50 protein-coding genes (1 of these 50 running past the window's edge) are annotated in these 57,671 nt (G+C 59.6%); 37 read left to right on the top strand and 13 right to left on the bottom strand.

Translation table 11 applies throughout. The features are described 5' to 3' along the window. From waaC to glnE, 4 genes are all read right to left on the bottom strand, one after another. Nucleotides 1-255, bottom strand: the 5' end (the start) of a protein-coding gene (gene waaC, locus ACZRMH_RS03825; RefSeq protein WP_464012242.1) for a lipopolysaccharide heptosyltransferase I. It extends 807 nt beyond the left edge of the window; the window shows 255 of its 1,062 coding nt (coding positions 1-255); the start codon lies at nt 253-255; its stop codon lies beyond the left edge, outside the window. Further along, a complete protein-coding gene (waaF, locus tag ACZRMH_RS03820) occupies nt 256-1,290 on the bottom strand; it encodes a lipopolysaccharide heptosyltransferase II (RefSeq protein WP_464012241.1) in 1,035 nt (344 codons plus the stop codon). 59 nt (nt 1,291-1,349) lie between these two features. Further along, nucleotides 1,350-2,273, bottom strand: coding sequence for a branched-chain amino acid transaminase (locus tag ACZRMH_RS03815; RefSeq protein ID WP_086799156.1), 924 nt, complete (start codon nt 2,271-2,273; stop codon nt 1,350-1,352). Nucleotides 2,274-2,391: 118 nt separating this feature from the next. Further along, nucleotides 2,392-5,334, bottom strand: a complete 2,943-nt coding sequence (glnE, locus tag ACZRMH_RS03810; protein WP_464012240.1) for a bifunctional [glutamate--ammonia ligase]-adenylyl-L-tyrosine phosphorylase/[glutamate--ammonia-ligase] adenylyltransferase — start codon at nt 5,332-5,334, stop codon at nt 2,392-2,394. 383 nt (nt 5,335-5,717) lie between these two features. On the opposite strand from glnE, the gene aceE reads away from it, so the two are divergent. From aceE to msrA, 5 genes are all read left to right on the top strand, one after another. Beyond that, nucleotides 5,718-8,360 (top strand): pyruvate dehydrogenase (acetyl-transferring), homodimeric type, encoded by a 2,643-nt coding sequence (gene aceE, locus ACZRMH_RS03805; RefSeq protein WP_464012239.1) that lies wholly within the window; start codon nt 5,718-5,720, stop codon nt 8,358-8,360. 11 nt (nt 8,361-8,371) lie between these two features. Then, a complete protein-coding gene (aceF, locus tag ACZRMH_RS03800; RefSeq protein WP_464012238.1) occupies nt 8,372-10,009 on the top strand; it encodes a dihydrolipoyllysine-residue acetyltransferase in 1,638 nt (545 codons plus the stop codon). 252 nt (nt 10,010-10,261) lie between these two features. Next, a complete protein-coding gene (locus ACZRMH_RS03795) occupies nt 10,262-11,647 on the top strand; it encodes an alkaline phosphatase D family protein (protein WP_464012237.1) in 1,386 nt (461 codons plus the stop codon). Between the two features lie 175 nt (nt 11,648-11,822). Next, a complete protein-coding gene (locus tag ACZRMH_RS03790; protein ID WP_464012236.1) occupies nt 11,823-14,516 on the top strand; it encodes a putative bifunctional diguanylate cyclase/phosphodiesterase in 2,694 nt (897 codons plus the stop codon). Nucleotides 14,517-14,571: 55 nt separating this feature from the next. After that, nucleotides 14,572-15,219: a peptide-methionine (S)-S-oxide reductase MsrA gene (gene msrA, locus ACZRMH_RS03785; RefSeq protein ID WP_464012235.1), complete on the top strand. Its 648-nt coding sequence runs from the start codon at nt 14,572-14,574 to the stop codon at nt 15,217-15,219. A gap of 117 nt (nt 15,220-15,336) precedes the next feature. Here the strand turns inward: msrA and ACZRMH_RS03780 are convergent, their stop codons facing one another. The 3 genes from ACZRMH_RS03780 to putP form a co-directional block, all read right to left on the bottom strand. Then, nucleotides 15,337-16,173 (bottom strand): 23S rRNA (adenine(2030)-N(6))-methyltransferase RlmJ, encoded by an 837-nt coding sequence (locus tag ACZRMH_RS03780; protein WP_464012234.1) that lies wholly within the window; start codon nt 16,171-16,173, stop codon nt 15,337-15,339. Between the two features lie 83 nt (nt 16,174-16,256). Next, nucleotides 16,257-16,598, bottom strand: a complete 342-nt coding sequence (locus ACZRMH_RS03775; RefSeq protein ID WP_464012233.1) for a KOW domain-containing RNA-binding protein — start codon at nt 16,596-16,598, stop codon at nt 16,257-16,259. Nucleotides 16,599-16,827: 229 nt separating this feature from the next. After that, nucleotides 16,828-18,315: a sodium/proline symporter PutP gene (gene putP, locus ACZRMH_RS03770; RefSeq protein ID WP_464012232.1), complete on the bottom strand. Its 1,488-nt coding sequence runs from the start codon at nt 18,313-18,315 to the stop codon at nt 16,828-16,830. A gap of 458 nt (nt 18,316-18,773) precedes the next feature. Between putP and putA the strand changes: the two genes are divergently transcribed. Continuing rightward, complete coding sequence (gene putA / locus ACZRMH_RS03765) at nt 18,774-22,727, top strand: trifunctional transcriptional regulator/proline dehydrogenase/L-glutamate gamma-semialdehyde dehydrogenase (RefSeq protein WP_464012231.1); 3,954 nt, start codon at nt 18,774-18,776, stop codon at nt 22,725-22,727. A 66-nt stretch (nt 22,728-22,793) separates the two neighbouring features. On the opposite strand, the gene ACZRMH_RS03760 is transcribed toward putA, so the two are convergent. Beyond that, the gene (locus tag ACZRMH_RS03760) at nt 22,794-23,375 is read right to left on the bottom strand and encodes a hypothetical protein (RefSeq protein ID WP_464012230.1); all 582 of its coding nucleotides are present in this window, start codon (nt 23,373-23,375) and stop codon (nt 22,794-22,796) included. 244 nt (nt 23,376-23,619) lie between these two features. Here ACZRMH_RS03760 and ACZRMH_RS03755 point away from each other — a divergent pair, with 244 nt between their 5' ends. From ACZRMH_RS03755 to ACZRMH_RS03740, 4 genes are all read left to right on the top strand, one after another. Next, entirely contained in the window at nt 23,620-25,362 is a 1,743-nt protein-coding gene (locus ACZRMH_RS03755) for a potassium/proton antiporter (protein WP_464012229.1), read from the top strand. A 35-nt stretch (nt 25,363-25,397) separates the two neighbouring features. Next, nucleotides 25,398-28,745, top strand: coding sequence for a mechanosensitive channel MscK (gene mscK / locus ACZRMH_RS03750; RefSeq protein ID WP_464012228.1), 3,348 nt, complete (start codon nt 25,398-25,400; stop codon nt 28,743-28,745). A gap of 36 nt (nt 28,746-28,781) precedes the next feature. Next, on the top strand, nt 28,782-30,245 hold the full coding sequence (gene selO, locus ACZRMH_RS03745) for a protein adenylyltransferase SelO (protein ID WP_464012227.1): 1,464 nt from the start codon (nt 28,782-28,784) through the stop codon (nt 30,243-30,245). 418 nt (nt 30,246-30,663) lie between these two features. After that, entirely contained in the window at nt 30,664-30,966 is a 303-nt protein-coding gene (locus tag ACZRMH_RS03740) for a DUF3077 domain-containing protein (protein ID WP_464012226.1), read from the top strand. On the opposite strand, the gene ACZRMH_RS03735 is transcribed toward ACZRMH_RS03740, so the two are convergent. Together ACZRMH_RS03735 and ACZRMH_RS03730 are read right to left on the bottom strand one after the other, a co-directional pair. Continuing rightward, the gene (locus ACZRMH_RS03735; RefSeq protein ID WP_464012225.1) at nt 30,933-31,334 is read right to left on the bottom strand and encodes a helix-turn-helix domain-containing protein; all 402 of its coding nucleotides are present in this window, start codon (nt 31,332-31,334) and stop codon (nt 30,933-30,935) included. The genes ACZRMH_RS03740 and ACZRMH_RS03735 overlap by 34 nt on opposite strands. A gap of 5 nt (nt 31,335-31,339) precedes the next feature. After that, nucleotides 31,340-31,627, bottom strand: a complete 288-nt coding sequence (locus tag ACZRMH_RS03730) for a type II toxin-antitoxin system HigB family toxin (protein ID WP_464012224.1) — start codon at nt 31,625-31,627, stop codon at nt 31,340-31,342. A 306-nt stretch (nt 31,628-31,933) separates the two neighbouring features. Between ACZRMH_RS03730 and ACZRMH_RS03725 the strand changes: the two genes are divergently transcribed. After that, on the top strand, nt 31,934-33,730 hold the full coding sequence (locus tag ACZRMH_RS03725) for an SLC13 family permease (protein ID WP_464012223.1): 1,797 nt from the start codon (nt 31,934-31,936) through the stop codon (nt 33,728-33,730). Nucleotides 33,731-33,786: 56 nt separating this feature from the next. Next, entirely contained in the window at nt 33,787-34,227 is a 441-nt protein-coding gene (gene trxC / locus ACZRMH_RS03720) for a thioredoxin TrxC (protein WP_464012222.1), read from the top strand. Here trxC and ACZRMH_RS03715 read toward each other — a convergent pair. Further along, the gene (locus ACZRMH_RS03715) at nt 34,224-34,997 is read right to left on the bottom strand and encodes a ParA family protein (RefSeq protein WP_464012221.1); all 774 of its coding nucleotides are present in this window, start codon (nt 34,995-34,997) and stop codon (nt 34,224-34,226) included. The genes trxC and ACZRMH_RS03715 overlap by 4 nt on opposite strands. A gap of 304 nt (nt 34,998-35,301) precedes the next feature. On the opposite strand from ACZRMH_RS03715, the gene ACZRMH_RS03710 reads away from it, so the two are divergent. The 23 genes from ACZRMH_RS03710 to ACZRMH_RS03600 all read left to right on the top strand — a co-directional run bounded on the left by ACZRMH_RS03710 (nt 35,302) and on the right by ACZRMH_RS03600 (nt 55,208). Next, complete coding sequence (locus tag ACZRMH_RS03710) at nt 35,302-36,021, top strand: beta-ketoacyl synthase chain length factor (RefSeq protein ID WP_464012220.1); 720 nt, start codon at nt 35,302-35,304, stop codon at nt 36,019-36,021. Next, entirely contained in the window at nt 35,997-36,809 is an 813-nt protein-coding gene (locus tag ACZRMH_RS03705) for a lysophospholipid acyltransferase family protein (RefSeq protein WP_464012219.1), read from the top strand. Before ACZRMH_RS03710 ends, ACZRMH_RS03705 begins: the two co-directional genes overlap by 25 nt. Next, complete coding sequence (locus ACZRMH_RS03700) at nt 36,784-37,044, top strand: phosphopantetheine-binding protein (protein WP_464012218.1); 261 nt, start codon at nt 36,784-36,786, stop codon at nt 37,042-37,044. The genes ACZRMH_RS03705 and ACZRMH_RS03700 overlap by 26 nt, the downstream gene beginning before the upstream one ends. Before the next feature lie 9 nt (nt 37,045-37,053). Further along, nucleotides 37,054-37,308 carry an acyl carrier protein gene (locus ACZRMH_RS03695; protein ID WP_019825324.1) on the top strand — a complete coding sequence of 85 codons (255 nt, stop codon included), beginning with the start codon at nt 37,054-37,056 and terminating at the stop codon, nt 37,306-37,308. Continuing rightward, the gene (locus tag ACZRMH_RS03690) at nt 37,305-37,850 is read left to right on the top strand and encodes a COG4648 family protein (protein ID WP_464012217.1); all 546 of its coding nucleotides are present in this window, start codon (nt 37,305-37,307) and stop codon (nt 37,848-37,850) included. Before ACZRMH_RS03695 ends, ACZRMH_RS03690 begins: the two co-directional genes overlap by 4 nt. Next, nucleotides 37,847-39,517 carry an ApeI family dehydratase gene (locus ACZRMH_RS03685; RefSeq protein WP_464012216.1) on the top strand — a complete coding sequence of 557 codons (1,671 nt, stop codon included), beginning with the start codon at nt 37,847-37,849 and terminating at the stop codon, nt 39,515-39,517. Before ACZRMH_RS03690 ends, ACZRMH_RS03685 begins: the two co-directional genes overlap by 4 nt. Nucleotides 39,518-39,549: 32 nt before the next feature. Next, on the top strand, nt 39,550-40,284 hold the full coding sequence (locus tag ACZRMH_RS03680; protein ID WP_464012215.1) for a glycosyltransferase family 2 protein: 735 nt from the start codon (nt 39,550-39,552) through the stop codon (nt 40,282-40,284). Beyond that, nucleotides 40,281-41,219 carry an LpxL/LpxP family acyltransferase gene (locus ACZRMH_RS03675; RefSeq protein ID WP_464012214.1) on the top strand — a complete coding sequence of 313 codons (939 nt, stop codon included), beginning with the start codon at nt 40,281-40,283 and terminating at the stop codon, nt 41,217-41,219. The genes ACZRMH_RS03680 and ACZRMH_RS03675 overlap by 4 nt, the downstream gene beginning before the upstream one ends. After that, entirely contained in the window at nt 41,200-42,744 is a 1,545-nt protein-coding gene (locus ACZRMH_RS03670) for an HAL/PAL/TAL family ammonia-lyase (RefSeq protein WP_464012213.1), read from the top strand. Before ACZRMH_RS03675 ends, ACZRMH_RS03670 begins: the two co-directional genes overlap by 20 nt. Continuing rightward, nucleotides 42,737-43,162, top strand: a complete 426-nt coding sequence (locus ACZRMH_RS03665; RefSeq protein ID WP_464012212.1) for an acyl-CoA thioesterase — start codon at nt 42,737-42,739, stop codon at nt 43,160-43,162. The genes ACZRMH_RS03670 and ACZRMH_RS03665 overlap by 8 nt, the downstream gene beginning before the upstream one ends. Beyond that, on the top strand, nt 43,159-43,755 hold the full coding sequence (locus ACZRMH_RS03660; protein WP_464012211.1) for an outer membrane lipoprotein carrier protein LolA: 597 nt from the start codon (nt 43,159-43,161) through the stop codon (nt 43,753-43,755). The genes ACZRMH_RS03665 and ACZRMH_RS03660 overlap by 4 nt, the downstream gene beginning before the upstream one ends. Further along, on the top strand, nt 43,745-46,057 hold the full coding sequence (locus tag ACZRMH_RS03655) for an MMPL family transporter (protein WP_464012210.1): 2,313 nt from the start codon (nt 43,745-43,747) through the stop codon (nt 46,055-46,057). The genes ACZRMH_RS03660 and ACZRMH_RS03655 overlap by 11 nt, the downstream gene beginning before the upstream one ends. Continuing rightward, on the top strand, nt 46,054-47,214 hold the full coding sequence (locus ACZRMH_RS03650) for a sodium:proton antiporter (protein WP_464012209.1): 1,161 nt from the start codon (nt 46,054-46,056) through the stop codon (nt 47,212-47,214). Before ACZRMH_RS03655 ends, ACZRMH_RS03650 begins: the two co-directional genes overlap by 4 nt. Then, on the top strand, nt 47,205-48,452 hold the full coding sequence (locus ACZRMH_RS03645) for an NAD(P)/FAD-dependent oxidoreductase (RefSeq protein ID WP_464012208.1): 1,248 nt from the start codon (nt 47,205-47,207) through the stop codon (nt 48,450-48,452). Before ACZRMH_RS03650 ends, ACZRMH_RS03645 begins: the two co-directional genes overlap by 10 nt. Continuing rightward, complete coding sequence (locus tag ACZRMH_RS03640) at nt 48,449-49,177, top strand: class I SAM-dependent methyltransferase (RefSeq protein WP_464012207.1); 729 nt, start codon at nt 48,449-48,451, stop codon at nt 49,175-49,177. Before ACZRMH_RS03645 ends, ACZRMH_RS03640 begins: the two co-directional genes overlap by 4 nt. Further along, on the top strand, nt 49,174-49,659 hold the full coding sequence (locus ACZRMH_RS03635) for a hypothetical protein (protein ID WP_464012206.1): 486 nt from the start codon (nt 49,174-49,176) through the stop codon (nt 49,657-49,659). The genes ACZRMH_RS03640 and ACZRMH_RS03635 overlap by 4 nt, the downstream gene beginning before the upstream one ends. After that, complete coding sequence (locus tag ACZRMH_RS03630) at nt 49,656-50,843, top strand: beta-ketoacyl-[acyl-carrier-protein] synthase family protein (RefSeq protein WP_464012205.1); 1,188 nt, start codon at nt 49,656-49,658, stop codon at nt 50,841-50,843. Before ACZRMH_RS03635 ends, ACZRMH_RS03630 begins: the two co-directional genes overlap by 4 nt. After that, the gene (locus ACZRMH_RS03625) at nt 50,840-51,307 is read left to right on the top strand and encodes a hotdog family protein (protein WP_464012204.1); all 468 of its coding nucleotides are present in this window, start codon (nt 50,840-50,842) and stop codon (nt 51,305-51,307) included. Before ACZRMH_RS03630 ends, ACZRMH_RS03625 begins: the two co-directional genes overlap by 4 nt. Then, the gene (gene fabG / locus ACZRMH_RS03620; protein ID WP_464012203.1) at nt 51,300-52,028 is read left to right on the top strand and encodes a 3-oxoacyl-ACP reductase FabG; all 729 of its coding nucleotides are present in this window, start codon (nt 51,300-51,302) and stop codon (nt 52,026-52,028) included. The genes ACZRMH_RS03625 and fabG overlap by 8 nt, the downstream gene beginning before the upstream one ends. Next, nucleotides 52,028-53,254, top strand: a complete 1,227-nt coding sequence (locus tag ACZRMH_RS03615) for a beta-ketoacyl-ACP synthase (protein ID WP_464012202.1) — start codon at nt 52,028-52,030, stop codon at nt 53,252-53,254. Before fabG ends, ACZRMH_RS03615 begins: the two co-directional genes overlap by 1 nt. A 129-nt stretch (nt 53,255-53,383) precedes the next feature. Further along, a complete protein-coding gene (queC, locus tag ACZRMH_RS03610) occupies nt 53,384-54,082 on the top strand; it encodes a 7-cyano-7-deazaguanine synthase QueC (protein WP_464012201.1) in 699 nt (232 codons plus the stop codon). Nucleotides 54,083-54,287: 205 nt separating this feature from the next. Next, nucleotides 54,288-54,728 carry a hypothetical protein gene (locus ACZRMH_RS03605; protein ID WP_464012200.1) on the top strand — a complete coding sequence of 147 codons (441 nt, stop codon included), beginning with the start codon at nt 54,288-54,290 and terminating at the stop codon, nt 54,726-54,728. Nucleotides 54,729-54,761: 33 nt separating this feature from the next. Continuing rightward, nucleotides 54,762-55,208: an excinuclease gene (locus tag ACZRMH_RS03600; RefSeq protein WP_464012199.1), complete on the top strand. Its 447-nt coding sequence runs from the start codon at nt 54,762-54,764 to the stop codon at nt 55,206-55,208. A 226-nt stretch (nt 55,209-55,434) separates the two neighbouring features. Here ACZRMH_RS03600 and ACZRMH_RS03595 read toward each other — a convergent pair whose 3' ends face one another. After that, a complete protein-coding gene (locus ACZRMH_RS03595; protein ID WP_464012198.1) occupies nt 55,435-55,818 on the bottom strand; it encodes a type II toxin-antitoxin system PemK/MazF family toxin in 384 nt (127 codons plus the stop codon). Between the two features lie 396 nt (nt 55,819-56,214). On the opposite strand from ACZRMH_RS03595, the gene ACZRMH_RS03590 reads away from it, so the two are divergent. Then, nucleotides 56,215-56,397, top strand: a complete 183-nt coding sequence (locus tag ACZRMH_RS03590) for a DUF6124 family protein (RefSeq protein ID WP_464012197.1) — start codon at nt 56,215-56,217, stop codon at nt 56,395-56,397. 224 nt (nt 56,398-56,621) lie between these two features. Here the strand turns inward: ACZRMH_RS03590 and ACZRMH_RS03585 are convergent, their stop codons facing one another. Beyond that, entirely contained in the window at nt 56,622-56,828 is a 207-nt protein-coding gene (locus ACZRMH_RS03585; protein WP_464012196.1) for a helix-turn-helix domain-containing transcriptional regulator, read from the bottom strand. A gap of 417 nt (nt 56,829-57,245) precedes the next feature. Between ACZRMH_RS03585 and ACZRMH_RS03580 the strand changes: the two genes are divergently transcribed. After that, nucleotides 57,246-57,428 carry a DUF6124 family protein gene (locus ACZRMH_RS03580; protein WP_464012195.1) on the top strand — a complete coding sequence of 61 codons (183 nt, stop codon included), beginning with the start codon at nt 57,246-57,248 and terminating at the stop codon, nt 57,426-57,428. Nucleotides 57,429-57,671: the final 243 nt, after the last annotated feature.

Below are 57,671 nucleotides of genomic sequence, written 5' to 3'. Positions count from 1 at the left end.
TTCGGCGCGCAGGTTTTGCTTGAAGCGCTTCCACTCGCCGCTCTTGATGGTTTCCCAGATGTTCTTGCGCCAGCGGCGGATCGCCACCGGAATGACCTTGCCCACTGCCGGGTGCCAGGTCGGAATTTCGGCAAAGCCTTCTTCCACCACCCAGTCAAAGGTGATGCCCGGAATCGCCCTCGCGGCATCAGTCAGCGCCGGCAAGGCGTGGATTACGTCGCCGAGGGATGAGGTTTTGACCAACAGAACCCGCACTTAGTTGACCTCGACCGGTGAGCCCTGCAAGCGCTGCAAGGCTTCAACCACCGGTTGCGGCATCAGTTCGCGCAGGCAGTTGTAGTGGCCGAAACGGCAGGTACGGTCAAAACACGGGCTGCACTCCAGCCCCAGCCGCACGATTTCGACCTTATCCGCCAAGGGCGGAGTAAAACCGGGCGACGTTGAGCCGTACACCGCTACCAGCGGGCGATTCAAAGCCGCGGCAACGTGCATCAACCCCGAATCGTTGGACACCACGGCATCGGCACACGACAGCAAATCAATGGCTTCGGCCAGCGAAGTCTCGCCGCTGAGGTTAACCGATTCTTCGCGCAGCCCCGGAATCAGCCGCGAGCGGATATCTTCGCCCACTGCGTGATCGTTTTTGGAACCGAACAGCCACACCTGCCAGCCTTCGCGGATCTTTTGCTCGGCGACCTTGGCGTAATGCTCGGAAGGCCAGCGCTTGGACTCGCCAAACTCGGCACCCGGGCACAGCGCCAGCACTGGCCGGTCCAGCGCCAGACCGAACTTGCTCAGGGCAGCAGTGCGGCTTTGCGGGTCAATCTGCAAATCCGGTCGCGGGTACGGCTTGGGCAAGTCAGCCCCCGGCTCATAGGCCAGCGCCATAAAGCGCTCGATCATCAGCGGGTAGCGCTCTTTGTCGAGCTTGCGTACGTCGTTGAGCAGGCCGTAGCGGAACTCGCCGCGCCAGCCGGTGCGCTTGGGGATACCGGCAAAAAACGGCACCAGCGCTGATTTCAGCGAGTTGGGCAGCAAGATTGCTTGATCGTACTGGCCCTTGAGGGACTTGCCGATCTTGCGTCGCGTGGCCAGTTCGAGCGCGCCGTGGCCGAGCGGAAAGCTCAAGGCCTTGCGAACTTCAGGCATGCGCTCAAGGATGGGCCGGCTCCACTCGGGGGCCAGCACATCGATTTCGCACTGCGGGTGGCGCTGTTTGAGGCACTGGAACAGTGTCTGCGCCATCACCATGTCACCGACCCAGCTGGGCCCAACGATCAAAATATTCATAAGTTTCCATAAACAAGCAAGGGAGGCATTCGCCTCCCTGCTGTGATGCTATGCCGACATTACTTGACCAGTGTACGCCACTCCGGGTGGTCCGTAGTCTTGCCGGTCACCAGGTCAAAGTAAGCCTTTTGCAGTTTTTCGGTGATCGGACCACGACGGCCGATACCGATTTGACGCCCGTCGACTTCGCGGATCGGCGTCACTTCAGCGGCAGTGCCGGTAAAGAACGCTTCGTCGGCGATATACACCTCGTCGCGGGTGATGCGTTTTTCAACAAACTTGTACCCAAGCTCGGTGGCCAGGGTGAGGATCGTGCTGCGGGTGATGCCGTTCAGGCAGGCCGTCACGTCCGGGGTATAGATCACGCCATCCTTGACCAGGAATACGTTCTCGCCCGAGCCTTCGGCTACGAAACCTTCCGGGTCCAGCAACAGCGCTTCGTCGGCACCGCCGGAAATCGCTTCCTGCAGGGCCAGCATCGAGTTGATGTAGTGACCGTTGGCCTTGGCCCGGGTCATGGAAATATTCACATGGTGACGGGTAAAGGAGCTGGTGCGCACCTTGATCCCGACTTCCAGGGCTTCGGCGCCCATATAGGCACCCCAGCTCCATGGCGCGATGATCACATGGACCTTGAGCCCGGTGGCACGCAGGCCCATGGCTTCGGATCCGTAGAACACCATCGGGCGGATATAGGCGCTGTCGAGGTTGTTTTCACGCACCGCAATACGGGTCGCTTCGTTGATTTCGTCTTTGCTGAACGGGATCTTCATGCCCATGATGTGGGCCGAATCGAACAGGCGGTCAGTGTGCGCCTGCAAGCGGAAAATCGCCGCGCCCTGCGGGGTTTCGTAAGCGCGCACACCTTCAAACACGCCCATGCCGTAGTGCAATGTATGGGTCAGCACGTGGGTGGTGGCATCACGCCACGGCACCAGCTTGCCGTCATACCAGATCACACCATCACGATCAGCCATCGACATCATTACGCTCCTCAAAGAATCCAGCACCTGCACCACGGGGCGTCAGGCAAATTGGACGGGCCTTATGGACCCGCCGGATACGTTCTTACAGCTTTAATTCTGTACGTGAGCCAGCGAACTAGCTCAATCCCAGCTCGGACCAGATGCGCCGGACGTGTTGACGTTCGACGACAAACTGATCCCCCGTGACCACCCCGGCCTCCTTTTGCAAGGCTTGGCGGTGGGCGACGGCGCGAAAGGCCTTGTAAGCCTCGCGCAACAGGCTGGCGTCGGTGGCGGGCATCAGCCCCACCTGCTCCAGCCCTTCCAGAATGCGGATATTGTCGGTGTAGCGCAGTAACGCCGGATGTTCCCTGGACCAGGCCAGGGCCGCGTATTGCACCATAAATTCAATATCGACGATACCTCCGGCGTCTTGCTTAAGGTCGAATGGCACCGTGGCTTCGTAGGCATTTTCGGCAGTGCCGGCGGCGGTTATCCGCGTGCCAAGGTTCTCGCGCATCTTGGCGCGCATCTCGCTGACTTCCTGGCGCAAGGTCGGCAAATCGCGCTCGCGGCCCAGCACCCTGGCGCGCACGTTCTCGAACGCCGCCCCTACCTGCCTGCACCCTACCAGCACCCGTGCGCGCACCAGTGCCTGATGCTCCCAGGTCCAGGCTTCGCTCTCCTGATAACGCTCAAAGGCGCCAAGCGAGCTGACCAGCAAGCCCGACGCGCCTGAAGGCCGCAGGCGCATATCAACGTCATACAGTTGCCCGGAGTTGGTCTGCGCGGTCAGCAAATGGATGATCCGCTGGCCCAGCCGGGTGAAGAACTGCGCACCGTCGATGGGCTTGGCGCCGTCGGTTTCGGCATTCGGATCGCCATCGTGGATAAACACCAGATCCAGATCCGAGCCATGCCCCAGTTCGATCCCGCCGACTTTGCCATAGCCGACAATAATAAAGCCGGGGTCGCACAGGCTCCCGTCGCTACGCTGCGGGGTGCCGTACTTGGCCACGGTCTGACGCCAGGCCAGGGCCAGCACCTGTTCCAGAATGGCTTCGGCCAGCCAGGTCAGGTAATCGCTGACTTTCATTAAAGGCAGGCTGCCGGAGATTTCCGAGGCCGCGACCCGCAAACGGTGGGCCAGCTTGAAGTTACGCAAGGCTTCCATCTGTTGCTCAAGGTCATCCTCGGGGATACGCGTCAGGCGTTCGCGCAACTCGGCGGCCAGCTCTGGCGCCAGCGGCGGCTTGAACAGGCGGCGCTCGTTGAGCAATTCGTCGAGCAACAACGGGAAGCGGGTGATTTGCTCGGCGATCCACGGGCTGGCCGCGCACAGCGTCAGCAACCGGCGCAGGGCGTCGGGGTTTTCGGTCAGCAACACTAAATAAGCAGAACGGCGGGCCACCGCCTCGACCAGCGGCAATACCCGCTCCAGCACCAGATCGGGGTTGGCGTGCTCGACGGCCTGGGCCAGCAAGCGCGGGATAAAGGCATCCAGCCGCTCACGCCCCAGGCGCTGCATGGCCCGAAGTTGCGGACTGGAGCGCAAGGCCGCCAGTTGTTTCAGGGCTTTTGGCGCATCCACGAATCCAGCTTCTTCCAGCTGGACACAGGCTGCCGCATCATCCTGCACCTCTTCCCACAGGGGCAGCCACTCGCCACCGACGATTAACTCGCCTTCGTCGATGTCCTCTTCTTCATCCGGGTCGGCAATAACCTGACGGAAATGCCAGTCGATACGTCCACGCCAAGCCATCAGCTGTTCATGGAAGGCTGCCCAGCTGGCAAAACCCATCATAAAGGCGATACGCGCCTGGTCCTGCGCAGTGTCGGGCAGCATTTGGGTCTGGCGGTCGGCAATAGCCTGGATCGCGTGCTCGGTGTAACGCAAGAACTCATAGCCCTCACGCAGCTCAGTCACCACCGCCTCCGGCAAATAACCCTGCCCCTCCAGGGTGGCCAGTACTTTAAGCAGGGGTCGTTGCTGCAGACTAAGGTCACGGCCGCCGTGAATCAGTTGAAAGGCCTGGGCGATAAACTCGACTTCACGGATCCCGCCCGCCCCCAGCTTGATATTGTCGGCCATACCCTTGCGCCGCACTTCCTGCTGGATCAGCTGCTTCATAGTGCGCAGCGCTTCAATCGCCGAGAAATCCAGGTAACGCCGATACACAAACGGGCGCAACAGGCTGAGCAATTGTGCGCCCATCACCTGATCACCGGCCACGACCCGGGCCTTGATCATGGCGTAGCGCTCCCAGTCCCGGCCCTGATCCTGGTAGTACTGCTCCAGTGCATTGAAGCTGAGCACCAACGCACCGGACGAGCCATACGGGCGCAGGCGCATGTCGACGCGGAACACAAAACCGTCAACGGTCATCGGGTCCAGTGCCTTGATCAGGCGCTGGCCCAGACGGATAAAGAACTCCTGATTATCCAGCGGGCGCTTGGCACCGACGGTTTCGCCGCCTTCGGGGTAGGCGAAAATCAGGTCGATATCCGAAGACAGGTTCAGCTCTACCGCGCCGAGCTTGCCCATGCCCAGGATCACCATCTCCTGCGGCTCGCCACTGCGATTGCCGATGGGTGTACCGAACTGCTGGCAATGGCGCTGATACAACCAGCGATAGGCTTGATCGATGCTGGCATCGGCCATGTCCGACAGGTCGCGGCAGGTTTCGACCAAATCGGCCTGGCGGTTGAGGTCACGCCAGATAATCCGGATTTGCTGGCGGGTACGCTGGCGGCGCAGCGCCCGGCCCAGTTCATCATCGGTGCTGGCAGCCTGGGCGGCGCCGGCAATTTGCCCACACAGCTCGCCGGGTGCGAAGCTGCGGTCCAGTTCGCCCGAGCGCGCAAGCTCAAGCAACATCAAAGGGTCACGTAAAGACTGTTCTATAAAGAAGTCGCTTGCCGCACTGACCCGACTGAACGCAGACCAGCGTTCAGCCGACCAGTCATCCAGCCCCTGCCTGCCCCCAAGCCCCGCGACTGCAGCGCGCCATGCCTGCTCGGCACGGCTGGCCAGCGGCTGTAAAAGGGCAGGAATTGGAGCAAGCGACGGAAGGCTCATGGTCTATCCTTGATCGGCGATGGTGTTGCCGAGTACGGTGACAGGAAGAAACAGCGGTTTAATCCGACTGTCGAACAAAGGTTATAAATAGCTCGAAGATCACTTTGTTTAGCATCCAGCCTGCATATTCAAGGCTGAACAATGGTAAACGCACCAACAATATCGATTTTTCGCACAACGAAACAGGTGGCCACCGGGACCAATCCTGTAGTTTTACTACTGACTCATGTACTTGAAAGGCTGAAATGGCCGACGATTTGTAGTAAAACTACACGCCGCTGGAATCAACCTCCGGCCACCCAAGAATTTATGACGTCTGCCCACAAGGCCAGTCGCAAACTCAGGCAACCGATTCTGGAAGCCTATCCGCCCTGGAGCAAGCCATGCAAGACCTCGATCCCGTCGAAACCCAGGAATGGTTGGACGCCCTGGAATCGGTTCTCGACAAAGAAGGCGAAGACCGCGCTCATTACCTGATGACCCGTATGGGTGAGCTCGCAACCCGCACCGGTTCGCAGCTGCCATATGCCATCACCACGCCTTATCGCAACACGATTCCCGTAACCCACGAAGCACGCATGCCTGGCGACCTGTTCATGGAACGCCGCATTCGCTCGCTGGTTCGCTGGAACGCCATGGCCATGGTAATGCGCACCAACTTGAAAGATTCGGACCTGGGCGGTCACATCTCCAGCTTCGCATCCAGCGCAACCCTGTATGACATCGGCTTCAACTACTTCTTCCAGGCCCCGACCGACGCACACGGCGGCGACCTGATCTACTTCCAGGGTCACACCTCGCCAGGCGTTTACGCCCGTGCGTTCATGGAAGGCCGCATCAGCGAAGACCAAATGAACAACTTCCGTCAGGAAGTGGACGGTCAGGGCCTGTCGTCCTACCCGCACCCTTGGCTGATGCCTGATTTCTGGCAGTTCCCGACTGTATCGATGGGCCTTGGCCCGATCCAGGCGATCTACCAGGCGCGCTTCATGAAGTACCTGGAAGCCCGCGGCTACATCCCTGCAGGCCAGAAAGTCTGGTGCTTCCTGGGCGACGGCGAGTGTGACGAGCCGGAATCCCTGGGCGCCATCTCCCTGGCTGGCCGTGAAAACCTCGACAACCTGATCTTCGTTATCAACTGCAACCTGCAGCGCCTCGACGGCCCGGTTCGCGGCAACGGCAAGATCATCCAGGAACTCGAAGGTGTGTTCCGCGGTGCTCAGTGGAACGTGACCAAAGTCATCTGGGGCCGCTTCTGGGACCCGCTGCTGGCCAAGGACGTCGACGGTATCCTGCAACGTCGCATGGACGAAGTCATCGACGGCGAGTACCAGAACTACAAAGCCAAAGACGGCGCGTTCGTGCGTGAACACTTCTTCAACTCGCCAGAACTCAAGGCGATGGTTGCAGACCTGTCCGACGACGAGATCTGGAAACTCAACCGTGGCGGCCACGACCCGTACAAGGTCTACGCGGCGTACCACGAAGCGGTCAACCACAAAGACCAGCCAACCGTGATCCTGGCCAAGACCATCAAGGGTTATGGCACCGGCGCCGGCGAAGCGAAAAACACCGCGCACAACACCAAGAAGGTTGATGTTGAAAGCCTGAAGCTGTTCCGCGATCGTTTCGACATCCCGGTCAAAGACGACGAAATCGAAAACCTGCCATTCTTCAAGCCAGAAGAAGGCAGCGCCGAAGCCCGCTACCTGAGCGAGCGTCGCACTGCACTGGGCGGTTTCGTACCTCAGCGCCGCGCAAAAAGCATCAGCATTCCGACCCCGCCACTGGAAACCCTCAAGGCCATCCTTGACGGCTCCGGCGACCGTGAAATTTCCACCACCATGGCTTTCGTGCGCATCCTCGCGCAGCTGGTCAAGGACAAGGAAATCGGCCCGCGCATCGTTCCGATCATCCCGGACGAAGCCCGTACCTTCGGTATGGAAGGCATGTTCCGTCAGTTGGGCATCTACTCCTCCGTCGGCCAGCTCTACGAGCCAGTCGATAAAGACCAGGTGATGTTCTACCGCGAAGACAAAAAAGGTCAGATCCTCGAAGAAGGCATCAACGAAGCAGGCGCCATGAGCTCCTTCATCGCCGCCGGTACTTCGTACTCCAACCACAACCAGCCGATGCTGCCGTTCTACATCTTCTACTCGATGTTCGGCTTCCAGCGTATTGGCGACCTGGCCTGGGCCGCTGGCGACAGCCGCACCCGTGGCTTCCTGATCGGCGGCACCGCCGGGCGTACCACGCTCAACGGTGAAGGCCTGCAGCACGAAGACGGTCACAGCCACATCCTGGCCGGCACCATCCCGAACTGCCGCACCTTTGATCCGACCTACGGCTATGAGCTGGCGGTGATCATTCAGGACGGCATGAAGAAGATGACCGAAGAGCAACAGGACGTCTTCTACTACATTACCGTGATGAACGAGTCCTACCAGCAGCCAGCCATGCCGGCCGGTGTCGAGGAAGGCATCGTCAAGGGCATGTACCTGCTCGAGGAAGACACCAAGGAAGCGGCGCACCACGTTCAGCTGATGGGCTCCGGCACCATCCTGCGTGAAGTCCGTGAAGCGGCGATCATCCTGCGTGAACAGTTCAACATCGGCGCTGACGTATGGAGCGTTACCAGCTTCAACGAACTGCGTCGCGACGGCCTGGCCGTTGAGCGCAGCAACCGCCTGCACCCGGGCCAGAAGCCTAAACTGAGCTACGTTGAAGAGTGCCTGACTGGCCGTAAAGGTCCGGTGATTGCCTCTACCGACTACATGAAGCTGTTCGCCGAACAGATTCGTCAGTGGGTACCGGTCAAGGAATTCAAAGTGCTGGGCACTGACGGTTTCGGCCGCAGCGACAGCCGCAAGAAACTGCGTCACTTCTTTGAAGTAGACCGTCACTTCGTGGTGTTGGCAGCCCTGGAAGCCCTGGCTGACCGTGGTGATATCGAACCTAAGGTGGTGGCTGAAGCCATCGTCAAGTTCGGCATCAACCCGGAAAAACGCAACCCACTGGACTGCTGAGGAGAATATTTGTGAGCGAACTCATTCGAGTACCTGACATCGGCAGCGGCGACGGTGAAGTCATCGAGCTGTTTGTAAAAGTCGGCGACCGTATCGAAGCCGATCAGAGCATCCTGACGCTGGAATCGGACAAGGCGAGCATGGAAATCCCTGCTCCCAAAGCCGGTATCGTCAAAAGCCTGAAGATCAAGCTGGGCGACCGCCTGAAAGAAGGCGACGAATTGCTGGAACTGGAAGTCGAGGGCGCCGCTGCGGCGCCTGAAGCAGCCGCTCCTGCCGCTGCCCCGGCCGCGGCAGAAAAGCCTGCTGCAGCCCCTGTTGCCGAGGCCCCTGCGGCCCCGGCTGCACCTGCCGCTGCCACCATCCAGGACATTCACGTCCCGGATATCGGCTCGTCGGGCAAAGCCAAAATCATCGAAGTCCTGGTCAAGGTCGGCGATACCGTTGAGGCTGATCAATCCTTGATCACCCTCGAATCCGACAAGGCCAGCATGGAAATTCCATCGCCAGCCGCCGGTGTGGTTGAGAGCATTGCGGTCAAGCTGGATGACGAAGTCGGCACTGGCGACTTTATCCTCAAGCTCAAGGTTCAAGGCGCTGCTGCGCCAGCTGCTCCTGCCCAAGCCGCTGCTGCTCCAGCACCGGCCAAAGCTGAAGCAGCGGCTGCTGCCCCTGCGCCAGCCGCGAAAACCGAGGCAGCCCCTGCTCCGGCCGCCGCGCCTGCGCCAAAGGGTGGCAAAGTTCACGCAGGCCCTGCTGTGCGTCAACTGGCCCGCGAATTCGGCGTCGAGCTGAGCGCGGTCAGCCCAAGCGGCCCGCACGGCCGTGTGATCAAGGAAGACGTGCAGGCTTACGTCAAAACCATGATGCAGAAGGCCAAGGAAGCTCCGGCCGCCGGCGCAACCGGTGGTGCTGGCATTCCGCCGATCCCTGCAGTCGACTTCAGCCGTTTCGGTGAAGTTGAAGAAGTGGCCATGACCCGCCTGATGCAAATCGGCGCGTCGAGCCTGCACCGCAGCTGGCTGAACATCCCGCACGTGACCCAGTTCGACCAGGCTGACATCACCGAGCTGGAAGCCTTCCGCGTCGCGCAGAAAGCCGTCGCAGAAAAAGCCGGTGTGAAACTGACCGTACTGCCTCTGTTGCTCAAGTCCTGCGCGCACCTGCTCAAGGAAATGCCGGACTTCAACAGCTCGCTGGCGCCAAGCGGCAAAGCGATCATCCGCAAGAAGTACGTCAACATCGGCTTCGCCGTAGACACCCCGGATGGCCTGCTGGTGCCTGTGATCAAGAACGTTGATCAGAAGAGCCTGCTGCAACTGGCAGCGGAAGCGGCTGCACTGGCTGCCAAGGCCCGTGACAAGAAGCTCACCGCTGACGACATGCAAGGCGCGTGCTTCACCATTTCCAGCCTCGGGCACATTGGCGGCACCGGCTTCACGCCGATCGTCAACGCACCGGAAGTGGCGATCCTCGGCGTTTCCAAGGCAACCATCCAGCCAGTCTGGGACGGCAAAGCCTTCCAGCCGAAACTGATGCTGCCGCTGTCGTTGTCCTACGATCACCGTGTGATCAACGGCGCTGCTGCTGCACGCTTCACCCAGCGTCTGAGCCAGTTGCTGGGCGACATCCGCACTATCCTGCTGTAAGCCACGCCCCGGCCTTCTTCACTGAAGGCCGGGGTAGCGCACTGTTTTCCGAGCGCCACGCTCGTACCTCAACCCCGCCATTTGGCGGGGCTTTTTTTTGCCTGCGTGTTTAAAACTCCCACACCCCCTGTCCCACCCGCACTACAACCCGCGCTGATTCCGGGAATGGGTCACCTCCCCCCTCACTTCTACGGTTAAGAAAAGGACTTTAACCACGCGATTTGATCGCCAAGCATCAGAAAGGATTTCGATGTGAACAGACCGACCGTTGGCCCCATCCTGGGTTATACCACCACCCATAACGCGCGTATTTTTGTGCGCGGCGCCCCTGACAAAAACAACGCCGTCTTCGCCGGCATCCGCCATCGCAAGGCTGGCCAAAACCAGTGGTCAGCGGGCGTGTACGCAAGGCTTAGCCCTGAATTCGACATGTCCGATGTCCTCGTCCTGAGCGAGCTAAGCGCCGATACCCGCTACGAATACCAGGCCGGCTGGTTCACCACCACCCGCCACGACCACACCCCCGCAACCGTCAAACAGCTACCGCTCAAGTGGCCTGATAACACATACAGCTTCAAGACCTCACCCAACACCTCCAACCGCACACACCGCTATGTAGTCGGATCGTGCCGCTATCTGCGCCTCACCGGCGGTATCCCTTCAGCCCCGGAACTGGGGGACGAAATTTTCAGCGCCATCAGCGCACTCAACCGACAACACCCTCTGGATGCAGTGGTCATGACCGGTGACCAGGTGTATGTCGACGACTTGAATGTCCTGTTGCCTGACCGCGAATTCACCGCCATCAGCAAAAAATACCAGACGGCGTTCTCCCAGCCCTATATCCGCAACCTGATGTCAGGTACGCCGACTTACATGATTCTCGACGACCACGAAATCGAAGATAACTGGCCTGCCAACCGGGGCAGCGGCGACCAGGTGCTCTACAACAACGCCATGACCGCCTACGAGATTTATCAATGCAGCCACGGCCCGGCCCACGACTTGCTACCCAACGGGCGCATCAACCGCGACCTGAGCCGCTACTGGTACTGGTTTGCCGATGGCGATATCGACTGGTTTGTCATGGACTGCCGCACTGAACGCATCCTCTCCGGCCCCAGCAAAAACATGATTGGCACCCAACAGGAATACGCGCTGCTCAAATGGCTGATCAACAGCACGGCCAGGGTGAAATTTATCGTCAGCAGCGTGCTGTTCATGCCCGATCAGAAACACGGCGCTGATGCCTGGAAAGCATTCTCGGCGCAGCGCAACCGGATCCTTGAGACCATTCGCTCCCACGCCATAAAAAACGTGGTGTTCGTTTCCGGCGATATTCATGGTTCCCTCACCTGCCGGCTGAGCCACAACAAAAACCCGGAGTTTGTCGTACACAGCGTGGTGTCCTCTCCGCTGTGCAACAGCAAAATGCTGCCTTATGCCAGCGTCAGCGACCTGATCGTCAACGCCCCTCTGTCCAGGGTCGGCACCGGCACATATTCACTCCAGCTCACCAGCCGCGTGGTGGGCGAGGACAACTTCGCCTGCCTGACTGTTGAAGGCCAGCAGCTCAAGGTTGATTTTCACAATAAAAAGGGCCGGATCATCGAGTCCGCAAGCATTGCACTCAGATAAGCACAAAACCTTGTCGGCCGGCCTGCAGAAATCTGTCGGCCGGCCGATAAGTCCTTATGGCACTTGGCCTTTATGTTCACTTGTCAGCACCGCGAGCATGATGCAACCTTGCCGTATCCCACAGGAATAGGGTGACAGCCCGTGCGCAATCCGCATTTGTGAAGCGAGTGCCCTAATGAAAAGCCAACCCGATGCTGCCCCGCGTATGGCAGCCGAGGTCGTGACCCAGCTCCCCGTGCCTTCCAGGCTCGGCATGCTGCGTTTCGAACGGCTTAATGAAGCCAGCTGGGCCATGCTCTACCTCGACCCGCATTGTGAACGCCAATTCGGCATCTGCGCAGCACAGCTGTGTGCGCTGGTCGGCTCGCCCTACGCCAGCCTGATGGAGCCACAGGCACGCTATCGCCTGCACGATGCAATCGAGCACCAACTGCGTACCAGTCATCACTACGTGGTGCATTACACCCTGCACACAGCGCTTGGCCCGCTGAAGCTGATGGAACTGGGCGAAGCCTACAAAAAGCACAACCGTCACTTTCTGCGCGGTTATCTGCTGGCCATTGAAGACAGCACTGACAACTCGCTGCCAGCCCCGGTGGCCGAACTCGAAACCCAGAACAGCCGCCTGCAGATTGCCCTGGCGCTCAACCAGCGCACCCAGCAGGACCAACTCCAGCACCTGGAGCGCGTACGTGCACAGCAGGACTTGATCCTGCGTCTGGCCCGCCACAGGTACAGCCAGCACAACTCACTGCAAGAAGCCGCTGAGCTGATCACTCGCAGCGCCTGCGATATTTATCAGATCGACGGCGCCAGCCTGTGGAACCTCGATGGCAACCAGCTGTTGCCGGTTTCCGCATTCCAGCGCGAAACCCAGGCCTATATTGCCCAGGATATCTTCGACGCCAGCCTGTTCCCCGACTACCTCGAAGCCCTGCACACCAGCCGTTCCATTGACGCCCAGAACGCCAGCCGCGACCCGCGTACCCGCGAACTGGTAGCCAGCCTGGGCCGACACGAAGCCAACGCCATGCTCGATGCTGGCATTCGCATCGACGGCCAGGTCGTCGGCGTGCTGTGCCTGGAACAGGTCGGCAAAACCCGGGCCTGGCAGGCAGATGAAATCGCCTTTGCAGGTGAACTGGCCGACCAGTTCGCCCAGGTCATCAACAACCACAACCGGCGTACCGCCATCAGCGCCCTGCACCTGTTTCAGAGGGCAGTCGAGCAAAGCGCCAACGCCTTTTTGCTGGTCAACTGCGACGGCGTGGTGGAGTACGCAAACCCCAGTTTTACCGCCATCACCCAATACAGCACCGAAGAAGTCCAGGGCCACAAGCTGTCCGAACTGCCTGCACTGGAAAACCTCAGCGATCTGCTCTTCGACGCCCACTCCAGCCTCAGCAAAGGCAATAGCTGGCAAGGCGAATTCAAGAGTCGGCGTAAAAACCTGGAACCCTACTGGGGCCAGATGTCGATCTCCAAGGTATATGGCGACAACCGGGAGCTGACCCACTACATCGGCATTTACGAAGACATCACCGAAGCCAAGCTGGCACAACAGCGCATCGAACGCCTCGCCTACACCGACAATCTGACCAATCTGGGCAATCGCCCGGCCTTTATCCGCAACCTCGACGAACGTTTCGCCCGCAACAGCAACACCCCGGTGTGTCTGCTGCTGGTGGATATCGACAACTTCAAGCGGATCAACGACAGCCTCGGCCACCAGACCGGCGACAAGCTGCTGATCAGCCTGGCCCGCCGCCTGCGCAACAGCCTGAACGCCAGCGATGGCTTGGCGCGCTTTGCCAGTAACGAGTTTGCGGTTTTGCTGGACGACATTGATTTGGTCAACGGCCAGCAAATCGCCAGCCAGTTGCTGATGACCCTCGACAAGCCGATGTTTGTCGACAACCAACTGATCAGCGTCACGGGCTCCGTCGGGGTGGCCTGTGCGCCCTTGCACGGTCGCGACCCACAAACCCTGATGCGCAACGCCGGCCTGGCGCTGCACAAGGCCAAGGCCTGCGGCAAGCATCAGGTACAGGTGTTTACCGAGGCCCTGAACGCCGAGGCCAGCTACAAGCTGTTTGTCGAAAACAACCTGCGCCGCGCCTTGACCCAGAACGAACTGGAAGTGTTCTACCAGCCCAAGCTGTGCCTGCGCAGCGGGCGACTATTGGGCATGGAAGCGCTGTTACGCTGGAACCACCCCAAGAACGGCATGATCCGCCCTGACCAGTTTATCAGCGTGGCTGAAGAAACCGGGCTGATCATCCCCATCGGCAAATGGGTCGCCCGCCAGGCGTGCCGCATGAGCAAGCAACTGAGCCTGGCCGGGCTGGGCCACCTGCAAGTAGCAATCAACGTGTCACCCAAGCAGTTTTCCGACCCGGATCTGGTGGCCTCCATTGCCAGCATCCTCAAGGAAGAACAACTGCCCGCCGCGCTGCTGGAGCTTGAGTTAACTGAAGGCTTGCTGCTCGAAGCCACCGACGACACCCGCCTGCAGCTCGACCAACTGAAAAAGCTCGGCCTGACCCTGGCCATGGACGACTTCGGCACAGGTTACTCATCGCTCAGCTACTTGAAAAAATTCCCGATCGACATCATCAAGATCGACCGTAGTTTTATCAAAGACATCCCCGACAACCAGAACGACATGGAAATCACCTCAGCGGTGATCGCCATGGCCCACAACCTCAAGCTCAAAGTGGTTGCCGAGGGCATAGAAACCGCTGCACAGTTGGCCTTCCTGCGCCGCCACCGCTGTGACGTGGGCCAAGGCTATCTGTTCGACCGCCCTATTCCTGGCAGCGAACTGATAGAAAAGCTCAAACGCTATCCCCGTGGCCCCCTGGGCTAACAGCGCTGTAACATAGCGCGTCTGACTTCCTACACTCTGACAGAGGACTTGAACCATGGTCTTGCGCTCGGAAATCCTGGTGAATAAAAACGTGCTACCCACTAAAGAACAGGCCCTGCCGGGCCGCGACACCCATGTACAGCTGCCAGAAACCCACTACGTAACTGGCCAGCCGCTATTGGGCCCATTCCCGACGAATGTGGACTTTGCGATTTTTGGCCTGGGCTGTTTTTGGGGCGCAGAACGCAAGTTCTGGGAACGCGAAGGCGTGGTCAGCACCGTGGTCGGTTATGCCGGCGGCTACACGCCGAACCCGACTTACGAAGAAGTCTGCTCGGGCCTGACCGGCCATACCGAAGTGGTACTGGTGGTATACGAGCCAGAAGTCATCAGCTACAAGCAACTGCTGGCCATGTTCTGGGAACTGCACAACCCGACCCAGGGCATGCGCCAGGGTAATGACATCGGTACCCAGTACCGCTCGGTGATCTACTGCACCACGCCTGAGCAGCTTGAGCAGGCACTGGAAAGCAAGAAGGTGTTCCAGGCTGAACTGGACAAGGCTGGCTTGGGTACCATTACCACCGAAATCGACCAGGCACCTACGGTGTACTTCGCCGAGGCGTACCACCAGCAATACCTGGCGAAAAACCCGCAGGGTTATTGCGGTATCGGCGGCACCGGCGTGACCTGCCCGATTTGATGTAACACAACATATAGTGTGGGAGCGGGCTTGCTCGCGATAGGAGCGACACGGTGTTTCAGATAGTCCGCATCCATCCAGTCGCGAACAAGCCCGCTCCCACATTCGTTTCAGCTTTTACTCAGCAATCAACCATTCCATCTGCCAGCCACCCTGGGTTTGCCCCAGTTTCTTGGCCAGCCACGGCAGCAGTTCGCGCAATTCTTCTTCCAGACCCCAAGGCGGGTTAGCAATGGCCAGGCCCGAGCCATTGAGGCTGTTTGGCGTGTCCAGCGGATGAACGAACAACTCCACCTGCAACAACTTTGGTGCACCTGAACCCGCCAGGTCCTGATAAAAACGGCGCAGCTGACGCTTGTCCTTGATCGGGTACCAGATCGCTACAACGGTCTGACGCATGCGGCTGATCGCATCTTTCAGCGATTCGGCGCAGCGCTTCATTTCATCGAGCTTTTCAAATGGCGGATCGATCAGCATCAGGCCACGCTTTTCAGCCACCGGCAGCAATGCACGCGGCACATGCCAGCCTTCGCCCAAATGCACGGCTACGCGGCGATCGCCCTTCATGTTGTCCTTGAGCAACACACCGTCTTCGGGGTGTTTTTCGTTCAGCAACACGCGATCCTGGGAGCGGGTCAAGCGCCGCGCCCACTCAGGCGAGCCCGGGTAATAGCGCAATTCGCCATCCGGGTTCATCTTGTGCAGCACTTGCATGTAATCATCGGTGATCGCTGGCAGGTCTTTCTGCCCCCACAACCGCGCGATACCTTCCAGATACTCGCCCGTACGGTTGGCCTGATCGCCCTTGAGGTCGTACAAACCAATACCGGCGTGGGTATCGAGGTAGGCAAAGGGCTGCTCTTTGCGCGACATCAGGGCGATGAGGCGGGTCAAGACGATATGTTTGAAAACGTCGGCGTGGTTGCCGGCGTGGAAGGCGTGACGATAGTTCATGGTTGCTCCTGCGCAGGGGGCTAAGTTTACCCTGCGCAGCGAGCCGCGTCAGGCCTTAAGCCTGAAGCCGCGCCGGACGGCAGTCAAATGTACTGAGGCTGCAAGATCAGCTGCTGCACTGTGGGAGCGTCACCTTGGCGGTCCATCGAAAAACGATGATCCGCATCTGCGATTAATACGTTGCCATCCAGAACCTCAACGCGAAGCGCGTACGTGTGTATGTCATGCCCCACATGTTGATCATCAAGGTGGAACATAAAATCCCATGGCGCTTTAATCGCCGTGGGCTCACTGATCAAGCCCAGCTGCTTGAGGCTACCGTCAACTTTCACGCCATTGAGCTGAATGGTCCAGACGTATTGGCTCTGGAACTGGAAAGGAATTTCACGAAGTGAGATCTCACCTTTTATTGTTTTACCGTCCATAGAAAAGCTCCTTGATAAGGCGTCCGAAAGCGAACGCTGACGCAAGACTAGCCTCTCTTTAACGCCCTGAAACACGCTCAGACCTTTCCCAATAAACACCCAGCTCATTCATGCAATGGGCTCTGAAAACGCTTACAGCTTTAGCGGACACCCAATAAAAACGGCCCGCTCCCATAAAGGAGCGAGCCGTAATTTTCTCTGCAATTTAGCGAGCCAGAGCTCAGCCCAATCAGCTGTTCTGCTGGAAGTCTTTCTCGGCAGCGTCGAAACGCTCGATCATCTTCTTACTTGGGCCTTGACCCATGCCGCTGACCACCAGAATGGCGATGCTGGCGAAGATGAAGCCCGGAATGATTTCGTACAGACCGAACAGTGCGAATTGCTTCCACACGATCACGGTAATGGCACCGACCAGGATACCGGCCAACGCGCCATTGCGGGTCATGCCTTTCCACAGCACCGAGATCAGTACTACCGGGCCGAACGCAGCGCCGAAGCCTGCCCATGCGTAGCTCACCAGACCCAGAACACGGTTCTCAGGGTTTGCAGCCAGGGCGATGGCGATCAGGGCAACCACCAGCACCATGATCCGGCCAACCCACACCAGTTCCAGCTGGGAAGCGTTTTTACGCAGGAAGGATTTGTAGAAGTCTTCCGTCAGGGCACTGGAGCACACCAGCAACTGGCAGCTCAAGGTGCTCATTACTGCAGCCAGAATGGCCGACAGCAGTACACCGGCAATCCATGGGTTGAACAGCAACTTGGCCAGCTCGATGAAAACACGCTCAGGGTTTTCGGTCACAGGACCGGCTACTTCCGGGTGTGCCGAGAAGTAAGCGATACCGAAGAAGCCCACAGCCACGGTACCGGCCAGACACAGGATCATCCAGGTCATGGAGATACGGCGTGCCTTGGCGATCGACTTGACCGAATCGGCAGCCATGAAACGCGCCAGGATGTGCGGCTGGCCGAAGTAACCCAGGCCCCAGCCCATCAGCGAGATAATACCGATAAAGGACGTACCCTTGAGCATGTCGAAGTTGCTTGGGTCCTGGGCTTCGATGGCCAGGAACGTGGTGTCCACGCCGCCAGTGGCCAGCAGCACGATGATTGGCGTAAGGATCAACGCGAAGATCATCAGGGTGGCCTGAACGGTGTCAGTCCAGCTCACGGCCAGGAAGCCACCGATAAAGGTGTAGGCGATGGTCGCAGCAGCACCGGCCCACAGGGCTGTTTCGTACGACATGCCGAAGGTGCTTTCGAACAGACGGGCACCGGCCACGATGCCGGAAGCGCAGTAGATGGTGAAGAACACCAGAATCACGATGGCCGAAATGATCCGCAGCAAACCGCTTGTGTCTTCGAAACGGCTGGAGAAGTAATCCGGCAGGGTCAGCGCATCACCGTTGTGCTCGGTCTGCACCCGCAGGCGACCGGCAACAAACAACCAGTTCAGATAAGCACCGGTCACCAGACCGATGGCGATCCAGCTTTCCGACAGACCGGACATGTAGATCGCGCCCGGCAGGCCCATCAGCAGCCAGCCGCTCATGTCGGAGGCGCCAGCGGACAATGCAGTTACAACGCTGCCCAGGCTGCGGCCACCGAGAATATAGTCAGAAAGGTTGTTGGTGGAGCGATAGGCCATCAGACCGATCAGCACCATTGCTGCGATATAGATCACGAACGTGATCAGGGTTGGGTTACTTACACTCATTGATAAAGCCCTGGCATTGTTTTTATGTTTAGCGGCGGTCTGGCCGTACGCTCACAAACGTCCTGTTTGAGACGATTAACCTTGCCGCGCATTTATGACTGAGGTTCCCCAGGAAATCCATCAGCCGATGAACCAATCTTTGTAGGAGGTTGCACCTTGGGCGCGAATGCTATGCAACAAAGCAAATCAGGTGCAACCAGTTTCTGTCACACCAGTTGCACCTTGTCGCCTTTTCGTCTCAATTCCGGGTTTTTGCTCCTTTTCGGAGCAAAGACACTGCAAAACCAACGAAAAAGCACCAAGCCAGAGCGCTCATCCCATCCTGTCCTAAAATTACTGACGAAGCGTCGAACAATCCGCGAAAAAACGGGTTGCACTAGGTTGCACCTCTTTCAGCGCAGCGCTAATCTTGCCGCCAGCTGCTGCCGCGCAAATGCGGCACCCATGAGGATAAAAAAATGGCTACCACCACCCTTGGGGTCAAACTCGATGACCCGACCCGCGAGCGCCTCAAGGCCGCCGCGACCTCGATTGATCGCACGCCACACTGGCTGATCAAGCAGGCAATCTTCAATTACCTGGAAAAACTCGAGGGTGGTGCAACCCTTACCGAACTGAGCGGTATCCCTGGTAACACCAGCGATGACGCCGACGACGTGCAAGCTGATCACGCCCATCAGTGCTTCCTGGAGTTTGCAGAAAGCATCCTGCCGCAGTCCGTACTGCGCGCCGCGATCACCTCCGCTTACCGTCGCCCGGAACCCGAAGTGGTGCCGATGCTGCTGGAGCAGGCACGCCTGCCAGCCCCGATGGCCGAAGCCACGCAAGCCCTGGCGGCCTCGATTGCCGAAAAACTGCGCAATCAGAAGAGCGCCGGTGGCCGCGCCGGTATCGTGCAAGGCCTGCTGCAAGAATTCTCCCTGTCGTCCCAGGAAGGCGTGGCACTGATGTGCCTGGCCGAAGCGCTGCTGCGTATCCCGGACAAAGGCACCCGTGACGCCCTGATCCGCGACAAGATCAGCACCGGGAACTGGCACCCGCATCTGGGCAACAGCCCGTCGCTGTTCGTCAACGCCGCGACCTGGGGCCTGTTGCTCACCGGCAAGCTGGTGTCCACGCACAACGAAGCAGGCCTGACCTCTTCCCTGAGCCGCATCATCGGCAAAAGCGGCGAGCCGATGATCCGCAAGGGCGTCGACATGGCCATGCGCCTGATGGGCGAGCAGTTTGTAACCGGCGAAACCATCGCCGAAGCCCTGGCCAACGCCACGCGCTTTGAAGCCAAGGGCTTCCGTTATTCCTACGACATGCTCGGCGAAGCGGCACTGACCGAACATGACGCGCAAAAATACCTGGCGTCCTACGAGCAAGCTATCCACTCGATCGGCAAGGCCTCCCACGGCCGCGGTATTTACGAAGGCCCGGGCATTTCCATCAAGCTGTCGGCCCTGCACCCGCGCTACAGCCGCGCCCAGTACGAGCGTGTGATGGACGAGCTGTACCCGCGCCTGCTGTCGCTGACGTTGCTGGCCAAGCAATATGACATCGGCCTGAACATTGACGCCGAAGAAGCTGACCGCCTCGAAATCTCCCTCGATCTGCTTGAGCGTCTGTGCTTCGAGCCACAACTGGCCGGCTGGAACGGCATCGGTTTCGTGATCCAGGCTTACCAGAAGCGTTGCCCGTACGTGATCGACTACGTGATCGACCTGGCACGCCGCAGCCGTCATCGCCTGATGATCCGCCTGGTGAAAGGCGCGTACTGGGACAGCGAAATCAAGCGCGCCCAGGTTGAAGGCCTGGAAGGCTACCCGGTGTACACCCGCAAGGTGTATACCGACGTCTCCTACCTTGCCTGCGCGAAAAAGCTGCTGGCCGTGCCAGAAGCCATTTACCCGCAGTTCGCGACCCACAACGCGCAAACCCTGTCGGCCATTTATCATATCGCTGGTCAGAACTACTACCCGGGCCAGTACGAGTTCCAATGCCTGCACGGCATGGGTGAACCCCTGTACGAGCAGGTCGTAGGCAAGATTTCCGAAGGTAAGCTGAACCGTCCGTGCCGCGTGTACGCCCCGGTCGGCACCCACGAGACATTGCTGGCCTACCTGGTGCGCCGCCTGCTGGAAAACGGCGCGAACACCTCGTTCGTCAACCGCATCGCCGACCACACCATCGCCATCCACCAGTTGGTGGCCGACCCGGTGAGCCAGATCGAGCAGATGGCTACAACGGAAGGCGGCTTCGGCTTGCCGCACCCGCGTATCCCGCTGCCGCGTGACCTGTATGGCAGCGAACGCGCCAACTCCAGCGGCATCGACATGTCCAACGAACACCGTTTGGCGTCGTTGTCCTGCGCCTTGCTGGCCACTGCCCACAACGACTGGAAAGCCGCGCCGATGCTCGGCTGCGATTCCAGCAGCGAAACCCCGGCAGCGGTGCTCAACCCGGCCGATCTGCGTGATGTGGTCGGTCATGTACAAGAAGCCACCGTTGCAGACGCCGACAACGCCATCCTGTGCGCCCTGAGCGCTGCACCGATCTGGCAGGCCACCCCACCCGCCGAACGTGCTGCGATCCTGGAACGTGCCGCCGACCTGATGGAAGGCGAGATCCAGCCACTGATGGGCCTGCTGGCCCGTGAAGCTGGCAAGACCTTCGCCAACGCCATCGCCGAAGTGCGTGAAGCGGTCGACTTCCTGCGTTATTACGCGGTACAGGCCCGCAACGACTTCACCAACGATGCCCACCGCCCCCTGGGCCCGGTGGTCTGCATCAGCCCGTGGAACTTCCCGCTGGCCATCTTCAGTGGCCAGGTCGCTGCGGCACTGGCCGCCGGTAACCCGGTACTGGCCAAGCCTGCGGAACAAACTCCGCTGGTAGCGGCACAGGCTGTACGCATCCTGCTCGAAGCCGGTATCCCGCAAGGCGTGCTGCAATTGCTGCCGGGCCGTGGCGAAACCGTGGGTGCCCGTCTGGTCGGCGACGATCGGGTCAAGGGCGTGATGTTCACTGGTTCCACCGAAGTTGCCCGCCTGCTGCAACGCAACATTGCCGGGCGCCTGGATGCTCAGGGCCGTCCAATCCCGCTGATCGCCGAAACCGGCGGCCAGAATGCCATGATCGTTGACTCCTCGGCGCTGACCGAACAAGTGGTTATCGACGTGGTGTCCTCGGCCTTCGACAGCGCCGGTCAGCGTTGCTCTGCCCTGCGCGTACTGTGCTTGCAGGAAGACTCGGCAGACCGCGTCATCGAAATGCTAAAAGGTGCCATGGCCGAATCGCGCATGGGCAACCCAGAGCGTCTGAACGTAGACATTGGCCCGGTGATCGACGCCGAAGCCAAGGCCGGGATCGAGCAACATATCCAGGGCATGCGTGACAAAGGCCGCACTGTTTACCAGATGGCCATTGCCGATATCGAAGAATGCAAACGCGGCACCTTCGTCATGCCGACCCTGATCGAACTGGAAAGCTTCGACGAGCTGGAACGTGAAATCTTCGGGCCGGTACTGCACGTGGTGCGCTACAAGCGTAAAGACATCGACCAATTGATCGCACAGATCAACGCTTCGGGTTACGGCCTGACGCTGGGCGTGCATACCCGTATCGACGAGACCATCGCCAAGGTGGTCAACAACGTCAACGCCGGTAACGTCTACGTCAACCGCAACATCGTCGGTGCCGTGGTCGGCGTACAACCGTTCGGCGGCGAAGGCCTGTCGGGTACTGGCCCGAAAGCCGGTGGCCCGCTGTACCTGTACCGCCTGCTGTCGACCCGACCAGGCAATGCGATCGAGCAATCGTTCGCCAAGGTCGACGCCATCAGCGCACCGGACACCCAGGCCCGCGAAGCCATGAGCAAACCGCTCAGCGCCCTGCAAGCCTGGGCCACCAGCAACCAGCAAGCGGCGCTGGCCGAACTGTGCAGCGAGTACGCCGCGCATTCGCAAAGCGGCATCACCCGCCTGCTCAACGGCCCGACCGGCGAACGCAACAGCTACGCCATCCTGCCGCGCGAACACGTGCTGTGCCTGGCGGAAGTTGAAAGCGACCTGCTGACCCAGCTGGCTGCCGTTCTGGCCGTGGGCAGCTCGGCGGTACTGCCGCAAAGCGAACTGGCCAAGGCCCTGTTGGCCCGTCTGCCAAAAGAGGTGCAGGCACGTATCACACTGGTGGCCGACTGGACCAAGGACGAAGTGATTTTCGACGCCGTCCTGCACCACGGCGACTGCGACCAGCTGCGCGATGTATGCCAGCAAGTGGCCCAGCGCGCAGGCGCCATCGTTGGCGTGCAGGGTCTGTCCCAGGGCGAAACCAATATCGCCCTGGAACGCCTGGTGATCGAGCGCGCACTGAGCGTCAACACCGCTGCTGCTGGTGGTAACGCGAGCCTGATGACCATCGGTTGATGGTTTGAGCGGGCAATAAAAAACCGGGCACCCGAAAGGGTTGCCCGGTTTTTTTACGCCAGCAAATCAGCCTTCCAACATGAAGAACACATAAGTAATGACCGTCATATACAACACACCCATCACCATCCAGACAATATTGCTGCAACTGAACGCATTGTTATGACTGCCTAGCGGGTCTCCCGCCAATGTATTGATAGCTCGCTGAGCCTCTACAAACATGGCGCAGCAACTGGCAATCAGCGCGGTATTGGCAATAAACACAAATGCCAGATCCGAAGGCCGGGTAACAGACGTGGTGACCAGCACCGACAGCATGACCAGCAACATGATCAACAACCCGCGGGTTTGCGGTTGCCAGAAATAGGAGCGCCCGGTCTTGTCCAGACCGTTCTGCACCTTGTCAAACAGAGGCAGGATAAAAAACGGCCAGAGCGCCGCACGTAACAACGGCGCGATCGGCGAACCGGTTAGCGCTTTGCAGGACGCCCAATTGCGATATGACCAGTAAAAAATGTACCCGCCTGCCGTAAGCGCATACAGCAACACAAACTTGGTGACAGATACGACGTACAGCTTGATTCGTTCGTCATCAGACCGCGAAGTTGCCTTCGGTTGCCTGTTGCCAGCCTCGGTTGCAGGGTTCATAGCATGTCCATGCAGAGTGGGAGGCCGCAGTAGACACAATTTGCCCAATATAAAAATGCAGTAAAAATCCCATTTCTCTGTAAGAAAGGCCTTTCGCGCCTTCTGCGCGCATCCAAACACGCCCATGGCGTAATTCATTCAAAACCTTTTTGACAGCCCGCCAATAACGCAGGTTAGAATCGATGGCACGCAGACTGCATGCAGGCTCTGCGCCCTGTCTTTTGAGTTTCCTGGAGTACTGCCTTTGAATGCGACGACCATCAACAGCCTGTTCTTGATCGGCGCGTTGCTGGTAGGTGCAAGCATCCTGGTAAGTTCACTGTCTTCGCGCCTGGGCATCCCGATTCTGGTCATCATCCTTGCGGTGGGCATGACAGCGGGTGTCGATGGCGGCGGCATTATTTTTGACAATTACCCCACAGCCTATCTGGTGGGCAACCTCGCCCTGGCGGTGATTTTGCTCGACGGCGGCTTGCGCACCCGGGTCTCCAGTTTTCGTGTGGCGTTATGGCCCGCATTATCGCTGGCCACGGTGGGGGTAATGATCACCACCGGGCTGACTGGCCTGATGGCCGCCTGGCTGTTCAATCTCAACCTGATCCAGGGCCTGCTGATCGGCGCCATTGTCGGTTCTACCGATGCCGCAGCAGTGTTCTCGCTGCTGGGCGGCAAGGGCCTGAACGAGCGGGTTTCGGCCAGCCTTGAGATCGAGTCCGGAAGCAACGACCCGATGGCGGTGTTCCTCACCGTCACCCTGATCGACATGCTCGCCAGTGGCGAAACCGGCTTGCACTGGAGCCTGCTGCTCAACCTGGCGCGTGAATTCGCCATCGGCGGCGCAGTCGGGCTGGCGGGCGGCTGGCTGATGCTGCAAATGGTCAACCGGATCAACCTGGCCAACGGCCTGTACCCGATTCTGGTGATTGCTGGCGGGCTGGTGGTCTTCTCCCTGACCAACGCCCTGCACGGCAGTGGCTTCCTCGCGGTTTACCTGTGCGGCCTGGTGATCGGCAACAGCCCGATCCGTAGTCGTCACGGCATTTTGCATATGCTCGACGGCATGGCCTGGCTGGCACAGATCGGCATGTTCCTGGTGCTGGGTTTGCTGGTGACGCCACACGACCTGCTGCCTATCGCCATTCCTGCCCTGGCGCTGGCCCTGTGGATGATCCTGTTCGCCCGCCCGTTGTCGGTGATGGTCGGCCTGCTGCCCTTCAAGGCCTTCCACGGCCGTGAAAAAGCCTTTATCTCGTGGGTCGGCCTGCGCGGCGCGGTGCCGATCATTCTCGCAGTATTCCCGCTGATGGCCGGGCTGCCCAATGCGCAGCTGTACTTTAACCTGGCGTTCTTTATCGTACTGGTATCCCTTCTGGTGCAAGGCACCAGCCTGCCGTGGGTGGCCAAGCTGCTCAAAGTGACGGTACCGCCGGATCTGGCCCCCGTGTCCCGCTCAGCCCTTGAGGTGCATGTCACCAGCGAGTGGGAACTGTTTGTTTACCGCCTCGACGCACAAAACTGGTGCATCGGTGCGGCCCTGCGCGAACTGAAAATGCCCGACGGCACCCGTATCGCAGCCCTGTTTCGCGACAAGAAACTGCTCCACCCGTCGGGTAGTACCACGCTTGAAGTCGGCGACCTGCTCTGCGTCATCGGCCACGAACATGACTTGCCAGCCCTGGGCAAACTGTTCAGCCAGCCCCCGAGCCGCGGTCTGGACCTGCGCTTCTTCGGCGACTTCGTGCTCGAAGGCGACGCCCAGCTGGGTGCTGTAGCGGCTTTGTACGGTCTGAAGCTGGAGGGCATCGACCCCGACACTTCCCTCAGCAGCTTTATTGCCCACAAGGTCGGTGGTGCACCGGTGGTCGGCGACCAGGTGGAGTGGAACAACACCATTTGGACCGTTGCCGTGATGGAAGGGAACAAGATCGCCAAAGTGGGCGTCAGATTCCCCGAAGGAAGTGCACCGGGTCCCGGGCTGTTCCTCTAAACTCCAACTTTCTGACTCTTGTCTGACCGGTATCTATGCCTACTCTGCGCACGTTCATCGCAACCGTCCTGCTCGGCCTGAGCCTTTGCGTCGGTACGCTCCAGGCGGCCGAGCCACCTACCGCCGAAGCGGTACAGCAAAGTCTGGACAAAATTGCCGACCGCAAGCTGCCAGACGCTGATCAAAAAGCCCTGCAAGCTGTACTCCAGCAGACCTTAACCCTGCTCAACAGCAAAGCCGATTACGAACAGCGCCTGAACGACGTCAAGCAACAGATCAGCAATGCCTCGCGCCAAACCGGTGAAAACCAGCGCGAACTGGCAAAAATCAAGGCCAGCAAAGCTGTTCCCGTGGCCCAGCGCTACCGTGACCTTTCCGTGCCACAGCTGGAGCAACTGCTGGCTGAACGCACCACGCAACAAGGCGAACTGCAAAAAGCCCTGGCCATTGCCAACAGCCAGAGTATTGCCGCACAGACGCGCCCGGAGCGTGCTCAGGCCGAAATCAGCAACAGCCAGACACGCATCCAGCAGATCAGCAACATCCTGAAAACCGGGCGCGACAATGGCAAATTGCTCACCCCCGATCAGCGCAACCAGCTCAATGCTGAAACCGCCTCGCTCACCGCATTGATTGCCCTGCGTCGTCAGGAACTGGCCGGTAACAGCCTGCTGCAAGACCTGAGCGGCAGCCAGCACGACCTGCTGCTGGAAAAGACCACCCGCCAGGATCAGGAAATCCAGGAACTACAGACCCTGATCAACCAGAAGCGTCTGGCCCAGTCGCAGCAGACCGTGACCGAGCAATCCCTTGAGGCTAAAAAGTCGGGCAGCAGCAGCTTGCTGGCGACCGAAAGCGCGATTAACCTCAAACTATCCGACTACCTGCTACGCAGCACCGACCGCCTCAACGAAGTCACCCAGCAGAACCTGGAAACCAAGCAACAACTGGATAACCTCACCCAAAGCGATCAGGCGCTGGATGAGCAAATCAACGTGCTCAAGGGCAGTTTGTTGCTGTCCAAGATTCTCTATAAGCAGAAGCAAGCCCTGCCGCGCCTGCAGAAAATGGACAAGAATCTGGCAGATGAAATCGCCGATATCCGTCTGTATCAATTTGAGATCAATCAGCAGCGCGAGCTGATCAGCAACCCGACGACCTACGTCGACAACCTGCTGTCGACCCAGCCCGCCGATCAAGTCACCCCGCAACTGCGTAAAACCCTGCTCGAACTGGTCAACACCCGCAGCGACCTGCTGGACCGTCTGAACCGCGAGCTAAGTTCGGTACTCAACGAGTCCATCACCCTGCAACTGAACCAGAAGCAACTGCTCAGCACCGCGCAAAGCCTGCGTGCCACGCTGGATGAGCAAATGTTCTGGATCCCCAGCAACAAGCCACTGGACCTGGAATGGCTGGAAACCGCCCCGCGCCAACTGGTACAGCAAATCACCACCCTGCCCTGGGGCTCCAGCGTAACCGAGCTGGCAGAAGGCCTGGTGCAACGGCCACTCTTGTTCCTGCCGTTTTTGCTGGTGGTGGCGGCCTTGTTATGGAAACGCAGATACCTCTACAGCAAACTGAACAAGATCCATCAGGACATTGGCCACTTCAAACGTGACAGCCAATGGCACACGCCGCTGGCGATCCTGATCAATATCCTGCTGGCCATGCCCCTGTCTCTTGCGCTGGCCCTGTGTGGCTACGCTTTGCAGACCGATGCCCGCGGCATGAACGCCAATACGGGAGCGGCGCTGGTGCAGATGGCCGAAGCCTGGCTGGTGTTCTACACCGCCTACCGGATCCTGGCGCCGGGTGGCGTGGCTGAGCTGCATTTCCGCTGGGAAAAACCGCTGGTCGCGTTCCTGCAAAACTGGATTCGCAAGCTCGGCTTTGTGGTGCTGGCCCTGGTCGCCGTGGTTGCCTTTGCCGAACAACAACCCGCGGCGCTGGCAGAAGATGTGCTGGGTATTCTTGTGGTACTCAGCTGCTATGCCGCCATGGCTTGGTTGCTGTGCCGCCTGCTGCTCAACGACTTCGAGACTGCGACCAAAGCCTATCGCCTGCGCAAATTGCTCGGCTTTGCCTTTGCCCTGCTACCGCTGGCACTGTTTGTTGCCGTATGTTTTGGCTACTACTACACCGCGCTCAAACTCAGCGATCGCCTGATCAACACCCTCTACCTGCTAATGCTCTGGCTGGTGGTCGAAGCAGCCTTCGTACGCGGCCTGGCGGTCGCAGCGCGGCGCCTGGCGTACCAGCGCGCACTGGCCAAACGCCAAGCTGCCAAGGAGGCAGGCGAAGGCAATGATATCGTCATCGAAGAGCCAACCCTGGACATCGAACAGGTCAACCAACAGTCCCTGCGCCTGATCCGTCTGGCCCTGCTGGCGGGCTTTATCGGCATTCTGTATTGGGTATGGGCCGACTTGATCTCGGTATTCTCCTACCTCGACAACATCACCCTGTACGAATACACCAGCGGCAGCGGTGCCAATATGAGCATGGTGCCCATCAGCATCGGCGACGTGGTCGGTGCCCTGGTCATTATCGGTATCAGCATCGCGCTGGCGCGCAACCTGCCCGGCCTGCTGGAAGTGCTGGTGCTGTCGCGGCTCGACCTGGGCCAGGGCAGCGCCTACGCCACCACTACCCTGCTGACCTATGTGATCATCGGTGTAGGCTTTGTCTCCACCCTGTCGACACTGGGCGTGAGCTGGGACAAGTTGCAATGGCTGGTGGCCGCGCTATCGGTGGGCCTGGGCTTCGGCATGCAGGAGATCTTCGCCAACTTTATCTCCGGGATCATGATCCTGTTTGAGCGCCCGGTACGTATTGGCGACACCATTACCATCGGCAACCTGTCGGGCACGGTGAGCAAGATCCGCATCCGTGCGACCACCATCACCGACTTCGACCGCAAGGACATCATTGTCCCGAACAAAACCTTTATCACCGGACAACTGATCAACTGGTCGCTGACCGATACCATTACCCGCGTCACCCTCAAGTTGGGGGTCGACTACGGCTCCGACCTAGACCTGGTGAAAAGCCTGCTGCTCAAGGCTGCGCAAGAGAATCCGCGGGTACTCAAAGACCCTGAGCCCCATGTGTACTTCCTCAACTTCGGCGCCAGCACCCTGGACCACGAACTGCGCATGCACGTACGCGACCTGGGCGACCGTAACCCGGTGATCGACGAAGTTAACCGCTTTATCAACCGCGAGTTCAAGAACCACCACATCAACATCTCGTTCCAGCAGATGGAGGTGTACCTCAAGAACTTGCAGGGGCAGGAATACAAACTGGTACCTATCGGCCCAGAAGTGCCGCCCGAGCCAGCGCCTGCGCCGCAAAAGCCGCAGTTGGGCAAGCTCGACTGACCCCCACCATTAGAAAATATTTACTGGAGACGGTCATTGAAAGCCCTCGACGAACTGACTTTTGATAACCGCTTCGCCCGGCTGGGTGATGCGTTTTCGACCCATGTACTGCCCGAACCCATCGACGCGCCGCGTGTGGTGGTCGCCAGCGACGCCGCCCTGGCCCTGCTCGACCTAGACCCCGCCGTCATCCAGGCCCCGGCTTTCGCCCAGCTGTTTGGCGGCCACACCCTGTGGGCTAACGCCGACCCCCGCGCCATGGTCTATTCCGGCCATCAGTTCGGCTCCTACAACCCGCAATTGGGCGATGGCCGCGGGTTGCTGCTGGGCGAGGTGTATAACGACGCGGGCGAACATTGGGACTTGCACCTCAAGGGCGCCGGCATGACCCCTTACTCGCGCATGGGCGATGGGCGCGCTGTATTGCGCTCATCGATCCGCGAGTTTCTCGCCTCCGAGGCCCTGCATGCCCTGGGCATTCCCAGCAGCCGCGCCCTGTGCGTGATTGGCTCCGACACCCCGGTGTGGCGCGAAACCCAGGAACGCGCCGCCATGGTCCTGCGCCTGGCACAGAGCCATGTACGCTTCGGGCATTTCGAATACTTCTATTACACCAAGCGCCCTGAGCAGCAAAAGCAACTGGGCGAGCATGTGCTGGCGATGCACTATGCCGAGTGCCTGGAACAACCCGAACCCTATCTAGCCATGTTCCGCGAGATCGTCGAGCGCAACGCCGAACTGATTGCCAAATGGCAGGCCTACGGCTTTTGCCACGGTGTGATGAACACCGACAACATGTCGATCCTGGGCATCACCTTCGACTTCGGCCCGTTCGCGTTTCTCGACGACTTTGATGCCAACTTTATCTGCAACCACTCCGACCACGAAGGGCGTTACTCCTTCAGCAACCAGGTGCCCATCGGCCAGTGGAACCTCAGTGCACTGGCCCAGGCGTTAACACCGTTTATCAGCGTTGAAGCCCTGCGCGAAACCCTGGGATTGTTTTTGCCGCTGTACCAGGCGCACTACACCGACCTGATGCGTCGTCGCTTGGGCCTGACCACTGCCGAAGACGCTGATCAACAATTGATCGAAACATTGCTGCAACGCATGCAGGGCAGCAGCATCGACTACACCTTGTTCTTCCGTCGCCTGGGGGACTTGCCAGCCGCGCAGGCTGTGGCGCAGTTGCGTGAAGAGTTTGTCGACCTCAAGGGCTTCGATGATTGGGCGGCGCAGTATGTAGCGCGGGTGGCGCGCGACGGCGCGGGCGATGAAAGCGCCCGCCGCGAGCGCATGCACGCGGTCAACCCGCTGTATATCCTGCGCAACTACCTGGCCCAAAAGGCCATCGATGCGGCCGAAGCCGGGGATTACAGCGAAGTGCAGCGTCTGCACAAAGTACTGACCCAGCCGTTTACCGAGCAAGCGGGCATGCAGGCTTATGCCGAACGCCCACCGGAATGGGGCAAGCATCTGGAGATCAGTTGTTCGTCGTAAAGCAGCCACTGCATATTTCAAGATTTGCCTGAAACCCACTGTAATGTGGGAGCGGGCTTGCTCGCGATGGGACCGACGCGGTTAGTCTGTATGACCGCAGTGATCCCATCGCGAGCAAGCCCGCTCCCACAGGGATTGAGGCTAGATCCCGATTGACCCTCGCCCCACCTGCCCCTATCCTCGCCAACGTCACGACACATTCGTGACCGGATTTGACGGTCCGCATCATAAAAGAAGAACCAGCGATGCCAATCGCTGTGTTCACGCCTGTCTGTGCCCGTTATGGCAGCTGTGCGTGGGGCACTTTCGAGTGCGCCGGGTTTCTTCTTTTAACCGGTCCGTCAACCCGCGCACAGTTGCCACCCAATTCGTTTGACGGCGAACGGTGACAACTCCAAAACCTAAAAGGAGTTACACAATGCCCAATCTCACCACCCAAACCCCAACCCCATTTGGCCACAGCTTTAGCGGTGAAAACCTGTTCACCGTAAACCCCGGTATCCCGATCAAGCTTGCGCTGGAACTGGCCGGCCAATTGCTCGGCAGCGCCACCGTGCTCTGTGCCGAAAGCCAGGTCGCCAGCCAACAAACCAGCCACAGCCTGACGTTTGCCAGCCTGCAACTGGTTGAAATGAGCAAAGGGCTGATCGATGCCACCCTCGACAGCGTGGCGCTGGCCGATGAACCTCAGATAAACATATCCACAGGCACTTTGAAGTAATCGGCCAGCCAGCGGATTTGCCGCACATTAAGCTGGCGTTTGCCGCTGAGGATTTCAGACACCACCGACTGGGTACCCACACCCGGTAAATCGCTCTGAGTCAGGCTGTGCTCTTGCATCACCGAGCGCAGTACTTCCACACCGCTAACCTTGGGCATCGGCCGATGCTCAAGGTCATAGGCTTCAACCCAGTCGCCGATGATGTCCACCAGGCTCATCAAGGGGTGGCTTTCATCGTCGCCGATCAGGTCGGTTAGTTGATCAAGGGCTGCAACCAGCTCGTCGTAATCTGCTTCGGTTTTTGGTTTACGCAGCAGCGGCGCCACGAAATGCCAGTGCTCTGCCGCCTGTTCGATCATTGCATTCATTGTGCTTACTCCTTCCATTTGCCCTTGTCATAGTCACGGTGATCCAGCACATGACGTATGTAGAGGCGCTGTACCCGGTAACGCACCAGGGCAATCAACCGCAGTTTGTTACCTCCAATATTGAAAACGTGAAACGACCCGACCTTGTCGGTTGCGGGGAAAAACGACCTGAGCTGGGCAAAGTCTTCAGGGTTGAGGACTTTGATCTTGCGGTACCACTCATCAAGAGCGCTCGCCGATTGCGGCCATTGTTCTTTCGCTTCCCAAATACGCTTGACTGTTATCACTCGCATGCAACTTCCCTATCGCATCTTGCTATGGAGGTTAAGCCAGAGTTCAATCGATCGCAATGTGCGATAAAGCCCCTCTGACCAATGGTACTGCCGTTGTCTCGCTTCAAAGCCTAGATAAAGGGCTGCGCAACCGGGTTGTCACTGTGTGAGCAAATACGTCACCAGAACGCCCGCATAACCAAATCGCATAACAACCTGCCCAAACAGTCTTAGACGAACTAACCCGCCCTGATTATCGTGACGCCCGCGCGGCGGCTCTGGCCGGCCCGATACCTCATACGAGATTCGCTGCATAAAGGAAGACCCATGTCCTGGGACTCGCTGCCCCTGCTGTTTGTTGCCGCTTTGCTGGTCTGGTTGCTGGTGTCGTTTGTGCGCGAGAAGTGGAGCGCCGATGTGGTGGCCGCCATTGCTGTCGCCGCCCTGCTGGTGACACAAATCCTCACCCCCCATGAAGTGTTGAGCGTGCTCAGCAACTCGGCCCCGGCAACCATCGCATGCATGTTTGTGCTCTCGGCCGCGCTGGAGCGCACCGGCTGCATTGATGCACTGGGCAACTGGCTGGGCAATCTGGTAGGCGACCAACCGCTGCGGGTGCTCGGCGGGTTGATGATCACTGCATTGGTGATCTCGGCGTTTTTGAACAACACCCCGGTGGTAGCCATTTTGACGCCAGTGGCAATTGCACTGGCCAAGCGTGCCCACAGCTCGCCCTCCAAGCTGCTGATCCCGTTGTCTTACGCCACGGTGCTGGGCGGGATGCTGACCATGATCGGCACCTCGACCAATATTCTCGTGGACGGGGTGGCGCGCAAAGCCGGGCTGGCGCCGTTCGGCATGTTCGAAATCACTCAGGCCGGGCTGATGTTTGCCGCCGTAGGTTTTGTGTACCTGATGATTTTCAGCAACCGCCTGCTGCCCGATCGCGACAGCCTGTCCAAGCAGCTGCGTCCGGAGTTGACCCGCACCTTTATGAGCGAACTGCTGGTGCCCCACGCTTCGCCCGTGATCGGCAAAACCCTGGCCGAAGCCAATCTCAACGGCGGTAGCGGCCTGCAAGTACTGAAGATCTTCCGCGAGGAGCAAGAGCTCTCCACCCCGGAATCCACCACCCAACTGCGCAGCGGTGACCGTCTGGTGCTGCACGGGCAAGTACAGAATGTGGTCGAGCTGCGCGAAAGTGGCGTGCTGGCTTTTAACCGTGGCGATGCATTCGAAACCATCAGCAACCACGACGTGATCCTCGCCGAGGCCATCGTGGGCCGCAACTCGCGCTATAGCCATCGGCCCATGCGCGACCTTGACCTGACGGCGCGTTACGGCATTGCAGTACTCGCGGTGCATCGTCAGGACGAAAACATCCAGGGCAACCTCGATGACCTGCACCTGCAGTTTGGCGATGTGATCCTGGTTGAAGGTACCCCTTCACAAATTCGCCGTTTTGCCGAAAATGGCGACCTGATCAGCCTCAATACTGTACTGGAGCGCGCTTATCGTCGTGACAAGGCGCCGATTGCGATCATTGCCACACTCGCGGTGATGATCCTGGCAGCACTGGAAGTCATGCCCATCGAAGGCCTGGCGCTGATCGCCGCCGTTACCGTGGTCGCCACCCGCTGCCTGGATGTGCAGGACGCTTATAAAGCGGTGGACTGGAAAATCCTCAGCCTGATTTTCGGCATGTTGGCCATCAGCATTGCCATGGACAAGGTTGGCCTGATCAATCTGGTAGTCAATCAGACCATGGCCGCGCTGCCCCACGCCGGGCCGCTGTTGATGCTGGGGTTTATCTATTTACTGACCAGCATCCTTACCGAGATCCTCTCCAACAATGCCGTGGCGGTATTGCTGACCCCGATTGCCATTGGCGTGGCGCAACAGTTGGGTGTCGACCCTCGGCCATTTGTGGTGGCCGTCATGTTCGCGGCCAGCGCCAGCTTCGCCACGCCGATCGGTTACCAGACCAACACTTTTGTATATAACGCCGGCGGATATAAATTCAGCGACTTTATGCGCATCGGCATCCCGCTGAATGTACTGATGCTGATTGTGGCCATGTTCGTTATCCCGTGGATCTGGCCACTGACGCCGGTGGCGGGTTGAGGGATTGTCTGCTGAACTGCACGGTCACGTGAAAGACCTTTGTTGGAGTTACCCTGATGACCGAACCGCTGCTGATCCCCTGCCCCCACTGCAACGGCCTTAACCGCATCCCCGCCGAGCGCATCGGCGAACACCCCAAGTGCGGGCGCTGCAAAAACCCGGTGCTGCAGGCCTCGCCCTTCGAATTGAAGCAAACCGACTACGCCAGCCAGATCAAAGGTGATCTGCCACTATTGGTCGATGTGTGGGCCGAGTGGTGCGGGCCGTGCAAGGCTTTTGCCCCGGTGTTTGAGCAGGCCGCCAGCCAACTGCTGGGCAAGTGCCGCCTGGCCAAGCTCGACAGCGAGGCCAACCAGCAACTGGCCGGGCAACTGGGCATTCGCTCGATTCCCAGCCTGATCCTGTTTAAGAACGGCCGAGAAGTGGCTCGCCAGAGCGGGGCGCTGCCTTTGCAGCAACTGACTGCCTGGCTGCGCAGCCAGGGTATTGGTGCTTAAGCGTTCTGATCCAGATAGTCGTGCAAGTCCACGAACTGCTGGGTCAGCTTGTGCCGCGGGTCGAAGTGGATCAAGGGCTGTGAAGCCTGATGCGACTCGCGCATGCGCACTGAACTGCTCAGATACATCGGCAGCACCGGCAAGCCCTCGGCGATCAGTTCATCGAGCATTTGCTGCGGCAAGCTGGCCCGGGCCTGAAACTGATTGACCACAATGCCTTCAACCAGCAGATCTTCGTTATGGTCTTCTCTAAGGTCATCGATTTCAGACAGGAGGCCGTACAGCGCCTGCCGGGAAAAACTGTCGCAGTCGAACGGGATCAGCACGCGATCACAGGCGATCAATGCCGATACGGCGTAAAAGTTCAGTGCAGGCGGGGTGTCGACATAAATGCGGTCGTAGTCTTCAGCCAGTTCATCCAGCAACTTACGCAGCTTGTTGATCTTGTGTTTGGCTTCAAGTTTGGGCTGCAAATCGGCCAGTTCGCTGGTAGCAGTAATAACGTGCAGGTTTTCGAAGGGAGTTTCGTAAATATCAACCCGATTTTTCTTCGAACCAACCCCGGCTGACAGGCTGTGTTTGAAGAAATCGGCAATCCCCATCGGGATATCGTCACCCGTGAGGCCGGTCAGGTATTGAGTAGAGTTGGCCTGGGCATCCAGATCCACCAACAACGTGCGATACCCCTCGCTGGCACTGACCGCAGCCAGGTTACACGCGATGCTGGACTTGCCCACACCGCCTTTCTGGTTAAACACCACGCGACGCATTTCAAAACCTCCGTGTACCAATGAGTACCCGAGTGTAGATGGCCTTTGCGCGGCTTAGCTACCTTGCAACGAAATGAACTACAGCCATTGGGCGCTTATCCCAGAAAACTAATAAACACCTCTCACACATAAAGTGCATTAGTCCTATTTTTTTCAAAGATCAGACCAAACATAATCCAAATGTAAGCAAAATTTGCTACGAACCAACTGCACCGGGATAATGCCGCCATTCTGTATCAAGTGCGGCGTCGATCGATGCCCACTGTCGCATCAAGGAAGCCTGCAAAGGCGGGATGAAACTCCAGTGATCAATTTCAATATCGCCGCGTGGCGTGCCTGGGCTCCGGGCCTCGACAGCGTGGCCGATTGGCAGGCCTGGAGCCAGTGCCCTTGCGTACTCGCGCCCAGCAGTGCCGCGCCCGATGTCTCGTTTTTGCCCGCCATGCAACGCCGCCGCCTCAGCCGTCTGGCGCGCATGGCCTTCAGCGTCGGCTGGCCACTGGCCGAAGGCCATGAAGCACTGCCGCTGGTGTTTGCTTCGCGTCACGGTGAAACCCCGCGCACGTTCGATATCCTCAGCGATCTGGCTGCCAACCAACCCTTGTCCCCCACGCAGTTCAGCCTCTCGGTGCACAACGCGGTAATTGGTCTGTGGTCGATCATGCGCGGCGAAACCAGCGAAATGACTGCAATTGCCGCCGCCGGAGATGGCCTGGAGCACGGCCTGATTGAAGCCTGCGCCTTACTCAATGAAGATGCGCCCGCCGTGTTGCTGATCATCACTGAAGAGCAACCGCCCGAGGCCTATGCACGCTGGATTGATGACGTGCCCTTCCCTTACGCCGTGGGCTTGCTGCTGACCCCCGGCAAGCAATGGCAGGTGTCGCTGACAACCGGCAGCCCGGATGCCGAAAAAGCGCCGTGGCCTCATAGCCTGAACCTGTTGCGCCATCTGTTCGATGAACAGGTGTCATTCCAACACACCTGGAAAAACCGCGTGTGGAACTGGCAACGCAGCCTGTGAGCGCCCGCCGTGATGCCTATGCCTGGCGCTTGATCGCCACGGCCATCAGCTTTGCGCTGTTTGGCCTCGGCTGCCTGTGCCTGCGGCTGGTGATTTTCCCGGTGCTCAGCTGCCTGCCGGGCGACGCCGTTCGTCAGCGCGAGCGCGCACGCTTAACCGTGAGCCGTCTGTTCTGGCTGTTTATTCGCACCATGGCGCGCATGGGCGTGCTGACCTATGACGTACAAGGTGCCGAACGGCTCGGACGCCCCGGGCAGATGATCATCGCCAACCACCCGTCGCTTATCGATGTGGTTTTTTTGATCGGCCTGGTGAGAAACGCCAATTGCGTGGTCAAACAAAGCCTTTGGCAAAATCCGTTTACCCGTAGCCCCGTGCGTGCCGCGCAATACATCAGCAATGATGGCAGCGTCGACATGCTCGATAACGCCGCGGGCGCGCTGCAGCAAGGCCAGACCCTGGTGATTTTCCCGGAAGGCACACGAACCCAACCGGGTCAGGCACCCGCCTTTCATCGCGGGGCCGCCGCGATAGCCCTGCGGGGTGCGAAGATCCTCACCCCGGTGGTGATCAAGGTCAGCCCCACCACGCTGACCAAGGCCGAACCCTGGTACCGCATACCCGATCGGCGCGTGCACTTCAGTTTCCGGGTCGGTGCCGATATAGACCCACACACCTTTGCTGCGCTTGGCCCGCCGCCTAAAGCCTCGCGCCTGCTCAATGACTTCGTGCATGACTATTTTATTAAGGAGCTCGCCACAGATGAGCGATCTGAAAACCGACATTAAACAGCTGATCATCGATGCCCTGGGCCTCGAAGACATCAGCGTCAGCGACATTGGCGACGAACAAACCCTGTTTGGCGATGGCCTGGGGCTGGACTCGGTCGACGCACTGGAGCTGGGCCTGGCGATTCAAAAGACCTACGGCATCAAAATAGACGCCGACGCCAAAGACACCCGCAATCACTTTTCCAACGTGGCCAGCCTTGCGGCTTTTGTCACGGCCAAACAGGCAGCCTGAGACCGAACCATGCAAACCCGTGACGACATTTTCAACACCCTGCGTGACGCTCTGGTCGAACTCTTCGAGCTGGAGCCTGAGCGCGTGACCCTGGATGCCAACCTGTATCAGGACCTGGAAATCGACAGCATCGACGCGGTCGACCTGATCGACCATATCAAGCGCAAAACCGGCAAGCGTATCGCCGCAGAAGAATTTAAATCGGTGCGCACCGTCAATGACGTGGTCGAGGCGGTTTACCGCCTGGTTCACACTGACGCATGAGTCGATTGATTGGCCTTGGCCTGCTGCTGGCTGGCCTGCTGTACCCCTTTGCGGTGTATTTCGGCATGGCCCATTTCGCCCCGTGGCAGTTCGCCCTGCTGCTGGGCAGCCTGTGGCTGGCCCGCGCCCTGACGGGCGAGCGGCGCCCCGGCGGCGTGTGGATGGCCGTGCTCGCACTGGTGTTCTGCGCTTTGCTGGCACTGTTCAACAGCCCGGCATTGTTGCGCTGGTACCCGGTGCTGATCAGCACGTTCATGCTCAGCCTGTTTGGCCTCAGCCTGAAGTTCGGGCCGCCGATGATCGAGCGTCTGGCCCGTTTGCGCGAGCCGGTGCTGCCCGACATCGCCATTCATTACACGCGACAGGTGACCAAGGTCTGGTGCCTGTTTTTCATGCTCAACGGGTTGGTCGCCGCCGCTCTGACGCTGTGGGCACCGCTGAGCTGGTGGACGTTGTACAACGGCCTGATCGCCTACGGGCTGATGGGGCTGCTGTTTGCCATTGAATGGCTGATACGACAAAAGGTAAGAGGCCGCGCATGAACTGGATAAAACTTGAGCAGTTATTGCTCAAGGGGCACACAGAACGCCGGGTCACGATTGATCCCGAGCTGAACCACGCCACCCTTCGTGAACAGGCCCTGCGCCTGGCGGGTGGCTTGCAGCAACGTGACGTGCAGCACATTGCCGTGCACCTTGAAGACGCTGCCGAACTGGCCGTGGCGTTGCTCGGTGCGTGGCGGGCCGGGGTCAGCGTACTGCTGCCCGCCGACCTGCAAGCGCAAACGCGCCAGCGCTGGGATGATCAGGTTGATCTGTGGATAACTCAAGGCGACGAGTTGCAAGCCTTGTTCGCCGACGCGCTGCCTGCAGCAGAGCTTGACCTGGACCTGTGCCGGCTTAGCCTGTGCACCTCCGGCTCCAGCGGCGAGCCCAAGCGCATCGACAAAAGCTTGCGGCAGATGGCCAACGAAGTTCAGGCACTGGAACAGCTGTGGGGTGCCGAACTGGGCGAGGTCTGCATCATCGCCAGCGTGGCCGCCCAGCATATTTATGGCTTGTTGTTCCGCGTGCTGTGGCCCCTCTGCGCGGGCCGCAGTTTTGTGCGCAAGCAACTGGCATTCCCTGAAGACATGCAACGGGCCAGCCGCGAGCACCCGTCGTTCGCCTGGGTAGCCAGCCCCGCCCTGCTGAAACGCATGGCCGACAACCTCGACTGGCCCGCTCTAAGCAAGGTCAGCCGAGTATTTTCTTCGGGCGGTGCCCTGCCTGGCGAAGCCGCGCAAGCGTTGTTTGAGCGCTTGGGCCAGTGGCCAAGCGAAATTCTTGGCAGCTCGGAAACCGGCGGTATTGCGTGGCGTCAGGGCCCGAACCTGTGGCAGCCCTTTGCCGATGTGCACCTGAGCCAAAGTGCTGACGGCGCCCTGATTATCGCTTCGGCGTACTTGCCCGCCGGCCATATAGAACACACTGCCGATGCGGCCCGCATTGAAGCCGACGGCCGTTTTGAGCTGCTCGGACGCCTGGACCGCATCGTCAAGCTGGAAGAAAAGCGCATCTCCCTGCCCATGCTCGAGCAGGCGCTGGTCAAGCACGACTGGGTGGCCGAAGCCCGTTTGGGCGTGGTCAGCGAAGGCCGTGCATCGCTCGGCGCCTTGCTGGTGCTCAGTGACAGCGGCCTGTTTGCCCTGCGCGAACAGGGTCGTCGCGCCCTGACCCAAACCCTGCGCCAGCACCTGAGCCAACACTGTGAAGCCTTGGCCTTGCCACGGCGCTGGCGTTTGCTGCGCCAGTTGCCGCTCAACAGCCAAGGCAAGCTGCCGCAGGCGCAGGTCGATGCATTGCTGCTGGCACCCCGGCCGAAAACCCCCGAAGTGCTGAGCCAGACCGAAGTGGACGGCCAATGGAGACTTAACCTGTCGATACCGCCGGATCTGGCGTACTTCAGCGGCCACTTCCCCAAAACCCCGGTGCTGCCGGGAGTGGTGCAAGTGGATTGGGCAATGGTCCTGGGGCAGAAATTGCTCGACTTGCCGCCGCGCTTTGCCGGGATGGAAGTGCTCAAGTTCCAGCAACTGGTGCGCCCCGGCGACGCTATTGAGCTGACCCTGCGCTTTGATCCTGAGCGCAGCAAGCTGCACTTCGCGTACCGTAACGCAACGGCGCCGTGCTCCAGTGGCCGTATCGTGCTGGAGCCAGCCCATGCATAACCCCATCGTCTTTTGTGGGAGCGGCCTTGCCCATGCATAACCCCTGCGCCGTGATCCCGGTCTACAACCACGAAACGGCCGTGCCTGCGGTGGTCGATGCCCTGCTCGCTGCCGGTTTGCCCTGCGTACTGGTCGACGATGCCAGCAGCTGCGCATGCAGCGCCGTGCTCGAACAACTTGCCCAAGGCGAAAACATTTTCCTCATTCGCCTTGCCGTTAATCAGGGCAAGGGCGGGGCCGTTATGGCCGGATTACGTGAAGCCTCGCGCCTGGGCTTTACCCACGCCCTGCAAGTGGACGCCGACGGCCAGCATGATCTGCGCGACGTAGCCACATTCATGCAGGTCTCCAGGCTCAACCCCGAAGCGCTGGTGTGCGGCTATCCACAGTACGACGCCAGCGTGCCCAAGGGCCGTCTGTATGCGCGTTACCTGACCCATGTATGGGTGTGGATCAACAGCCTGTCGCTGCAAATTCCCGATTCGATGTGCGGCTTTCGGGTCTACCCGCTGGCACCGACACTGGCGCTGATCAACTCGGTCAAACTGGGCAAACGCATGGACTTCGACCCCGAAATCCTGGTGCGCCTGGCCTGGCGCAACCAGCCAATGCGCTGGCTGCCGACCAAAGTTCACTACCCCCAGGACGGCCTGTCACACTTTCGCCTGTTCCACGACAATGCACTGATTTCCGGCATGCACACCAAGCTGTTTTTCGGCATGTTGCTGCGTTTTCCGAGCATCCTCTGGAGGCGCTGGCGAGCATGAGCGAACCGCAACAGCATTGGGCTGACCACAAGGAGCGCGGCAGTTTCCGGCTGATGAAACTCACCGCTTTTGGCGTCAAGCTACTGGGCCGACGCCTGCTCAGCCCGGTGCTCTACGCCATCGTGCTGTACTTCTTCCTGTTCGGTGGCCGCGCCCGGCGCAGTATCTGGCAATACCAGCAGCGCCTGGCCGACTGGAGCGGGCAAAAGCACTTGCGCCCCACCCGCTGGCGGGTGTTCGGGCAGTTCATGGCGTTTGCCGATGCCCTGCTCGACAAGCTCGACGTATGGAACGGCCGCCTGAAAATCGAAGACATCGAAATCGTCGACCCCGCTCTGCTGCGCGATCAACTGCGCGGCGAGCGCGGTCAGATGCTGGTGGGCGCACACCTGGGCAATCTGGAAGTGTGCCGGGCGCTGGCAGAACTGGGCGAACAGGTGACCATGAACGTGCTGGTGCATACCAAGCACGCCGAACACTTCAATCGCCTGCTGGGCGAAGCCGGGGCCAGCCATTTGCGTCTGATCCAGGTCAGCGAGCTCAACCCGGCCGTTATGCTGCAACTCAATCAGCGTCTGGAAAACGGCGAGTGGCTGGCGATTGCCGGTGACCGTGTGCCACTGCATGGCGGGCGCAATGTCGTGGTCGATTTCCTCGGCCACCCGGCACCGTTCCCGCAAGGCCCGTGGCTGCTGGCCGGGTTGCTCAAGTGCCCGGTCAACCTGATGTTTTGCCTCAAGCAGGCGGGCCGCTACCGGGTCATCCTCGAACCCTTCACCGAGGCCGTACTCTGGCGGCGCAGCGACCGCGAACAGGTGATTGCCCACTGGGCCGGCCGCTACGCCGATCGCCTGGGGCATTACTGCCTCGAAGCGCCGCAACAATGGTTCAACTTTTACCCATTCTGGAAGACCGATGACGACCCAACCCCATGAGCCAGTAACCTTTGGCCAAACGCCATTGCGCATTGAAGACGTGCTGGCCCTGGCCAATCGTCAGGCGCCGACCCGCCTGCAGGACGATGCCGACTACCGCGAGCGGATCGCCAAAGGCGCCCGTTTTCTCGACTCGCTGCTGGACAAGGAAGGCGTGATCTACGGTGTGACCACCGGTTACGGCGACTCGTGCGTGGTGGCGGTGCCGCTGGAGCACGTTGAAGCCCTGCCCCGCCACCTCTACACCTTTCACGGTTGCGGGCTGGGCAAACTGCTGGATGCCCAGGCCACCCGCGCCGTACTCGCAGCACGCTTACAGTCGCTGTGCCACGGCGTGTCCGGGGTGCGCATTGAATTGCTGGAGCGTTTGCAGGCCTTTATCGCCCACGATATCCTGCCGCTGATCCCCGAAGAAGGCTCGGTGGGCGCTAGCGGCGACCTGACACCGCTGTCCTATGTTGCGGCAACCCTGTCGGGCGAGCGCGAAGTGCTGTTCAAGGGCGAGCGCCGCTTCTCGGCCGACGTACACCGTGAGCTGGGCTGGACCCCGCTGGTACTGCGGCCCAAGGAAGCGCTGGCGTTGATGAACGGCACCGCCGTGATGACCGGCCTCGCATGCCTGGCCTACGCCCGCGCCGATTACCTGCTCAAGCTCGCCACGCGCATCACCGCGCTCAACGTGGTAGCACTGCAAGGCAACCCCGAGCACTTTGACGAGCGCCTGTTTGCCGCCAAACCACACCCGGGGCAAATGCAGGTCGCCGCATGGATTCGCCAGGATCTGGCCATCGATGCCCCGACCGCGCCCCTGCATCGCCTGCAAGACCGCTACTCGCTGCGCTGCGCCCCTCATGTGCTCGGCGTATTGGCTGACAGCCTGAACTGGTTGCGTTCGTTTATCGAGATCGAACTCAACAGCGCCAACGACAACCCTATCATCGACGCCGAGGAAGAGCGTGTGCTGCATGGCGGGCACTTCTACGGCGGGCATATCGCCTTCGCCATGGACAGCCTCAAGACCTTGGTCGCCAACGTCGCCGACCTGCTCGACCGCCAGCTCGCACTGCTGGTGGACGTGCGTTACAACCACGGTTTGCCGAGCAACCTGTCGGGGGCAAACGCCGAGCGGGCGATGCTCAACCATGGTTTTAAAGCGGTGCAGATCGGCACCAGCGCCTGGACTGCCGAGGCGTTGAAAAACACCATGCCGGCCAGCGTGTTCTCGCGTTCTACCGAGTGCCACAACCAGGATAAGGTGAGCATGGGCACCATCGCCGCCCGCGATGCGATCCGCGTGCTGGAGCTGACCGAACAGGTCGCCGCAGCCACCCTGCTGGCGGCCAATCAGGGCGTATGGTTGCGCAGCCGCGCCGCAGACGCCCGCCCGCTGCCACCGGCATTGGCACATATGCATGCCGAATTGGCCAAGGACTTCCCGCCAGTAGTCGAAGACCGCGCCCTGGAAGCCGAACTGCGCTTGTGCCTGAGCCGTATCGCCCAACAACACTGGAGGCTGCATGCGTAGCAAAGGGGTTTTGCACGTTGATACTGAAGTGTTGGTGCCGTTTTTCGACATCGACACCATGCACGTGGTGTGGCACGGCCATTACGTCAAATACCTCGAAGTGGCGCGCTGCGCGCTGCTCGACCATATCGACCACAACTACACCCAGATGCTTGATGCCGGTTATGCGTGGCCGGTGATCGACATGCAGCTGCGCTATGTGCGCGGCGCGACCTTTGGCCAGCGTATCAATGTGCGCGCCAGCCTGGTGGAGTGGGAAAACCGCCTGAAGATCAATTATCTGATTACTGATCTGGTCACCGGTGAGCGCCTCACCCGGGCCGTGACGGTGCAGGTCGCGGTGGAGATCGCCAGCAAGGAGATGCAGTTGGTGTCTCCAAGGTGCTTTACCCAAGCGGTTGAGCGGGTGCTGGCATGAACGCTCCCACAATGGGTTTTGTAATCTTGCTCGGGTTCACCCCTCTGGCCCACGCCTTCGACCTGCAACAGTTGAGTGAGCAACTGGCCAAGCCTCAGGTAATCCACGGTGATTTCATCCAGGAAAAACATCTGCGCGCCCTGCCCAAACCCCTGACCAGCACCGGCACCTTTGTGCTGGCCAAGGACCACGGCCTGCTCTGGCAGCTGAAAACCCCGCTGCAACAGGATTACCGCATTACCGCCCAGGGCATTGCCCGACGCGACGGCACGCAATGGCAAATGCTCCCCGGCAAAAGCGCCGGCGCCGAGCAAAACCGTCTGTTCCTCGCAGTTCTGCAAGGCGACAGCAGCGGTCTGCAGCGCGATTTTGACCTGCAACTGCAAGGCGAACCCGAGCACTGGAAACTGACCTTGACCCCACGTTCACTGTTACTCAAGCAAGTATTCAAGCAGATCAATATCGATGGCGGCGAACTGGTGCAGCGCATCGAGCTGCAAGAAACCCAGGGCGACAGTACCCTGTTGAAGATGAATAACAGTGTCAGCAATCAACCCTTGAGCGACGCGGAGCAGCACGACTTTGCGCAGTGAACGCTGGTTGCCCCGTGGCTTTCTGATCCTGCTGCTGGTCGTGCTCGCGCTCGCCGGCTGGCAATGGCGCCACGGTGCGCCGCTATCGGCCAACCTGATGGAGCTGGTGCCCGGGGACTCACCAGACGCGCTGGAGCTGAGTGCAGAGCAGCGCATGCAAGAACCCCTGAACCGCGAAATGCTGGTGCTGGTGGGCAGCGCCGAGCGCCAGCAAGCCATCGCCACCGCCGAGCAACTTGGCCAGCAATGGCAAGCCAGCGGGCTGTTTGAAAAGGTCCAATGGAACCTCCAGGCCGACCTCCCGGCCCTGCGCGAACAACTGCTGCGCGGGCGCCTGGCGATGCTCTCGGCAGCCGATCGCACACAACTGATCGAACACCCCGACGCCTTTATCCAGCAGCGCGTACAGGCGCTCTTCGATCCCTTCACCGGCTTCAGCCTGGTGCCCAGCGAGGATGACTGGCTGGGCCTCACCGGGCGCATCCAGAACAGCCAGCCGCAACGCGGCGCGGTGCAACTGGATATTGGCAGCGGCGCCCTGATCGCCGATGCCGACGGCAAAAGCTGGGTGCTGCTGCGCGCCCGCACCCAGGGCAATGCCTTCGACATGAAGCTGCCGCTGCGGGTCGCCGAGCTGCTTGAGCGCAGCCGCGAGCAAGTCGCCAACAACGATGTGCAATTGCTCGCCGCCAGCGGCTTGCTCTACGCCGCCAGCGGGCAACAGCAAGCCAGCCGCGAGATCACCTGGGTCGGCGGTGGCGCCACAATCGGCATTCTGTTGTTACTGCTGCTGGCATTTCGGCGCTGGCGGGTACTGCTGGCATTCGTGCCCGTGCTGGTCGGCATGCTGTTTGGCGCCGTGGCCTGCGTCGCGTTCTTTGGCAGCATGCATGTGATGACATTGGTGCTGGGTTCGAGCCTGATCGGCGTAGCGGTGGATTACCCGCTGCATTACCTGTCCAAAAGCTGGAGCCTGAAACCCTGGCGCAGCTGGCCCGCCTTGCGCCTGACCTTGCCCGGACTGAGCCTGAGCCTGGCCACCAGTTGCATCGGTTATCTGGCCCTGGCCTTTACCCCGTTTCCGGCGCTCACCCAAATCGCCATTTTTTCTGCAGCCGGTTTGATCGGCGCTTACCTGAGCGCCGTCTGCCTGCTGCCCGCGCTGCTCAAAGGCGTGGAACTGCGCCCTGCGCAATGGCCCCTGCGTATTGCGCAAACCCTGCTCAACGTGCGCGAAGCGCTGCTGAGTAAAGTCCCCACCCCTGCCTTGCTGGCGTTGTTGCTCGCATTTTGCGCAGCCGGGTTATGGCAACTGACCAGCAAAAACGATATCCGCCAGTGGGTCGGCGCCCCGCCGCAATTGCTGGCCGAAGCACAGGCCATTGCACGGATTACCGGCTATCAACCCACCAGCCAGTTCTTTCTGGTGCGCGCCGCCAACCAACAGCAACTGCTCGAACGCCAGGCTGCCCTGAGCGAGCGTCTGGATCAACTGGTGCATATGGGCAAGTTGCAGGGCTATCTGGCGCTCAACCAGCTGGTCAGCCAGCCCGGCGAACAGCAGCAACTGCGTGCCGCATTGACGAAGCTGGCGCAACACTGGCAACCGCTGCTGGAACTGGGCGTACCCGAGGCCACACTGCAAACCGAACTGGCACAACTGCAAGCCTTGCCCGAGCAGCATATCGATGACGCGCTCAAAGGCCCGCTGGCCGAACCCTGGCGCACACTCTGGCTGGGTAAAAACGCCGAAGGCGTGGCAGCCATGGTCAGCCTGCAAGGCTTGAGCAGTGCCAGCCTGCTGCGGGTACAGGCGCAAGACCTGCCAGGGGTACAACTGGTGGACCGCCTGGGCGATTTGAATAACGTATTTGCCGCCACGCAAATCAGCGCCGCCGAACTGAAGCTGCTGTCCTGTGCCCTGATCGTGTTGCTGCTGATCGCCCCCTTCGGCTTTGGCGGCGCGCTGCGCATCGTCGCCCTGCCGCTGCTGGCAGCACTGTGCAGCCTTGCCAGCCTCGGCTGGCTGGGCCAGCCGTTGACACTGTTCAGCCTGTTCGGCCTGCTGCTGGTGACGGCCATCAGCGTCGATTACGCGATCCTGATGCGCGAGCAGATCGGCGGCGCCGCCGTCAGCCTGCTCGGCACCTTGCTGGCGGCCCTGACCACCTGGCTGTCGTTCGGCCTATTGGCGGTGTCGAGCACGCCTGCGGTCAGCAACTTCGGCCTGTCGGTCAGCCTGGGGCTGGCGTTCAGTTTTATCCTCGCACCCTGGGCGGGGAAACAGGAGCACCGCCAATGATGACCGCCGTGTTCTGGCTGCTGACCCTGGCCCTGTTTGCCGTGGCGACCCGGGTGGGTCGCCACTTTGGCCTGATCCCGATTGTCAGCCAGTTACTGCTGGCATCCATCGGCCTGCCGCTGCTGATGCTGTTCTGGATTGAGCCGCACTGGCAGCTCAGTAGCACACAACTGGTCACACCGGTGTGGCTCAAAAGCCTGTACAGCCTGAGCTTTGCCCTGTTACTGGGGACCATTTTGAGTGACGTGATCGACCTGCGCCTTGATCGTCAGAGCATAAAAATCGCCCTGCCCAGTTTTACCGTACCCTTTGCCTGCGGGCTGGCCTGCGCCCTGTGGCTGCTGCCCGAGCAACCCTGGCTGAGTTCGCTGGCCGTGGGCCTGGTCTTTGCCATTACTGCAATACCGGTGCTGTACCTGTACTTGCGCCATATCGATTACCCGCCTGCTGCCACCCGCCGCCTGGTGCAAAGCGCGATCCTGATCGACCTGACCTGCTGGAGCTTGTTTGGCCTGGCCCAAGGCAGCCTCGACCTCAACAGCCTGCTGCTGCCCATCGCCGGGGCCTTGTTGCCGTTGCTGCTGCGTGCCCTGCGTATTCGCCAGCCGCTGTGCTACAGCCTGAGCTTTTTCGCGCTGCTGGTGATAGCCGAGCATTACCGCTTGAATGCGCTGATTTTCGGTGTCGGCTACCTGATGTGCATGGCGTGGCTCAAGGTCGCGTGGGTAATGCCGTTAAACGCCCTGTGGCTCGGGCGCTTGCAAACCCACCTGGCGGTGCCGCTGATCCTGGCCTTCGGCATTGTGCAGATTGATATATACAGTGCTCTGGGCGAAATCGGCGTACTGCAACTGGCTGCACTGTTGCTGCTGCCGATGGCCAGCAAACTGCTGGGCAACTGGCTCGGCTTGAACTGGGCCACGCCGTCGTTTGCCGGCGCCAGCAAATGGCGGGAAAGCCTGTTACTGAATATTCGCGGGTTGAGTGAGATCGTGTTTCTCAACCTGCTGCTGCAACAACAGCTCATCAGCCCGGCGTTGTACTTTGCGCTGATGCTGATGGGCCTGATCGCCACGCTGCTACCGGCGCTGGCGGGCATGAACAAACCCCCTTTGAAGTCGGCTGTAGTCCCCGGCAAGGAGCCTCTGTGTCAGTAGTAGAAATGGAATATCGTCAGGTCGTGGTCATTGGTGCCGGGCCGTCTGGCGCCATCGCTTCGGCCTTGCTCAAACGCAAGGGCCACGATGTGTTGATCATCGAGCGCCAGCACTTCCCGCGCTTTTCCATTGGCGAAAGCCTGCTGTCCCATTGCATCGATTTCATCGAAGAAGCGGGTATGCTGGAGGCGGTACAAGCCGCCGGTTTCCAACTAAAAAACGGCGCGGCCTTCGCCTGGGGCGAAAAATACACCGCCTTCGATTTTGGCGACACGTTCAGCAACGGCAAGCCCACCACCTTTCAGGTGCAGCGCGCCGATTTCGACAAGTTGCTGGCCGATCAGGCCGCCTTGCAGGGCGTTGAAATCCGCTATGGCGAAACCGTGATCGCCACCGATATGCAGCGGGCCAGACCTTTGCTCGAAGTTGAGCGCGAAGATGGCAGCCGCTATCAGGTCGAAACCGACTTTATCCTCGACGCCAGCGGCTATGGCCGTGTGCTGCCACGCTTGCTCGACCTGGAAGCACCGTCGAATTTCCCGGTGCGCCAGGCGGTATTTACCCATGTTGAAGACCGCATTGATTACAGCGGTTTTGATCGCGAAAAAATCCTTATCACCACCCACCCTACCCAGCGCGATATCTGGTTCTGGAGCATCCCGTTCAGTAATGGCCGCTGCTCGGTAGGCGTAGTCGCGGCGGCGGAGCATTTTGCGGGTCGCAGCGAAAACCTCGACGAATGCCTGCGCAGCTTTATCGACGAAACCCCGAGCCTGCAGCGCGTGCTGGCCAATGCCCAGTGGGACACTCCGGCGCGCACCATCGGCGGTTACTCGGCCAACGTCAAAACCCTGCACGGCCCGGGCTTTGCCCTGCTGGGCAATGCCGCCGAGTTCCTCGACCCGGTGTTCTCCTCGGGCGTGACCATCGCCATGCGCTCGGCCAGCATGGCCGCGGGCGTGCTGCACCGGCAGTTGCAAGGCGAGGCCGTGGACTGGCAAAGCGAATTTGCCGAGCCGCTCAAACGCGGGGTCGACACTTTCCGTTGCTACGTCGAAGGCTGGTACGCCGGAACCTTCCAGGACGTCATCTTCCACCCTGACAGCTCGCCGCAGATCCGGCGCATGATCAGCTCGATTCTGGCGGGCTATGCCTGGGACGAAAACAACCCGTTTGTCAGCGAACCCAAGCGCCGTTTGCGCATGCTGTCGGACATCTGCGCCACGGAGCTGGCATGAAACCTCTGAGCGATACCTACGTTGAAGAAACCCGACTGGGCTTCTGGTTCTTGCGCAGCCATACCTGGCAGCACCATGTGCTGCGGGTGGCGATCAATGACCTGCGCAGCCTGTTCAGTGAGGCGCTGCCGTCAGCGCCGGTGATTCTGGACGCCGGCTGCGGCCAGGGCAAATCGTTCCAGTACCTGCACAAAACCTTCGCCCCCAAGCGCCTGATCGGCCTGGACGCCGACCCGTTGAGCCTGCAACTGAGCGGCGAAGAGGCACAGCGTCAGGGCATAGACATCGAACTGATCGGCAGCGACTGCGCCGAGCTGAATATCCCTGACGCCAGCGTCGATATCCTGTTCTGCCACCAGACCTTCCACCATCTGGTACAACAGGACCGGGCGCTGGCCGAGTTCTACCGGGTGCTTAAGCCGGGCGGTTACTTGCTGTTTGCCGAGTCCACCGAAGCCTATATCGACACCTGGGTGATTCGCTGGCTGTTCCGCCACCCCATGCACGTGCAAAAAAGCGCAGCGCAATACCTGGAAATGATCCACGACCAGGGTTTTGAATTTGAAGCGCAGAACGTGTCATACCCCTACCTGTGGTGGAGCCGCTCCAAGGACTTCGGCTTGCTGGAGCGCTTTGGCCTGCTCAAACCCAAACCGGCAGGGCAACGCGAAGAAACCCTGGTCAATGTGGTGGCGCGCAAGCCCCTGCAAGGCACCCAGCAATGATCAACAGAATTGCTGGACTTTGGCTATGCCTGCTCCTGCTGTTAAGCGGCTGCACCAGTTTGCCGCTGCCCAGGCACACGCCAACCCTGGCCCTGCCCATGCAGTTGCATATCCTGCGCCAGCAAGCTGATCAGCGTCAGGACTGGTTGCTGGTGATCCAGCAGGAAGATGCCGGGTTGCGCTGGTCGCTGATGGACCCGCTGGGCATTCCGCAGGCACGCCAACTGCTGCAGGACGGCAGCTGGCACGCCGACGGTCTGTTGCCGCCCAATCCGCAAGCCCGCGAGCTGTTCTGCGCGCTATTGTTCGCCTTAACACCTGCACCTGAACTGACGAATAATTATCCACAGGCAAAAACAGCGCCTGACCTGCGAATGCTGGGCCAGCGCTGGCAAGTGAGCTACCAGCAACCGCAGGTATTTCGCATCGATATGAAGGGCGGTTTGCATTACCTCGTCAGCCCCCTGGAGTCTGCCCCATGACGGCTTACCTCAATGCCCTTGGCGTGGTTTGCGCACTGGGCCGTGGCCCCGATGAAGTAGCACGCAGGCTGTTTGCCGGTGACTGCTCAGGCATGCAGCCACACAGCGGCTGGGTGGCCGAGCGCTCAGTGACCATCGGTGCAGTCACGGGCGACCTGGCAGCAATCCCCGCGGCACTCGCACAGCAAAGCAGCCGCAACAACCAGTTGCTGCTTGAAGCGGCGCTGCAGATCCAGGGCGAAATCGAACAGGCGATTCAGACCTTCGGCCGCGAGCGCATTGCCGTGGTGCTGGGCACCAGCACCTCGGGCATCGACGAAGCCAGCCGTGGCATTGCCCACTATTTGCAACATCAGCAGTTCCCCGGTGACTACATCTATCAGCAACAAGAGCTGAGCGCACCGGCCACCTTCCTGGCCGACTGGCTGAAAATCAGCGGCCCGACCTATGTGATTTCCACCGCCTGCACCTCCAGCGCCCGCGCCCTGATGAGCGCCCAGCGCCTGCTGGACATGAACCTGTGCGACGTGGTGCTGTGCGGCGGTGTCGATACCCTGTGCAAGCTCACGCTCAACGGATTTTCTGCGCTCGAAGCGGTGTCAGATGAACGCTGCAACCCGTTTTCGGTCAACCGTCACGGCATCAATATCGGCGAAGCGGCGGTGCTGTTCGTGATGAGCAGGCAGCCCGCCAGCGACCACGGCATCGCCTTGCTCGGCGCGGGCGCAAGCAGTGATGCCCACCATATTTCTGCCCCGGAACCCACAGGGCGTGGCGCCGCCCAAGCGATGCACAAGGCCCTGAGCCGCGCGGGGTTAGCGGCGGACCAGATCGGCTATCTGAACTTGCATGGCACCGCCACCCAACACAACGACGCGATGGAAAGCCACGCCGTGGCACACGTGTTCCCTCGGGGCGTGCCCTGCTCCTCGACCAAACCCATGACCGGCCATACCCTGGGTGCGGCAGGCGCACTGGAAGCCGCCTTTTGCTGGCTGAGCCTGACCCGCGGCAATGCCCTGGCGCCCCACCTCTGGGACGGCCAGCCCGACCCGGCGTTGCCCGCACTCAACTGGGTAACACCCGGCCAGACCCTGGCCCCGACCTCTCAACGCTGCCTGATGAGCAACTCGTTTGCCTTCGGCGGTAATAACGTCAGCCTGATAATCGGAGACGCCCCATGATTGATTGGCCGCTCGCCGAACTGCTGCCCCACGCTGGCGACATGATCCTGATCGATCAGGTGCTGGCGTTTGATCAAGAACAAATCCAGACCCGCCTCAGCGTGCGCCCTGGCGGCCTGTTCAACCGCGAAGACGGCAGCCTGCCAGCCTGGGTCGGAATTGAACTGATGGCCCAGAGCGTAGCCGCCTACGCTGGGTGCCGCGCCCGTCTGCAAGGCCGTCCCGTGGAGCTGGGCTTTTTGCTTGGCACACGCAAATTCGAATGCAATGTCGAACACTTCCCGGCGGGCGCCGAGCTGCATATCCACGCCCTGCGCTCGCTGGAAGACGACAACGGCATGGGCGTGTTCGAGTGCCACCTCACCGGCCCCGGCATCCATGCCAGCGCCCGCCTGAACGTATTCCGGCCGCCCCAGGCTGAAAACTACCTTGCTCAAACATCCCAGGAGACCCGCCATGACTGAGTCCATTTTGGTCACAGGCTCCAGCCGTGGCATCGGCCGCGCCATTGCCCTGCGCCTGGCCCAAGCCGGTTTTGATCTGGTGCTGCATTGCCGCAGTGGGCGCAGCGAAGCCGATGCCGTCATGGCCGAAGTCCAGGCCCTGGGCCGTAGCGCCCGGGTACTGCAATTCGATGTCTCAGACCGTGCTTGCAGCAAAGAAATACTGGAAGCCGACGTTGAAACCCACGGCGCCTATTACGGCGTGGTGCTTAACGCTGGCCTGACGCGCGATGGCGCCTTCCCGGCCCTGAGCGAAGACGACTGGGACGTGGTGATGCGCACCAACCTCGACGGTTTCTACAACGTCCTGCACCCGGTGATGATGCCCATGATCCGCCGCCGCCAGGCCGGGCGCATTGTGTGCATCACCTCGGTCTCGGGCCTGATCGGCAACCGCGGCCAGGTTAATTACAGCGCCTCCAAGGCCGGTTTGATCGGCGCCGCCAAGGCACTGGCGATTGAGCTGGGCAAACGCAAAATCACCGTCAACTGTGTGGCACCGGGGCTGATCGACACTGCCATGCTCGACGAAAACGTACCTGTAGAAGAACTGATGAAAATGATCCCCGCCCAACGCATGGGCACTCCGGAAGAAGTCGCTGGCGCAGTCAACTTTTTGATGTCGGCTGAAGCCGGTTACATCACCCGTCAGGTCCTGGCGGTCAACGGAGGCCTGTGCTGATGAAGCGCGTTGTCGTCACCGGCATGGCCGGTATCACCTCATTGGGCAGTGACTGGGCCAGCATCGAAGCCAACTTCGTCGCCGGGCGCAGCGGCATCCGGCGCATGGACGAGTGGGACCGTTTTACTGAACTCAATACCCGACTGGCCGGGCCCATTGATGATTTTGCAGTGCCCAAACACTGGACCCGCAAGCAACTACGCAGCATGGGCCGCGTCTCGCGCCTGGCCGTGGGTGCCGCAGAACTGGCGTTGCAGGATGCCGGTTTGCTGGGCAACCCGATCATCCGTGACGGGCGCATGGGCGTGGCCTGCGGCTCATCCACCGGCAGCACCGACGAGATCAAGGCCTTCGGCAATATGCTGCTCAACTCGGTAGCTGATGGCCTCAATGCCAACAGCTACGTACGCATGATGCCCCACACCACCGCAGCCAATATCAGCATCTTCTTTGGCCTCACCGGGCGCCTGATTCCCACCTCCAGCGCCTGCACCAGCGGCAGCCAGGGCATCGGCTATGCCTACGAGTCGATCAAGTTCGGTCGCTTGCCGCTGATGCTCGCAGGCGGTGCAGAAGAACTGTGCCCCACCGAAGCCATGGTGTTCGACGCCCTCTATGCCACCAGCCTGAAAAACGACGCCCCCCACACCAGCCCGCGCCCCTATGACAGCGGCCGCGACGGCCTGGTGATCGGTGAAGGCGGCGGCATGCTGGTGCTCGAAGAGCTGGAACACGCACTGGCCCGTGGCGCCCATATCCACGCCGAAATCGTCGGCTTTGGCAGCAATGCCGACGGCCAGCACACCACCCGCCCGGAAGTCAGCACCATGCGCCGGGCGATGGAACTGGCACTGCAAGACGCCGGGCTGGCCGCTGACGCCATCGGCTATGTGAATGGCCACGGCACCGCCACGGAACAGGGCGACATTGCCGAGACCCTGGCCACCAGCGAACTGTTCGGCAAACACATACCCATCAGCTCGCAGAAGAGTTTTTTTGGCCACACCCTGGGCGCCTGTGGCGCGCTGGAATCCTGGTTCAGCATCGAGATGATGAACCGCGACCGCTATGTGCCCACCCACAACCTGGATAACGTCGACCCGCGCTGCGGCGAACTGGATTACCTGCGCGACGAATTTCGCGTGATGCACAACGACTACGTGATGAACAACAACTTTGCCTTTGGCGGGGTTAACACCTCGTTGATTTTCCGTCGCTGGTCGTAAACAGCGAGAGCAGAAAAACGGAATTAGGGTCTCTCAATTCCAGAAAGGTCCCACAACCGATGTTCGATCTACGCGTTAGGGTCAATACCCCCTCGAGAAACATCGGGGCAACCCAAGGAAGAGCGACCCATGACTAAAAAAGCAGTTATCGTTTTCAGCGGCGGGCAAGACTCCACAACCTGCCTGATCCAGGCACTGGCCCTCTACGATGAAATCCACTGCATAACGTTCGACTATGGCCAGCGCCATCGCGAAGAAATTGAAGTGGCGCAACAGCTCTCGGAAACGCTGGGGGTAACCGTGCATAAAGTGCTGGATACTTCCTTGCTCAACGAGTTGGCAATCAGCAGTTTGACCCGCGACAACATTCCAGTTCCCAATGCCAACAGTACGGTGAACGGATTACCAAGCACTTTCGTACCTGGCAGGAACATCCTGTTTCTAACCCTGGCGTCTATTTATGCCTATCAGGTCGGCGCGCAATCGGTCATCACAGGTGTTTGCGAAACAGATTTCTCGGGATACCCGGATTGCCGCGATAATTTTATCAAAGCATTGCATAACGCCATCGAACTGGGCATGGACTACAAGTTGCGTATTGAAACGCCGCTGATGTGGCTGAACAAAGCAGAAATCTGGGCCTTGGCCGACTCGCACGGCCAGCTTGACCTGGTACGGCACCACACCCTGACCTGCTACAACGGCATAAAAGGCAGTGGTTGCGGCGCCTGTGATGCCTGCAATTTGCGAGCAAAAGGGCTAAATGAGTTTCTTGCAAACCCGTCCGATACGTTGAAAAACCTGAACGCCAAGCTGGCATTGGAATAGCCCGTACGCCCGGGCAATGCTGTTCAATCAAGGTCAGTATCACCCTGTCTGTGGGAGCGATCCTGCTCTATAGGGCTGTCCTGCACAGCGTCGAGTTAGGGCAAAATACGTAACCAATACGTCTTGAACATCCATGTTGCCATTGCCGGATCCAGCACCTCGTTGATCTTCCGTCGTTGGCGGTAACCGCTCTGGAAACCACACAATGAATTATTTTTTGCGAGCTACCCTGATTGCCCTGGCGTTGCTGACCACGGTGTCGTGCAGCAGCAAGCGCATGCTCACCCCGGATCGTACGCTGCATGCCTCGATCCAGACCGACCGTGCACAAATGCAGCAAGCCATCGTCAAAACCCTGGTAGCGCGTGGCTGGACGGTGCAAAAAATCACCCCCCAACTGGTGCAGGCGCAAATTACCGTGCGCGGCCAATACCACGCCGAAATCGACATTCCGTACAGCACCAATCATTACCAAATTGTCTACCGCACCAGCAGCGGGCTGGACTACGAGAACGGCAAGATCCACAAGAACTACATCCGCTGGGTGCGCCTGCTGGACAAGGGCATTGTGGGTGAGTTGAAAAACAACCAGAACGAGCGCACCGCCCGGCAATTGTCGGAGTCAGCGCTGGTAAAACCGTTGTAACCCTGCATTTTAATGGTCAAGGAGACTACCCCCATGCACTTCAAAACCCTGGCTGCTGCCACCACGCTGCTGCTCTGCACCCTGCCAGCCGTGAGTCAGGCCCGTGATACTGCGCTGTACCTGCCGTTTGAGCAGGTCGTAAGCGAAGCCATCAGCACCGGCAAGATCGACGGCAGCGTCAAGTTCTACCTCGCGGGCAACACCCCGAGCGGCAAAGTCTCGGTACTCAGCCCCGGCGCCGTGACCAACAAGAAGACCAATGCGTTTAACAAGACCGATAACGAAGCCTGCTCATGGGCGCTGCAATCGGCTTTGATCACCTTGCATGAAGCGGCGAAAAAGGTCGGCGCCAATGCGGTGACTGACATCGCCAGCTTCTACAAGCGCAACGAACGCAAAGACCCGAAAACCTACGAGTGCCACGCCGGTGCGGTGATCGCGGGTGTCGCATTGAAGGGTGATTTGTCGAAGGTGAATTGAAAGCCGCTGTAATGGCTTGCCCCCAGACATGACAAAGGCGCCTTTCGGCGCCTTATTCACAAACAGACGGGCTTGTCATCGCACTGTGTCTGTCCGGCTCTGCGATGGCTGGTTGCCCAGGATCCTCAGAGTCTCGCAAGCCCCTTTCGGGAACGGTATGAGTATTACGCTCACCCAAAATTTAGGCAACCCTGCTTCCCCCCGTCCGTCGCCTCATGCAAGTGCATTACAGCCCCAAGGCGCAGCGAACTGCGGCTTTGATGGCGATAAACTCTTCTGTTTCAAGTTGTGAAACCACATAAATACGCCGCCCTTGGCGGTCCCGGGTCTTTATTCGATCGAGCCTGGCAAGGCTGACAGTCGCCAACATGTCACATTTAGCCCAACACAACGGACTTGCTCCCTGCAGATGACTCTGCAGTTCAAGATGATGACCCAGCAAGGACTGCGGCTCTGTTGTACTCAAAGGGATGACCGTCACCAACTGTTTATTGGTTCGGTGTTTACGCACAACCACAACGGGGCGCACCTTGATCATTTCAGGTACTTCGTAGCCCCTGAAATCACAAATAAGCACGCTGCCTTCTTTCGGCTGATAAAGGAGAGACATTCGGGGAGCCCGAAACAAAAAAGCAATTCTGCGCAGCTTTACCGTGAAGATTCCAAGCTTGTTGTATGACTGCGAATGTCCTTTTTTTGATCCGGCATCAACGCCAGCAGGCCGTATCTCTTTCCTTCGCAGGACGATTCCTAGAGAATCCTTGGGCCTTGCGCCTGTCTCTTTCGATCGCTAGCCTCCGGTACGTCATCCCCAATGGGTGACCGGACGTGCAAGTCCGTTGGATATAGCGCTGTCGCGCCAACCCGGTTTATGGCGGTTGTGCGTGGGAGACTTTCGAGTCTGCCGAGTTCTATATCCTCGGTCTTGCACACCCGCGTACAGCTGCCACCCTCTTTGTGTGCAAGCAAATGGTGAAAGCTCCCAACTTGATATGGAAAGCTAACCATGACTCACACACCCGAATACGAACAACACGTCGAACACACCGAAGAACTGCTGCGTTGTGCCATCGCCACGGCCTACACATCGGCCGACAACCTGCACGGCCTTAACCGTGATATAGCACTGGCGGTGGTGCATTTGCTTGGGCAGATAAAAACATCTGTGGATAAGTTGTTGGCCCGGTAAAACGCGACCGCAATGGTGGGAGCGAGCTTGCTCGCGATGGCATCGACGCGGTATGCCTGATAAAACGCAGCGCCTGCATCGCGAGCAAGCCCGCTCCCACAAAAGCCTCCCTCCATTAGACTCAGGGGTAATTGTCGAAGGTGAATTGAAAGCCGCTGTAATCGCTTGACCCCAGACGTGACAAAGGCGCCTTTCGGCGCCTTGTTTGCAAACAGTCAGGCTTGTCATCGCAGGTTGTCAGGCCGGCTCTGCGATGGCTGGTTACCCAGGATCCTCAGAGTCTCACGCGCCTTGGCAACCTTACCAAGCGCCTCGGCCATGAATACAGGATCATCCCCGGCTTCATCCATACATGCTTCAAGGCAATAACCGATATCTTCTTCAGTCTTGAGAAATACGGTGCTGTCCCAACGCGTAAATGTTTCAGTCACAAGTCATTCTCCTTATATGCTTTGACAATCTACCGGGCGAGTTTGATATCGCGGATTTGACTGCTTTTATCTCCAGTGCACAATAAAACGACCCATTGATGACCATATGCAAGAGCGATCTCTTTCCTTCGCAGGACGATTCCTAGAGAATCCTTGGGCCTTGCGCCTGTCTCTTTCGATCGCTAGCCTCCGGTACGTCATCCCCAATGGGTGACCGGACGTGCAAGTCCGAATTGAGTAAGGAACATGGATTATCACTGCCAAAAAACCAAGTTTTATGGCGGCTGTACGTGGGAGGTCTTCTGGCCTGCCGGGATTCAGTTCCTTACGACCGGTCTTGCACACCCGCGTACAGCTGCCACCCTCTTTGTGTGCAAGCAAATGGCGTCAGCTCTTAATCAACTAAGGAACTGCGCCATGACTCACACACCTGAATACGAACAACACATCGAACACACCGAAGAACTGCTGCGTTGTGCCATTGCCACGGCCTACGCATCGGCCGACAACCTGCACGGCCTTAACCGTGATGTAGCACTGGCGGTGGTGCATTTGCTTGGGCAGATAAAAACATCTGTGGATAAGTTATTGGCCCGTTGATTGGCGCCAAGGGTCAAATCCAGCCCTCACCCAACCCTCTCCCTGCGGGAGAGGGCTTAATGGCCGAGAGCAATACTGCCATCGGCGCTCTGCCGATAAATTGTATAAGGTAAAAACAGCGTATCAAGTACGCCTGAGGGTATGGAGGGCGGTTGCAGGAGCTGAGTGCAACACGGTTATTGAATTGAAGCCGGAGCATCATGCCGCATAGCCAAGGCTTCCTGCATCACCTCTCCCATGACT

This window comes from Pseudomonas sp. B414 (genome assembly GCF_055408445.1).
The sequence above is the reverse complement of the archived record's forward strand: the minus strand, read 5'-3'. Positions and strand labels throughout refer to the sequence as shown.

Excerpts from the sequence above, each read along its gene's own strand:
- ACZRMH_RS03735 (WP_464012225.1), bottom strand. The coding sequence starts at position 31,334 with ATGAATGCAATGATCGAACAGGCGGCAGAGCACTGGCATTTCGTGGCG.
- ACZRMH_RS03685 (WP_464012216.1), top strand. The coding sequence starts at position 37,847 with ATGAACTGGATAAAACTTGAGCAGTTATTGCTCAAGGGGCACACAGAA.
- ACZRMH_RS03580 (WP_464012195.1), top strand. The coding sequence starts at position 57,246 with ATGACTCACACACCTGAATACGAACAACACATCGAACACACCGAAGAA.
- ACZRMH_RS03595 (WP_464012198.1), bottom strand. The coding sequence starts at position 55,818 with ATGTCTCTCCTTTATCAGCCGAAAGAAGGCAGCGTGCTTATTTGTGAT.
- glnE (WP_464012240.1), bottom strand. The coding sequence starts at position 5,334 with ATGAGCCTTCCGTCGCTTGCTCCAATTCCTGCCCTTTTACAGCCGCTG.
- queC (WP_464012201.1), top strand. The coding sequence starts at position 53,384 with ATGACTAAAAAAGCAGTTATCGTTTTCAGCGGCGGGCAAGACTCCACA.
- ACZRMH_RS03615 (WP_464012202.1), top strand. The coding sequence starts at position 52,028 with ATGAAGCGCGTTGTCGTCACCGGCATGGCCGGTATCACCTCATTGGGC.
- ACZRMH_RS03715 (WP_464012221.1), bottom strand. The coding sequence starts at position 34,997 with ATGCGTCGCGTGGTGTTTAACCAGAAAGGCGGTGTGGGCAAGTCCAGC.
- ACZRMH_RS03600 (WP_464012199.1), top strand. The coding sequence starts at position 54,762 with ATGCACTTCAAAACCCTGGCTGCTGCCACCACGCTGCTGCTCTGCACC.
- ACZRMH_RS03780 (WP_464012234.1), bottom strand. The coding sequence starts at position 16,173 with ATGAACTATCGTCACGCCTTCCACGCCGGCAACCACGCCGACGTTTTC.
- ACZRMH_RS03675 (WP_464012214.1), top strand. The coding sequence starts at position 40,281 with ATGAGCGAACCGCAACAGCATTGGGCTGACCACAAGGAGCGCGGCAGT.
- mscK (WP_464012228.1), top strand. The coding sequence starts at position 25,398 with ATGCCTACTCTGCGCACGTTCATCGCAACCGTCCTGCTCGGCCTGAGC.
- trxC (WP_464012222.1), top strand. The coding sequence starts at position 33,787 with ATGACCGAACCGCTGCTGATCCCCTGCCCCCACTGCAACGGCCTTAAC.
- ACZRMH_RS03630 (WP_464012205.1), top strand. The coding sequence starts at position 49,656 with ATGACGGCTTACCTCAATGCCCTTGGCGTGGTTTGCGCACTGGGCCGT.
- ACZRMH_RS03725 (WP_464012223.1), top strand. The coding sequence starts at position 31,934 with ATGTCCTGGGACTCGCTGCCCCTGCTGTTTGTTGCCGCTTTGCTGGTC.
- ACZRMH_RS03730 (WP_464012224.1), bottom strand. The coding sequence starts at position 31,627 with ATGCGAGTGATAACAGTCAAGCGTATTTGGGAAGCGAAAGAACAATGG.
- aceE (WP_464012239.1), top strand. The coding sequence starts at position 5,718 with ATGCAAGACCTCGATCCCGTCGAAACCCAGGAATGGTTGGACGCCCTG.
- ACZRMH_RS03670 (WP_464012213.1), top strand. The coding sequence starts at position 41,200 with ATGACGACCCAACCCCATGAGCCAGTAACCTTTGGCCAAACGCCATTG.
- ACZRMH_RS03660 (WP_464012211.1), top strand. The coding sequence starts at position 43,159 with ATGAACGCTCCCACAATGGGTTTTGTAATCTTGCTCGGGTTCACCCCT.
- putP (WP_464012232.1), bottom strand. The coding sequence starts at position 18,315 with ATGAGTGTAAGTAACCCAACCCTGATCACGTTCGTGATCTATATCGCA.
- ACZRMH_RS03650 (WP_464012209.1), top strand. The coding sequence starts at position 46,054 with ATGATGACCGCCGTGTTCTGGCTGCTGACCCTGGCCCTGTTTGCCGTG.
- ACZRMH_RS03605 (WP_464012200.1), top strand. The coding sequence starts at position 54,288 with ATGAATTATTTTTTGCGAGCTACCCTGATTGCCCTGGCGTTGCTGACC.
- ACZRMH_RS03680 (WP_464012215.1), top strand. The coding sequence starts at position 39,550 with ATGCATAACCCCTGCGCCGTGATCCCGGTCTACAACCACGAAACGGCC.
- ACZRMH_RS03635 (WP_464012206.1), top strand. The coding sequence starts at position 49,174 with ATGATCAACAGAATTGCTGGACTTTGGCTATGCCTGCTCCTGCTGTTA.
- ACZRMH_RS03760 (WP_464012230.1), bottom strand. The coding sequence starts at position 23,375 with ATGAACCCTGCAACCGAGGCTGGCAACAGGCAACCGAAGGCAACTTCG.
- msrA (WP_464012235.1), top strand. The coding sequence starts at position 14,572 with ATGGTCTTGCGCTCGGAAATCCTGGTGAATAAAAACGTGCTACCCACT.
- ACZRMH_RS03625 (WP_464012204.1), top strand. The coding sequence starts at position 50,840 with ATGATTGATTGGCCGCTCGCCGAACTGCTGCCCCACGCTGGCGACATG.
- putA (WP_464012231.1), top strand. The coding sequence starts at position 18,774 with ATGGCTACCACCACCCTTGGGGTCAAACTCGATGACCCGACCCGCGAG.
- ACZRMH_RS03640 (WP_464012207.1), top strand. The coding sequence starts at position 48,449 with ATGAAACCTCTGAGCGATACCTACGTTGAAGAAACCCGACTGGGCTTC.
- waaF (WP_464012241.1), bottom strand. The coding sequence starts at position 1,290 with ATGAATATTTTGATCGTTGGGCCCAGCTGGGTCGGTGACATGGTGATG.
- ACZRMH_RS03815 (WP_086799156.1), bottom strand. The coding sequence starts at position 2,273 with ATGTCGATGGCTGATCGTGATGGTGTGATCTGGTATGACGGCAAGCTG.
- ACZRMH_RS03695 (WP_019825324.1), top strand. The coding sequence starts at position 37,054 with ATGCAAACCCGTGACGACATTTTCAACACCCTGCGTGACGCTCTGGTC.
- fabG (WP_464012203.1), top strand. The coding sequence starts at position 51,300 with ATGACTGAGTCCATTTTGGTCACAGGCTCCAGCCGTGGCATCGGCCGC.
- ACZRMH_RS03690 (WP_464012217.1), top strand. The coding sequence starts at position 37,305 with ATGAGTCGATTGATTGGCCTTGGCCTGCTGCTGGCTGGCCTGCTGTAC.
- ACZRMH_RS03665 (WP_464012212.1), top strand. The coding sequence starts at position 42,737 with ATGCGTAGCAAAGGGGTTTTGCACGTTGATACTGAAGTGTTGGTGCCG.
- ACZRMH_RS03740 (WP_464012226.1), top strand. The coding sequence starts at position 30,664 with ATGCCCAATCTCACCACCCAAACCCCAACCCCATTTGGCCACAGCTTT.
- ACZRMH_RS03590 (WP_464012197.1), top strand. The coding sequence starts at position 56,215 with ATGACTCACACACCCGAATACGAACAACACGTCGAACACACCGAAGAA.
- ACZRMH_RS03790 (WP_464012236.1), top strand. The coding sequence starts at position 11,823 with ATGAAAAGCCAACCCGATGCTGCCCCGCGTATGGCAGCCGAGGTCGTG.
- ACZRMH_RS03700 (WP_464012218.1), top strand. The coding sequence starts at position 36,784 with ATGAGCGATCTGAAAACCGACATTAAACAGCTGATCATCGATGCCCTG.
- ACZRMH_RS03775 (WP_464012233.1), bottom strand. The coding sequence starts at position 16,598 with ATGGACGGTAAAACAATAAAAGGTGAGATCTCACTTCGTGAAATTCCT.